Annotated in this window: 46 protein-coding genes and 1 pseudogene (2 of these 47 cut by a window edge); 25 read left to right on the forward strand and 22 right to left on the reverse strand. The window is 66.4% G+C overall.

The genetic code is table 11. From position 1 onward, the window contains the following. A protein-coding gene (locus RZV17_RS16460; protein WP_355605039.1) for a TonB-dependent siderophore receptor crosses the window boundary here: on the reverse strand, positions 1–770 show its 5' portion. It extends 1,414 nt beyond the left edge of the window; 770 of the gene's 2,184 nt are visible here — the first part of the coding sequence; the start codon lies at positions 768–770; the stop codon falls past the left edge of the window. Between the two features lie 435 nt (positions 771–1,205). Further along, a complete protein-coding gene (locus RZV17_RS16465) occupies positions 1,206–1,982 on the reverse strand; it encodes a polysaccharide deacetylase family protein (protein ID WP_355605043.1) in 777 nt (258 codons plus the stop codon). 60 nt (positions 1,983–2,042) lie between these two features. On the opposite strand from RZV17_RS16465, the gene grxD reads away from it, so the two are divergent. Then, positions 2,043–2,969: a Grx4 family monothiol glutaredoxin gene (grxD, locus tag RZV17_RS16470; protein WP_039406216.1), complete on the forward strand. Its 927-nt coding sequence runs from the start codon at positions 2,043–2,045 to the stop codon at positions 2,967–2,969. Positions 2,970–3,143: 174 nt separating this feature from the next. Next, positions 3,144–4,013, forward strand: a complete 870-nt coding sequence (locus RZV17_RS16475; RefSeq protein ID WP_039565673.1) for a hypothetical protein — start codon at positions 3,144–3,146, stop codon at positions 4,011–4,013. A 149-nt stretch (positions 4,014–4,162) separates the two neighbouring features. On the opposite strand, the gene RZV17_RS16480 is transcribed toward RZV17_RS16475, so the two are convergent. After that, on the reverse strand, positions 4,163–4,723 hold the full coding sequence (locus RZV17_RS16480; RefSeq protein WP_355605047.1) for a DUF924 family protein: 561 nt from the start codon (positions 4,721–4,723) through the stop codon (positions 4,163–4,165). 141 nt (positions 4,724–4,864) lie between these two features. Here RZV17_RS16480 and RZV17_RS16485 point away from each other — a divergent pair, with 141 nt between their 5' ends. The 3 genes from RZV17_RS16485 to RZV17_RS16495 all read left to right on the forward strand — a co-directional run bounded on the left by RZV17_RS16485 (position 4,865) and on the right by RZV17_RS16495 (position 9,744). Beyond that, complete coding sequence (locus RZV17_RS16485; protein WP_355605050.1) at positions 4,865–6,265, forward strand: amidohydrolase; 1,401 nt, start codon at positions 4,865–4,867, stop codon at positions 6,263–6,265. Continuing rightward, positions 6,262–7,542, forward strand: a complete 1,281-nt coding sequence (locus tag RZV17_RS16490; protein WP_355605052.1) for an amidohydrolase family protein — start codon at positions 6,262–6,264, stop codon at positions 7,540–7,542. Before RZV17_RS16485 ends, RZV17_RS16490 begins: the two co-directional genes overlap by 4 nt. A 600-nt stretch (positions 7,543–8,142) precedes the next feature. Continuing rightward, positions 8,143–9,744: a rhamnogalacturonan lyase B N-terminal domain-containing protein gene (locus RZV17_RS16495; RefSeq protein ID WP_355605055.1), complete on the forward strand. Its 1,602-nt coding sequence runs from the start codon at positions 8,143–8,145 to the stop codon at positions 9,742–9,744. Between the two features lie 315 nt (positions 9,745–10,059). Here the strand turns inward: RZV17_RS16495 and RZV17_RS16500 are convergent, their stop codons facing one another. After that, entirely contained in the window at positions 10,060–10,851 is a 792-nt protein-coding gene (locus tag RZV17_RS16500) for a cellulase (RefSeq protein WP_355605058.1), read from the reverse strand. 371 nt (positions 10,852–11,222) lie between these two features. Continuing rightward, positions 11,223–12,038: a cellulase gene (locus tag RZV17_RS16505; protein WP_047694982.1), complete on the reverse strand. Its 816-nt coding sequence runs from the start codon at positions 12,036–12,038 to the stop codon at positions 11,223–11,225. 472 nt (positions 12,039–12,510) lie between these two features. Between RZV17_RS16505 and RZV17_RS16510 the strand changes: the two genes are divergently transcribed. Both RZV17_RS16510 and RZV17_RS16515 read left to right on the forward strand, forming a co-directional pair. Continuing rightward, positions 12,511–13,455 (forward strand): DegV family protein, encoded by a 945-nt coding sequence (locus RZV17_RS16510; protein ID WP_104581767.1) that lies wholly within the window; start codon positions 12,511–12,513, stop codon positions 13,453–13,455. 86 nt (positions 13,456–13,541) lie between these two features. Continuing rightward, a complete protein-coding gene (locus RZV17_RS16515; protein ID WP_039411215.1) occupies positions 13,542–13,880 on the forward strand; it encodes a hypothetical protein in 339 nt (112 codons plus the stop codon). 39 nt (positions 13,881–13,919) lie between these two features. Here the strand turns inward: RZV17_RS16515 and RZV17_RS16520 are convergent, their stop codons facing one another. Next, the gene (locus RZV17_RS16520; RefSeq protein WP_355605062.1) at positions 13,920–14,840 is read right to left on the reverse strand and encodes a DMT family transporter; all 921 of its coding nucleotides are present in this window, start codon (positions 14,838–14,840) and stop codon (positions 13,920–13,922) included. Next, positions 14,837–15,037 (reverse strand): annotated as a pseudogene (locus tag RZV17_RS16525) (PhzF family phenazine biosynthesis protein); the annotation flags it as partial. The gene RZV17_RS16520 and the pseudogene RZV17_RS16525, both read right to left, overlap by 4 nt. A 182-nt stretch (positions 15,038–15,219) precedes the next feature. Here RZV17_RS16525 and RZV17_RS16530 point away from each other — a divergent pair. Next, entirely contained in the window at positions 15,220–16,629 is a 1,410-nt protein-coding gene (locus RZV17_RS16530; RefSeq protein WP_355605065.1) for a PLP-dependent aminotransferase family protein, read from the forward strand. Between the two features lie 434 nt (positions 16,630–17,063). Here the strand turns inward: RZV17_RS16530 and fghA are convergent, their stop codons facing one another. The 6 genes from fghA to RZV17_RS16560 all read right to left on the reverse strand — a co-directional run bounded on the left by fghA (position 17,064) and on the right by RZV17_RS16560 (position 25,468). Then, complete coding sequence (gene fghA, locus RZV17_RS16535) at positions 17,064–17,894, reverse strand: S-formylglutathione hydrolase (protein WP_355605068.1); 831 nt, start codon at positions 17,892–17,894, stop codon at positions 17,064–17,066. Positions 17,895–17,952: 58 nt separating this feature from the next. Continuing rightward, on the reverse strand, positions 17,953–18,528 hold the full coding sequence (gene gfa, locus RZV17_RS16540; RefSeq protein WP_047695008.1) for an S-(hydroxymethyl)glutathione synthase: 576 nt from the start codon (positions 18,526–18,528) through the stop codon (positions 17,953–17,955). 69 nt (positions 18,529–18,597) lie between these two features. Next, positions 18,598–19,707, reverse strand: a complete 1,110-nt coding sequence (locus RZV17_RS16545) for an S-(hydroxymethyl)glutathione dehydrogenase/class III alcohol dehydrogenase (RefSeq protein WP_039411211.1) — start codon at positions 19,705–19,707, stop codon at positions 18,598–18,600. A 63-nt stretch (positions 19,708–19,770) separates the two neighbouring features. Next, positions 19,771–20,046 (reverse strand): metal/formaldehyde-sensitive transcriptional repressor, encoded by a 276-nt coding sequence (locus tag RZV17_RS16550; protein WP_039411209.1) that lies wholly within the window; start codon positions 20,044–20,046, stop codon positions 19,771–19,773. 284 nt (positions 20,047–20,330) lie between these two features. Further along, positions 20,331–23,954, reverse strand: a complete 3,624-nt coding sequence (locus RZV17_RS16555; RefSeq protein ID WP_355605070.1) for a PAS domain S-box protein — start codon at positions 23,952–23,954, stop codon at positions 20,331–20,333. 398 nt (positions 23,955–24,352) lie between these two features. Next, positions 24,353–25,468, reverse strand: coding sequence for a glycosyltransferase (locus RZV17_RS16560; RefSeq protein ID WP_355605074.1), 1,116 nt, complete (start codon positions 25,466–25,468; stop codon positions 24,353–24,355). A 137-nt stretch (positions 25,469–25,605) separates the two neighbouring features. On the opposite strand from RZV17_RS16560, the gene RZV17_RS16565 reads away from it, so the two are divergent. Together RZV17_RS16565 and RZV17_RS16570 are read left to right on the forward strand one after the other, a co-directional pair. Next, a complete protein-coding gene (locus RZV17_RS16565; RefSeq protein ID WP_081422439.1) occupies positions 25,606–26,325 on the forward strand; it encodes a response regulator in 720 nt (239 codons plus the stop codon). Continuing rightward, a complete protein-coding gene (locus RZV17_RS16570) occupies positions 26,322–27,815 on the forward strand; it encodes an ATP-binding protein (RefSeq protein ID WP_355605078.1) in 1,494 nt (497 codons plus the stop codon). The genes RZV17_RS16565 and RZV17_RS16570 overlap by 4 nt, the downstream gene beginning before the upstream one ends. Before the next feature lie 220 nt (positions 27,816–28,035). On the opposite strand, the gene RZV17_RS16575 is transcribed toward RZV17_RS16570, so the two are convergent. After that, positions 28,036–29,400 (reverse strand): glutamate--cysteine ligase, encoded by a 1,365-nt coding sequence (locus tag RZV17_RS16575; RefSeq protein ID WP_355605081.1) that lies wholly within the window; start codon positions 29,398–29,400, stop codon positions 28,036–28,038. Between the two features lie 304 nt (positions 29,401–29,704). Beyond that, positions 29,705–30,328, reverse strand: coding sequence for a ribosome biogenesis GTP-binding protein YihA/YsxC (gene yihA / locus RZV17_RS16580; RefSeq protein WP_355605084.1), 624 nt, complete (start codon positions 30,326–30,328; stop codon positions 29,705–29,707). A 144-nt stretch (positions 30,329–30,472) separates the two neighbouring features. Between yihA and RZV17_RS16585 the strand changes: the two genes are divergently transcribed. The 9 genes from RZV17_RS16585 (at position 30,473) to RZV17_RS16625 (ending at position 41,040) form a co-directional block, all read left to right on the forward strand. Then, positions 30,473–31,270 (forward strand): c-type cytochrome, encoded by a 798-nt coding sequence (locus RZV17_RS16585; RefSeq protein ID WP_039411918.1) that lies wholly within the window; start codon positions 30,473–30,475, stop codon positions 31,268–31,270. A gap of 93 nt (positions 31,271–31,363) precedes the next feature. After that, on the forward strand, positions 31,364–32,014 hold the full coding sequence (locus tag RZV17_RS16590; protein ID WP_039411915.1) for a thiol:disulfide interchange protein DsbA/DsbL: 651 nt from the start codon (positions 31,364–31,366) through the stop codon (positions 32,012–32,014). 91 nt (positions 32,015–32,105) lie between these two features. Next, a complete protein-coding gene (locus RZV17_RS16595) occupies positions 32,106–32,906 on the forward strand; it encodes a thiol:disulfide interchange protein DsbA/DsbL (protein ID WP_355605089.1) in 801 nt (266 codons plus the stop codon). Between the two features lie 49 nt (positions 32,907–32,955). Then, positions 32,956–33,693, forward strand: coding sequence for an endonuclease/exonuclease/phosphatase family protein (locus tag RZV17_RS16600; RefSeq protein WP_047694993.1), 738 nt, complete (start codon positions 32,956–32,958; stop codon positions 33,691–33,693). Between the two features lie 134 nt (positions 33,694–33,827). Continuing rightward, entirely contained in the window at positions 33,828–35,807 is a 1,980-nt protein-coding gene (gene betT, locus RZV17_RS16605; protein WP_355605092.1) for a choline BCCT transporter BetT, read from the forward strand. Between the two features lie 38 nt (positions 35,808–35,845). Then, on the forward strand, positions 35,846–37,318 hold the full coding sequence (gene betB, locus RZV17_RS16610) for a betaine-aldehyde dehydrogenase (protein ID WP_355605095.1): 1,473 nt from the start codon (positions 35,846–35,848) through the stop codon (positions 37,316–37,318). Positions 37,319–37,463: 145 nt separating this feature from the next. Next, complete coding sequence (gene betA / locus RZV17_RS16615; RefSeq protein ID WP_355605098.1) at positions 37,464–39,134, forward strand: choline dehydrogenase; 1,671 nt, start codon at positions 37,464–37,466, stop codon at positions 39,132–39,134. A 195-nt stretch (positions 39,135–39,329) separates the two neighbouring features. Next, positions 39,330–39,779, forward strand: coding sequence for a MarR family winged helix-turn-helix transcriptional regulator (locus RZV17_RS16620; RefSeq protein WP_166749540.1), 450 nt, complete (start codon positions 39,330–39,332; stop codon positions 39,777–39,779). Between the two features lie 58 nt (positions 39,780–39,837). Then, positions 39,838–41,040, forward strand: coding sequence for an FAD-dependent monooxygenase (locus RZV17_RS16625; protein ID WP_355605101.1), 1,203 nt, complete (start codon positions 39,838–39,840; stop codon positions 41,038–41,040). A gap of 184 nt (positions 41,041–41,224) precedes the next feature. On the opposite strand, the gene RZV17_RS16630 is transcribed toward RZV17_RS16625, so the two are convergent. Beyond that, the gene (locus RZV17_RS16630; protein ID WP_355605104.1) at positions 41,225–44,104 is read right to left on the reverse strand and encodes a TonB-dependent receptor; all 2,880 of its coding nucleotides are present in this window, start codon (positions 44,102–44,104) and stop codon (positions 41,225–41,227) included. Between the two features lie 308 nt (positions 44,105–44,412). Here RZV17_RS16630 and RZV17_RS16635 point away from each other — a divergent pair, with 308 nt between their 5' ends. Further along, the gene (locus RZV17_RS16635) at positions 44,413–46,386 is read left to right on the forward strand and encodes a transglycosylase SLT domain-containing protein (protein ID WP_355605107.1); all 1,974 of its coding nucleotides are present in this window, start codon (positions 44,413–44,415) and stop codon (positions 46,384–46,386) included. Positions 46,387–46,553: 167 nt separating this feature from the next. Here the strand turns inward: RZV17_RS16635 and RZV17_RS16640 are convergent, their stop codons facing one another. The 5 genes from RZV17_RS16640 to pssA form a co-directional block, all read right to left on the reverse strand. Further along, positions 46,554–47,651, reverse strand: a complete 1,098-nt coding sequence (locus RZV17_RS16640) for a polysaccharide lyase family 1 protein (RefSeq protein ID WP_243851679.1) — start codon at positions 47,649–47,651, stop codon at positions 46,554–46,556. Positions 47,652–47,937: 286 nt separating this feature from the next. Next, complete coding sequence (locus RZV17_RS16645) at positions 47,938–49,071, reverse strand: polysaccharide lyase family 1 protein (RefSeq protein WP_039412517.1); 1,134 nt, start codon at positions 49,069–49,071, stop codon at positions 47,938–47,940. 968 nt (positions 49,072–50,039) lie between these two features. Beyond that, positions 50,040–50,522, reverse strand: a complete 483-nt coding sequence (gene rimI / locus RZV17_RS16650; protein WP_047694999.1) for a ribosomal protein S18-alanine N-acetyltransferase — start codon at positions 50,520–50,522, stop codon at positions 50,040–50,042. Beyond that, a complete protein-coding gene (locus RZV17_RS16655; RefSeq protein WP_184389611.1) occupies positions 50,519–50,986 on the reverse strand; it encodes an alanine acetyltransferase in 468 nt (155 codons plus the stop codon). The genes rimI and RZV17_RS16655 overlap by 4 nt, the downstream gene beginning before the upstream one ends. Positions 50,987–50,996: 10 nt before the next feature. After that, positions 50,997–51,770 (reverse strand): CDP-diacylglycerol--serine O-phosphatidyltransferase, encoded by a 774-nt coding sequence (gene pssA, locus RZV17_RS16660; protein WP_039412527.1) that lies wholly within the window; start codon positions 51,768–51,770, stop codon positions 50,997–50,999. 118 nt (positions 51,771–51,888) lie between these two features. On the opposite strand from pssA, the gene RZV17_RS16665 reads away from it, so the two are divergent. From RZV17_RS16665 to RZV17_RS16675, 3 genes are all read left to right on the forward strand, one after another. Continuing rightward, positions 51,889–52,290 carry a DUF4124 domain-containing protein gene (locus RZV17_RS16665; RefSeq protein ID WP_047695001.1) on the forward strand — a complete coding sequence of 134 codons (402 nt, stop codon included), beginning with the start codon at positions 51,889–51,891 and terminating at the stop codon, positions 52,288–52,290. Between the two features lie 391 nt (positions 52,291–52,681). Continuing rightward, positions 52,682–54,376, forward strand: coding sequence for a proline--tRNA ligase (locus RZV17_RS16670; protein WP_355605112.1), 1,695 nt, complete (start codon positions 52,682–52,684; stop codon positions 54,374–54,376). Between the two features lie 144 nt (positions 54,377–54,520). Further along, positions 54,521–54,985 carry an H-NS family nucleoid-associated regulatory protein gene (locus RZV17_RS16675; RefSeq protein ID WP_166744262.1) on the forward strand — a complete coding sequence of 155 codons (465 nt, stop codon included), beginning with the start codon at positions 54,521–54,523 and terminating at the stop codon, positions 54,983–54,985. A 60-nt stretch (positions 54,986–55,045) separates the two neighbouring features. Here RZV17_RS16675 and RZV17_RS16680 read toward each other — a convergent pair whose 3' ends face one another. Beyond that, entirely contained in the window at positions 55,046–56,305 is a 1,260-nt protein-coding gene (locus RZV17_RS16680; RefSeq protein ID WP_039566260.1) for a threonine/serine exporter ThrE family protein, read from the reverse strand. Positions 56,306–56,354: 49 nt separating this feature from the next. Here RZV17_RS16680 and RZV17_RS16685 point away from each other — a divergent pair, with 49 nt between their 5' ends. Continuing rightward, positions 56,355–57,584 carry an ABC transporter permease gene (locus tag RZV17_RS16685; protein ID WP_355605116.1) on the forward strand — a complete coding sequence of 410 codons (1,230 nt, stop codon included), beginning with the start codon at positions 56,355–56,357 and terminating at the stop codon, positions 57,582–57,584. An 85-nt stretch (positions 57,585–57,669) separates the two neighbouring features. Next, a protein-coding gene (locus tag RZV17_RS16690; protein WP_166744261.1) for an ABC transporter ATP-binding protein crosses the window boundary here: on the forward strand, positions 57,670–57,671 show a 2-nt sliver of it. The gene runs 835 nt beyond the window's last position; just 2 of its 837 coding nucleotides fall inside the window; the start codon is cut by the window's right edge — 2 of its three bases fall inside, at positions 57,670–57,671; the stop codon falls past the right edge of the window.

Genomic DNA, 57,671 nt, shown 5'->3' on the forward strand with positions numbered 1-57,671 from the left:
AGATCCGCATCGACGATGCCGTAGAACAACGACGATTGCTTGCCGTAGTAATCGCGGAAGGACTGCTTGTCTTCATAGCTGGCCACCACGCGGCCGCGCACCGTACCGGCGGCGTCGAGCGGCGATTGCAGATCGAGCGTGCCGCGATAGCGGTCCCAGCGGCCGGCCGACAGATCCACGCGGCCGGTCAACACGTCGCTGTCGGCATGCTTGCGCAGCAGGTCGATCGATGCCGCCGGGCTACCGGCACCGGAGGTCAGCCCGTTGGCACCACGCACGATCTCGACGCGGTCGTAGATGGCCATGTTCTGCTGCACATCGCCGCTGTAATCGGTGGGAATGCCGTCGATGCGGTAGTAATCCACCTCGAAGCCGCGTGCGGTGATGTAGGTCCGCTCGGTATCCCAGGTCGGCGAGTTGAAGCCGGCCACGGTGTCGGTGACGTCCTGCAGCGATTGCAGGTTACGGTCGACGATCTGCTGGCGGGTCACCACCACGACCGACTGCGGCGTGTCGCGTAACGACAGCGACAGCTTGGCCGAACTGCGTGCGATATCGGCGGTGTAGGAATCGCTGCCCTCGGTGGTGGCACTGCGGTGCGCCTGGATCTGCAGCCGATCCAGATCGACCGGATCGCCGGGATGCGATTGCGCGCTTGCCAGCGCCGGGCAGGCACAGGCCAGCGCAAGCACGGCGCGTCGGGGGGGCACGCGCGACAGGCGCAGATCGGCACGCGCACCAGCGCGCGCAGACACGGGACGAGAGAACATTGGTGTCAGCCTCATGATCGAAACACTGCCGTCGAAGACGGCCGCTGAGGCTGGCGCGGTCACACCGTGCGAGGTGCGGCCCGTTGGCTGGCTGGGCGCGCATGGTCGATCCACGCCCCATCGCTGTCAATAGACGCCGGCGCCGGGGAGCTGCAGATGGCGAGAAAACGCCGTCTGGTTTTGCACGCTGGGTTGCCACCGCATTGGCAACCGATTGCCGGCCGCGCGCGATCCCTTACCTTGCCGCGCGATGTCGCTTCATGCTGACGCAAGAGCGCCCGACACCGCGCTCGTACGCAGCGTCCCTGGCGCGCTGCCATACCGGCGGCGAAGTGCGCACGGCGCTGCGCCAGTGCCGTATTGGCCACCGGCGATCAACACAGACAACGCTCCGCATTAGCACTGCACCCGCCACGCCACGCGCCGAGGCAGCGTTCAATCCGGACGTTGCCCCACCAGCCCGCGCACCCGCATCGCCTCCAGCACGCCGCGCAGGATGGTGAGGTTGTGGCCGTGCGCGGCGCCTTCGTGCAGCAACACGATGGCGCCGGGCCGCAGGTCGCGCACGATGCGCGCCACGGTGGTGTCCGGTTCGCAGCGCACGCCATCGAAACCGCGCGCGCTCCAGGCCACGCGGGTCAGGCCATGCGCGCGCAGCGGCGAGGCGACGAACGGGTTGGTCATGCCGACCACCGAGCGGTACAGCCGGGGCGCCTGGCCGGTGATCCGGGCCAGGGTGCGCTGCGCCAGCCCGATTTCCTGGGCCATGCGGCGCGGCCCCAGCGCCCAGAACCAGGCCTGCGGATGGGTATGGCTGTGGTTGCCGATGCCGTGGCCGCGTCGCACGATCTCGCGCACCAGCTCGGGCCGCCGTTCGGCGCGCGCACCGACCACGAAGAAGGTGGCCTTGGCGCCGTAGGCATCCAGCAGGTCGAGCATGGCCGGGGTGTCGTCGGACGGGCCGTCGTCGATGGTCAGCCACACCTGCGGCGCGCGGCCCGGCAGCCGTGCCAGGACCGGCGCATACAGGCGCGCACGCGGCAGGAACACCGGCACCACGAACAGCGCATGCGACACCAGCAGCATCGGCAGGCCCCAGGCCCAGCCCAGATGCCACCACAGCACCGCCACCGCTAGCTGCGACAGGGCGAACAAGCCCACCCAGCGGTACGGGCGGGAGGGGATGCGATACAGCGTTTCCGGCGTGGTCATGCCGCATGATGCCACGCGGCGTAGAATGCCCGGTCTCCACGATCTGACCGAAGTGCTGCCATGTCCCTCGATCCCGCTCTGCGTTCCCGTATCGATACGCTGCTGCAATCCAGCCGCGTGGTGCTCTTCATGAAAGGCCAGCCCGGCATGCCGCAGTGCGGCTTTTCGGCCAAGGCGGTCGGCGTGCTGGACGGGCTGGGCATCGACTATGCCCACGTCAACGTGCTGGCCGACCAAGACATCCGCGAAGGCATCAAGGCCTACGGCGACTGGCCGACCATCCCGCAGCTGTACGTGGACGGCGAGCTGATCGGCGGCAGCGACATCATCGTGCAGATGGCCGACAGCGGCGAGCTGAGCAACATGCTCGGCCTGCAGGCGCCCGACCGCAGCCCGCCGAAGATCACCATCACCCCGGCCGCGGTCGAGATGCTCAAGGGTGCCCTGGCCGATGCGCCGGACGCGTCGCTGACGCTGTCCATCGATGCCAACTTCCAGCCGAACTTCCAGCTGGCGCCGACCAACCCGAACGCCATCGCCGCCGAATCCAACGGCCTGCGCGTGCAGTTCGACCTGGCCAGCGCGCGCCGCGCAGACGGCATCACCATCGACTGGGTGGACGACATCCGCGGCCGCGGCCTGGCGATCGACAACCCCAACGCGCCCAAGCCGGTGCAGGAGCTGTCGGTGCGCGATGCCGACGACCGTCTCAAGGCCGGCAGCCTGACCCTGGTGGACGTGCGCCCGGCCGACGAGCGTGCGCTGGCCACGGTGGCCGCACCGTTCCGCACCCTGGATGCGCACGAGCGCGCCGCCATCGAACAGCTGCCCAAGGACACCCCGCTGGCATTCCTGTGCCACCGCGGCGGGCGCAGCCTGCAGGCCGCCGAGCATTTCCGCGGCCTGGGCTTCACCAACGTCTACAACGTCACCGGCGGCATCGATGCGTGGTCGGACGAGGTGGACAACGGCGTGGCGAAATACTGAGCAGGCGCGAGCGGTCGCGGCCGCCGCTCACGCGTCACGCTGCACGTGCAGACTGCCGCGCTTGCGTGACCCGTGTGACCACGGCCCGCACGGCTGCGGCACCGCACACCGAAACGGGCGCTCCTTGGAGCGTCCGTTTTTTCATGGATCAACCCGCACAAGGACACCGCTGCAATGCACACCCGCCTGCTCCCGCTCGCCCTGGCCGCGCTGCTACCGCTGGCTGCCCACGCTGCCGAACCGCCGCGCGCGGTGCTGCTGGTCCAGACCTACGACAGCCAGCCGTCCGACGATCCGCTGGAATACGTTCCGGTGTGGCTCGGCAAGGCTGTGGCAAAGGAATCGACCCTGCCCAAGGCGTTGCTGGGCCAGCCGCTGCAGGTCTTCAATACCGGCGTATCCACCGGCACCGTGCGGCTTGCGTCGCTGACGGTGGATGACAACAGCATGTGCGGCGGCACCGCGAAGCTGCGCATCAAGGGCGGCACCACGCTGTCCGATTCGCCGCTGCTATCAACGGTGGATCTCAACCCGGGCAAGCGCTTTGCGTCGCGTGCAGCCACCGCCACCGAACAGAGCGAGTTGTTTCGCCAGGTGAGTGACACCGCGCAGCTGCGCAAGCGCGTCAAACCGGCGGCATTGGCGCAGGCACTGGCCGCGTTCAAGGCCGACCGCGCGCAGGATCTGGCCGCGCTGCAGATCATCACCGATGCGCAGCAGCCGCAGCGGCGCGTGGCCGTGCTGACCTCCAACCACCCGACCAAGACCGGCAATCCGGAGAACCCGACCGGCGTGCTCGTGGTGCTTGCGATCTTCGACCATGACGGCAGCCGTTGGCAGTTCCGCCACGGCCACGCCGCCAGCGGCTGCGACGATTGCGAAGACCTGCCGCAGCGCACCCATCTGCTGCAGTTCGGCGACATCGACGGCAACGGCACGCTCGATCTGGTGCTGTCGGAAAGCGGCTACGAAAGCTACGGCTTCTATCTATTGCTCGGCGAAGGTGCCAGCTGGCGGTCGGAAGGTCTGCCAGGCGGCTGCTGATCGATCGACGGCATGCGCGGTGCCGGTGGTGGCACCGCGCGTGGCGCCCGCCCCCGCTGCAGTGCCCACAGCTGTTCGGCGATCACGCTGGCATGCAGGCGCGGTGTACACCCCTTGCCCGCCGCCATGCAACGCGTGGATGGCGGCCTTCAGCCGGCAAACCCGCCGTCGTCGAGAAACTGCTGTTCCTCTGCGCTGGTCGCGCGCCCCAGCACGGTATTACGGTGCGGGAACCGGCCAAAGCGCTGGATGATGCGTTGATGTTCGAGCGCCCAGTGGGTGGTCTGCGTATCGTCCAGTGCGCCGATCAGCTCCACCGCGCGTGCCTGCTTTTGCAGGTCTTCGGCATGCTCGAACGGAAGATAGAAAAACAACCGCAGTTGCGCCGAGACCTGCTGGTCGAAGCCGCGCTCCACCGCCTGCTTTGCGCACTGCAACGCCAACCCGTCGGTGGCATAGGCATGCGCGCTGCCACGGAACGCATTGCGCGGGAACTGGTCCAGCAGAATCAGCAAGGCCAGTGCATCCTCGGCGCGCGCCATCCAGTGCGCGTACTCGCCCCGTGCGGCGGCAAAGTGCTGCTCGCTGAAATGCTGACGAAAGTTGGCGTCGAAGGCATCGTTGTGCGTGAACCAGCGGGCCGAGCCGGCCAGTTCCCAGAAAGCCAACACCACATCGGCCTGTTTGTTGCGTTCTGTTTTGGCAATCATCGACGTCCCCCCGGAGGAATACGGCACAGCATGCGCTCTGGCATGTGATGAGGCAGCCGCGACCGCAACCTCCAGCACTTGGCAAGCACGGCGCTGGCAGCTAGTTTTGCGGCCTGTGCTTTCGTGTCACCGGGGAAATCCATGCGTTCCATCCTGTTCGCCGCCCTTGGCGCGGCGCTGCTGTGCGGGCCTGCGTCTGCGGCATCGCGGTTCGTGCAAGACCCTTACCCCAGCACCTACCGCGCGCTCGCGTCCGGTCCGGTGCTGATCCAGCACGCCACGGTGCTCACCGGCACCGGCGAGCGGCTGGACGATGCCGACGTGCTGCTGCGCGACGGCAAGGTGGCCGCCGTCGGCCGCGCACTCGAGGCACCGGCCGATGCACGCCGCATCGACGGCACCGGCAAGTGGGTGACGCCCGGCATCATCGATGTGCACTCGCATCTGGGCGTGTACCCCAGCCCGGGCGTCAGCGCGCATAGCGACGGCAACGAGATGACCGCACCGGTGACGCCCAATGTGTGGGCCGAGCATTCGATCTGGCCGCAGGACCCGGGCTTTGGCACCGCGCTGGCCGGCGGCATCACCTCGCTGCAGATCCTGCCAGGCTCGGCCAACCTGATCGGCGGGCGCGGCGTCACGCTGAAGAACGTCGCCTCCACAACCTATCAGGGCATGAAGTTCCCCGGCGCACCGTGGGGCCTGAAGATGGCCTGCGGCGAAAACCCCAAACGCGTCTACGGCGAAAAGGGCGGCCCCGGTACGCGCATGGGCAATGTCGCCGGGTACCGCGCTGCGTTCATCGATGCGGCCGAGTACCTGCAGAAGAACGCACCGAAGAAGAAACCCGCCAAGAAGCGTCACTGGTGGAGCAGTGGTGGCGACAACGACAGCAGCGGCGATGCCGGCGGCAAGCGTGATCTCAAGCTCGATACGCTGGCCGGCGCCATCAACGGCGACATCCGCGTGCACATCCACTGCTACCGCGCCGACGAAATGACCACCATGCTGGACCTGTCCAAGGAATTCGGCTTCCACATCGCCGCCTTCCATCATGGCGTGGAGGCCTACAAGCTGGCCGACCGGCTGGCGCAGGAAAACGTCTGCGGCGCGCTATGGGCCGATTGGTGGGGCTTCAAGATGGAAGCCTTCGACGGCATCCAGGAGAACATCGCCATGGTCGACCGGCCTGCCAACAGCTGCGCCATCGTGCATTCGGATTCGGAAGAAGGCATCCAGCGCCTGAATCAGGAGGCCGCCAAGGTGATCGCCACTGCGCGCCGCAGCGGCATGGAGATTGCGCCCGAGCGCGCGATCCGCTGGCTCACCAGCAACGCCGCCAAGGCGTTGGGCATCGAGCAGCAGACCGGCGCGCTGGAGCCGGGCAAGATGGGCGATGTGGTGGTGTGGAATGGCAACCCCTTCAGTTCCTACGCATTGGCCGAACAGGTGTATATCGACGGCGCGCAGGTTTACGACCGGCATCAACGCGCGTTGCAGCCGGTGTCGGACTTCATGCTGGGCCAGGAGGTGGCACGATGAGCCGCCGCATCCTGACACGCCCGCAACTGCGTGCCCTGTCGGCGCTGGTGCTGGCCGCGCTGGCGTTGCCGGCGTTGGCACAGCAGGTGCTGATCCGCGATGCCACCGTGCACACCGCCACCGCGCAGGGCACGCTGCAGCACACCGACGTGCTGGTGCAGGGCGGCGTGATCCGCGCGATCGGCAGCAACCTGGCCGCGCCGGCCGATGGTCGCGTGATCGAGGCCAAGGGCCGCCCGCTGACGCCGGCCTTGTTCGGCGGCATTACCGAGATCGGCATCGAAGAAGTCTCCGGCGAAGACAGCACCGTGGACAGCGGCGTCAAGCTGGCCGAGCAACCGATGCGCCCGGAGTTCGACGTCACCCTGGCCTACAACCCCGACTCGGTGCTGGTGCCGGTGGCGCGCGTGGAAGGCATCGGCTTCACGGCGCTGGGCGCAACCACCAGCGGCGCCTTCATCGCCGGCCAGGGCGGCATCGTGCGGCTGGATGGCAGCCCGGACCCGGTGGGCCCGCATGCGTTGTTCATCCGCATCGGTGCAGCGGCGTCCGACCTCACCGGCAGCTCGCGTGCCGCGCAATGGATGCTGCTGGATCAACTGGTGGCCGAAGCACGCGGCCGCGTGCCCGCCGAGTCGCCGCATGCATTGCTGACGCCGATGGGGCGCAGCGTGCTGGCCCGGTATCTGGCCGGGCAAGGCCGCATCGTGGTGCAGGTCGAACGTGCCGCCGACATCCGTCAGCTGCTGCGCTGGGCGCAACGCGAGAAGGTGCGCATTGCCATCGCCGGCGGCGCCGAGGCGTGGAAGCTGGCCCCGCAACTGGCGCAGGCCAGGGTCCCGGTGCTGGTGAACGCGCTGGCGGATTTGCCGGCAACCTTCGACCAGATCGGCGCAACGCTGGAAAACGCCGCACGCCTGCGCGCGGCCGGTGTGGAGGTCAGCTTCAGCCAAAGCGGCGACGCCTCGCACAACGCCCGCAAGCTGCGTCAGCTGGCCGGCAACGCGGTGGCCAATGGCTTGCCGTGGGAATCGGGGCTGGCCGGCCTGACCCGCGTGCCTGCGGAGATCTTCGGGGTGGGCGATCGCATCGGCAGCATTGCCGTGGGCAAGCAGGCCGACCTGGTGCTGTGGGAAGGCGACCCGCTGGATGTCGCCCATTACGCCGAGCAGGTCTGGCTGGGCGGGCGCGAGATGCCGATGCGCTCGCGCCAGAGCGAACTGCGCGACCGCTACCTGCAGCAGGCCGGGCAGCTGCCACGTGCGTACCTGAAGTGAGTGCGTGCGGCGTGCGCTGATGCGTACGCCGCAAGGCGCCGCACCGCAGCCCGCACATGCAGCGGCCTTGGCAGCGCCGCCCGTAGTAGCGCGCTCGGCAACACCGCCACCCTGCACGACCTGCTGATGCACGTGGGTGGGTGGTGGACTGGCAGACATGGACGCTGCGCTGTCGTGGCGTCTCGCCGCGTGCCGCCGGCGGCCTTCGTCGCAGTGATGCAGCCATCGGGCTTATCGCCTGTTGCCGGTTTGGCGGCTGGCACTACCCGGCAGCCTTCGTGCCCTGGCAGGTGCCAGCTGCGGGCGCCGTTGCTGCACGAACGCGAACCCGCTGGTTCGGGCCGGCGGATGACGTTGGCTCGATTGCGACGTGCTGCGCCAAGCCAGCCACATCGCGACGCAGATCGACGCAGGAAGCAGGTGCTGCGCACGCCATACGTCTGCCGGTCGCAGCCGAAGCGTGACCGGCGCTTAGGTTCATTGCTGAAGTTTGAACGCGCCGCACGCTCTGCTGCTTGCGCGCTCGCCGTCGTGGTCCAGCCCGCCTAGCATCGCGCATCGGCATCCGGCTTGCCGCCTCACGTCGCCATGGAGACCCACATGTTCTGCCCGACCCTGCGCATGCTGGCATGCGCGTTGTGCCTGTACGCCGGCGTCAGCGCCCCGGCCATGGCGGCATTCGGATTCACCCGCAGCGGCGACCACGTGGTGGTGGACAGCGGCGCCGAGCTGGTGTTTTCGGTCAATGCCAACAATGGCGACATCGTGTCGATGCGCTACCGCGACAACGAGCTGCAGACCACCGAATCGAAGGGATCGCACATCGCCTCCGGGCTGGGCAGTGCCAGCGTGGACGCGCGCGTGGTGGGCGGGGCAATCGTGGTATCGGCCAAGGCCGGCGATCTGGTTCATTACTACATCGTGCGCAAGGGCCGCAATGCGATCTACATGGCCACCTATGCGCCGACCTTGCTGCCGGTGGGCGAACTGCGCTTCATCGCGCGCCTGAATGTGTCCAAGTTGCCGACTGCCCAGCAGGAACCTGATTCCAGCGTCGGCACGGCGATCGAAGGCGAAGATGTCTTCCTGCTGCCGGACGGCCGCACCAGCTCCAAATTCTATTCGGCGCGGCGCATGCTCGACGACCAGGTGCATGGTGTCAGCGGCTCCGGCGTTGCGGTATTCATGCTGATGGGCAACCGCGAACGCAGTTCCGGCGGGCCGTTCTTCAAGGACATCGCCACGCAGAAAACCCGCGTGACCCATGAGCTCTACAACTACATGTATTCCGACCATACCCAGACCGAGGCCTTCCGCGGCGGCCTGCATGGTGTCTACGGCCTGTTGTTCACCGATGGCGGCGCGCCATCGAGCGCGCAGCTGAGCACCGACTTCGTCGATGCCACGCTGGGCTTGAACGGCTATCTGGCCGCTGACGGGCGGGGTGCGGTGAGCGGCCGCGTCGGCGGCGTGCTCTCCGGGCAGCCGGCCGTGATCGGGCTGCGCAACGAGCAGGCGCAGTACTGGGCCAGAGCCAATGGCAGCGGTGACTACCAGATTGCCGGCGTGCGCCCGGGGCGCTATCGCATGACGCTGTACCAGAACGAGCTGGAGGTGGCGCAGCGCGATGTCGAAGTGTTTGCCAATGCCACGGCGCAGGCCGCGTTGCAGGCGGTAACAGCGCCAGGAACGGTGAAGTGGCAGATCGGCGTGCCCGACGGCACCCCGGCCGGATTTCGACATGCCGACTTGCTGCCGCGCGCGCACCCGTCCGACCGGCGCATGAGCTGGTCACCGCTGACCTACACCGTGGGCGCCAGCAGCATGAGCAGTTTTCCGGCGGTGCAGTGGCGCAGCATCAACACCCCCACCCGCATCGACTTCGCCCTGGCCTCCAGCGAGGTGCGCGGCTATCGCCTGCGCATCTTCGTGCCGTTGGCCCAGGTCAGCGCACGCCCGCAGATCAGCGTGAATGCCCGCTGGAACGGCCCGGTGCCCGCCGCTCCCAACCAGCCCAAGACGCGCGGCATCACCCGTGGCACCACACGCGGCAACAACACGCTGTATGAGGTGGACATCCCCGCGTCGGCGCTGCAGGCCGGAAGCAACCGCATCGAGATCGGGCTTGCCTCCGGATCGCCGGATAATGGGTTCCTCAGCCCGGCCGTCGTGTTCGACAGCATCCAGCTGGTGGCGATGTAACAACGGTGAACACGACTAGGTAATCGCCAGGTGCACGCTGCCGGTGCACGGACTGGCCGTGCAGTGTTTCCTGCACGGCAACGTCTGCGCAGCAGCCCCATGGCTGCTGGCTACGTGTTGCAAGCCACTGCAGCACCACGGCACGCCATGCACCGCGCGTCATCGCGCGATGCATGGCACGGCGCCGACACCCCTGCCAAGATGCCGCAGCCGTTCTTCATGCCCGCACTACCGACGTTGGCGTGCAACCGGTACACGCCAACTGCGCACCGTTGCGCTGACCAACGCCGCCTGGCCACGCGCCAATCGCTGCGCTTACTTGGCCGCAATCGACCCGCTGAGCGACACCGTGCCCATCCCGCCGGTGACCTCGAAGCCGCCTTCCACCACCTGCAGATACAGATCGCTGCTGTAGCGGCCATCGCCGCCCCGCAGGGCCTGCAAGCGTGTGAGGAATGCCTTGACGTCTACATTGACGTTGCCCTTGGCCGGCAGTGGATTGCTGTTGCCGGCCGTGCCGTGCGGAATGAAGGTGTACACGTAATAGCCGGCAGCCGGGTTGTTGCCTTCCCACAGATCGTAGGTGACGCCGCCGGAAGTGATGGCATTGGCGGTGGTCACGGTGCCGATCGGATACGAATTGTTGGCGCCCCAGATCATCACTTCCAGCTGCGGGTTGCCCTTGCTGGCGTCCTTGCGAAAGAACAGGTCGTAGGCAAAATCGCCGGTCTGCCCGCTGCCGTTGGTGGTGAAGGCCAGCGCGCCGCTCAGGCTGCCGATCTTGGACACCTGATGCGGAAAGTAGCTGTCGGTGGTCGGGTTCATCGTGTAGTGCCAGCCGCGACAGATCGCGGGGTAGCCATACAACTGCCCGCTGGGCAGGTTGTAGGACACGGTCAGGCTCGGCGTACTGCCGGAGCCGAACGTTCCCTTGATGTTGTTGTTGCTGTCGTTGAAATTATTGTTGTACGCGTACTGCGTGCCGTAGACCCTGGTCTCGCCGGTATAGGCACTGGCGCCGGCGGCGAGCAGTGCCAACGCCAATGCCGCGGTGCGCGGTAACAGGCGCAAACGGGTGGGCAAACGAACAGCGTCGTGCAGATGCATGGGTGAGCTCCGATGAGGGATGGGGACGCCCGGCACTTGGCAGGACGCCAGGCGACGGACACACGACCATTGCGTCATCCACCAGCGCAACGGACGGCGTCACGCAGCGGATGTCCACGCACTGACGGGGCGCAGACACGGCCATCCATGCGGACCGATCACCGTGGCCTCCTCCGATGCGCGCCACCTGCATGACAGGCGCGGCGCAGACGGCCACCTCATTGGCGTGATGCACCTCATGCCCGGCGAAGCTGCGAGCAGGTGGTGCCCCACGCAGCTGCCGGCGATGCACACGCGAGATGCACACGCGAACAGGCAGCGCGCACGCAGGCCGCCGCACTGGCGGCCCACGCGCACCTCAGCCCATCGCGTTACTTGGCATCCATCGTGGCGCTGACCTTGGCCCAGCCATTGCCACGCACCACTTCAAAGCCCGCCTCGGCCGCATGCAGATACATGCTGTTGTTGTATCGGCCATCCTTGGAGCGGTTGTTCTGCAGCCAGGTCAGGAACGGCTTGGCGTCGATATTGAGGCTGCCGCTGGTCTTGAGCGTGGGCTGGCCGGCGGTGCCGGTCGGGATGAAGGTGTAGACGTAATAGCCGGCACCGGAGTTGAAGCCTTCCCACAGATCGAAGGTGCGGCCACCGGCGGTGATCACCTTGGTCGCAGTGACGGTGCCGATCGGCCAGGAGTTGTGGTCGCCCCAGATCATCACTTCCAGCTGCGGATTGCCCTTGGCGGTATCCCAGCGGAAGAAGATGTCGTAGGCGAAGTCACCGGCCAGATTGCTGCCGCCGGCGCTGTAGTTGAACTTGAACGGCAGCGAGCTGATCGACGAGATCTGCTTGGGGAACAGCTTGTCGGTGGTCGGATTCCAGTCGTAATGCCAGCCGCGCACGATGGCCGGGTAGCCGTAGAGGTTGTAGTCGGCAAAGTTGAAGGTGACGGTCAACTCCGGCGTGCTGCCGGTGCCAAAGGTGCCCTGGATGATGTTGTTGGGGTCGTTGAAGTTGTTGACCCACGCGTAGTGGTTGCCAAAGATCTTGTACGGGCCGGCCAGGGCCACGGGGGCGAGCGCCACCAGGCCAAGGGCCAGTGCCGCCTTCCACCAGCGCGATGCGCGCCGCCGTGTGGTGGTCGCCTTGGGCGCGGCCTGCGTGAGGGTGTTGGATGGGGTGGTCTGCATCTCTGTCTCCATTGTGTATCGGCGCGGCGGCGCCAGTGCGGCGCCACCGAGACCCGCCCTGCAGCGGTCGTGATCGACCCTAGCAGCGGTGCTGTGAGAGGAGCTATAGCGATTCCGGCAGGCCGGAGCGGCCAAGCGCGATAGCGGGCGCTACCTGGCAAGCCAAGCGTGTCCTGGTCCGCAGTTCGCTGCCATCTCGCGGCGGTGGCGACATGTATCGCTCAGGCACCTGGGCACACCCGCGAGGGGGAATGCTGCAGGGCGGCATGGCAGGCAAGGCACCGCCGACGGGTGCGCTGCCACCGCAGCGCGGCCCGGGCTGCCGGACAATGGGCATGCAAGGGGCCGGCAGGCGCGGCTGAAGGCGCGCGAGCCGCCTGCCGGCACGCGGCGCGCCAACGGGTCTACGCGCGGCGGCGGTTTTGCGATAGCGTTCGCAGTACAGACGACGCAACAGCCGGAGGGGGCGACGATGCGCATCGGAATCGTGGTGGATAGTGCGTGCGACCTGCCGCAGGAATTTCTTCAACGCAACAACGTCATCGTGCTGCCGATCAGCGTGCGCATCGGCGAGGCGGTGCTGGCCGATCACCGCGATGAAGAGGCCACGCTGAGCTTTCTGCAGGCGCATGTGGCCGAGCGCGGCCACGAGGCCGAAACCACGCCGTTTTCGGTCAACCAGATCCGCGACCTGTTTCTGCAGCGGTTGGTCATCGACTACGACCACGTGTTCTGCCTGACCATCTCCAAGCTGCGCAGCCAGATCTTCGACAACGCGATGCAGGCCAGCTTTGCGATTCTCAACGACTACAAGCCGATCCGACAGGCCGCCGGCCACGGCTCGCCGTTTGCGCTGCGCGTGATCGACACGCTCAACCTGTTTGCCGGCCAGGGCATCACCGCGGTGGAGGCCGTGCGCCTGCGCGAGCAGGGCCAGGGCGTGGCGGCGATCCGCACCCGCCTGGAACAGCTGGCCGAGCACACCTACGGCTATATGATCCCGCGCGATCTCTACTACCTGCGTGCGCGGGCGCGCACCAAGGGCGACCGCAGCGTGGGCCTGATCGGTGCGGCGCTGGGCAGCGCGCTGGATATCAAGCCGGTGCTGCGCGCGTACCGCGGCGTCACCGAGCCGGTGGCCAAGCTCAAGGGCTTCGAGCCATCGGCCGACAAATTGTTTGGCTTCACCGTCCGCAAGATCCGCGACGGCCTGATGACCCCGACCGTGTGCGTGGGCTATGGCGGCGAGCTGGCCGAGCTGCATGCCCTGCCCGGCTACGCGGCGCTGCAGAGCGCCTGCCAGAGCCACGGCGTGGAACTGTTCGAAAGCGTGATGAGCCTGACCGGCATGGTCAACGTCGGCAAGGGCGCGCTGGCGGTGGCCTTCGCGGCCCAGCCGCATGGTTTTTCCGCCTGAGGCACGTGCCTGGCGGCGCCTGGCCTTCGACGGCGTTCTCACCCGTCCTCGGCTAGTGTGCCGCCGTCATTCAACGGAGCGTGTCCATGCCTGTCAGCTACTCGATCAGCCTGCCCGACCCCAAGCTCGCCCGCGGCAGCGCGCCCTCGGTGAGCTTCACCGCCAACGGCGCCGAGGCGTTTGCCGAGCAGTTGCAGGCCGCCCTGCGCGATCCGGCGTGGTTCGATCGCTGGCGCCAGCTGCAGGCCGACCCGGACGAGGTGGACCCGAGCCTGGGCATCACCGACCCGGCCGCCACGGTCACCGGCAAGCAGCAGGACCTGCGCATCGATCTGGTTGCGACCACCAGCATTCCCGGCGACCTGTTCAAGCAGCGCATGCAGGCCCTGGCCGGGTCGCACTGGCAGATGCGCGACGTGCGTTGACGGTGTGCGCCGCCATGCGGGACGCGTGGCGGCGTACGGTCACGCCTGTGTCGAGGCACGACGTGGCCAGTGCCATTTCAGATTGACCGCCAGCGTGCCCAGCACGATCAGTGCCAGGCCCAGCCACTGCACCGGCACCAGGGCGTGGCCGTACAGCAGGTAGTCCAGCAGCAGCGTGACCAATGGATACACGAACGCCAGCACCGCGATCGTGGCCACCTGCAGATGCCGGTACGACGAATAGAACAGCACGTACACGATGCCGCTGTGGATCACGCCCAGCCCCACCAGCCAGACCCAGTGCAGGCCGGGATGCAACGCGCTGCTGCTGGAAAACCCCGCCAGCAGGAACGTGCCGACCCAGCACTGCACCGTCACCACCGCCAACGGCCGCTCACGGCTGATGCGGCGCGACATCAGCAATGAGGCGCCGCACAGCAGCGCGGCCAGCAGGGTCAGCGCAATCCCGAGCAGATAGCCGCGGTCGGCAGCCTGCCACAGCCGCGCCGGATTGGCCGAACACGCAACGCCCACAAACGCCAGCAGCGTCCAGCCCAGGTCGGCGCGGCGGGTGCGCTCGCCCTGCAGCAGCGCCGCCAGCAGCAACATCACGAACGGAAACACGTGGTAGACCATCGTCGCCACGCCGATCGACGAGCGCGCCATGCCGGCGAACAAGGCCACCCAGTTCAGCACCAGCAGCACGCCACTGATGACGGCATCGCGCAGCAGCGTGCGGTCGCGCCACACCCCACGCAACTGTCCGCCGATCAGGCCGCAGATGGTGAGAAACAGCGCGCCAAACAGGCAGCGGTAGAACACCGCCGTCACCGGATCCTGCCCGCTTTCGTGCACGAATACGCCCACCGACCCGATCAACACCTCGGCCACCAGCAATTGCCAGATCGCACGTCGCGCAGTGCCGACGGATGTCGCTTGAACAGGCAAGGCGATGCTCATAGCGCAATCGTTCCCTGCAGAGACTGCACAGCGCTGCCGCGCACAGACACATGCCGCGGCTCCACCAGGCATGCACGTTCGCCGGCGCGCGCAGATGCCTGCAGTGCGGTCAACTGCGTCTTGCCCAGCCTGCCCGCCCATAGCGGCGCCAGCGCGGCATGGATCGACCCGGTCACCGGATCTTCGCTACCGCAGGATTGCGCTTGAAGCGCCGCAATGAACGCATCGACGATAGACACTGGAAGCAGCACGACCAACCTCACGGAAGAGAACACACCTGGCGCATTCACCGGGCACAGCGAGTCTGCAATGCATCACACGACCATGACAGATTCAGATACGCTGCAAATTGACCAATACAGATGAAAGGCACCGGCACATGCTTCTGTATGAATCGCTCGCCATGCAGCTGCGACAGCAGATCGAAGGCGGCACCCTGCGTGCCGGCGAGCGTCTGCCCTCGATCCGGCAATTGGCCGCCACCCACGGCATCAGCACGGCAACGGCAGTGCAGGCCTGCCTGCAGCTGGAACGCGAAGGGCGCGTGCAGGCGCGGCCGCGCTCCGGTTACTTCGTGCGCACCACCGCCTCTGCATCGCCCGTATCGGTACCCGCAACGCGTCGGCGTAAACCCGGCATGGTGGACAACCCGGCCTTGCAGCGCGTACTCGACACCCTGGCGCGTACCGACCTGGTGCCATTGCATACCGCCACTCCCGCGCCGGCGCTGTTGCCGGCTGCACAGTTGGCGGCAGCGTTCTCGCGTCAGTTGCGTCGCCAACGTACCGCCGCACTGGACTACGCACCGCCACAAGGCCATGCCGCACTGCGGCGGCAGATCGCACAGCGTTATGCACACTGCGCAACCACCGTGGCTGCGGAAGAAGTCGTGATCACTGCCGGTGCGATGGAAGCCATCAGCCTGGCCTTGCGCACGCTCACCGCACCGGGCGACGTGGTGCTGGTGGAGACGCCCACTTATCACGGCATCCTGCAGGCGGTGGCCGCCTTGCGGCTAAAGGTACTGGAGGTGCCCAACCGCGCAGGCCAGGGCATCGATGTCGCGCGCCTGGACGCGCTGCTGCAACGCACGCCGGTGCGCGCGGCGGTGCTGGTGCCCAACTTCAACAATCCCAACGGCAGCCTGACGTCCGACAGCGCAAAGCGCGCACTGCTCGACAGCTGCGCCCGCCATGGCACCGTGGTGATCGAGGACGATATCTACGGCGAGCTGGATTGGTCGGGCCAGCGACCGCGCCCGCTACGCCACTTCGACACCCATGCCAATGTGATCACCTGCGGGTCGTTTTCCAAGGTGCTGGCGCCCGGCTTGCGCGTGGGCTGGTTGCTCGGTGGCGACTGGACCGAGGCCCTGGTGCGCGCCAAGTATTTTTCCACCGTGGGCAGCGCCAGCCTGCCGCAACTGGCCTTGGCCGATTATCTTGCGCAGCACGACCTGGAACGGCATCTGCGCAAGCTGCGCCGCACCCTGGCCGACAACGGCCAACGTCTGCGCGATGCGGTCGTGCGGCATTGGCCCGATGGCACACGCATCGGCGACCCGGCTGGCGGTCTATCGCTGTGGCTGCAATTGCCCGAGGGTGGAAGCGGCCAAGCATTGTTCGAGGCCGCACTGGCCGAAGGCATCGGCACCTCGCCCGGCCATCTGTACTCCAGCCGCGGCGACTACGCGGATCACATCCGCCTGACCTGCGGCCAGCCATGGAGCGAGACGCTGGAACGCGCAATGCGTCGATTGGGGAAGCTGGCAGCCCAGGTGGCGCGCTAGCGCGTTGCAGGCATCAGCTTGGTTTGGTGTTGGTGTTGGTGTTGGTGTTGGTGTTGGTGTTGGTGTTGGTGTTGGTGTTGGGTGTTGGCTGTTGGCTGTTGGTGTTGGGTGACGACGATACCCGCACCAACGCGCCACTAATGTTCAGCGAAGTAGCGAGTCCCTCTCCCGCCGGGAGAGGGGTTGGGGTGAGGGTACGTGGCGAAGCCCTCGCTACGTTCAACCGCATGCGGCTTCGCCCGTGCCCTCATCCGCCCCTTCGGGGCACCTTCTCCCGAAGGGAGAAGGGATCACTTGCGGTCTGCGCTCGTGTGCGTTGCCACCATCGGTGCAACCTGGGGACTGCGGGATGTCTGCCACTTTGCCGTGCCGCGCCATCCCGCGCCATCCCGCCCCGCCCAATCACATCCTCGACCGCCCGCAACCGCACCCCATCACCCGCGCAGCGCCGCCGCATGATGCGCGATGTGCTCGCCGATAAAGCTGGCGATGAAGTAATAGCTATGGTCATAGCCTGGCTGCATCCGCACAGTGACCGGATAGCCAGCCGCGTTGGCGGCATCTTCGAACAGCGCGGTCTTCAGTTGGTTCTGAAGGAATTCGTCTGCATCGCCCTGGTCGATCAACAGCGGCAACCGTTCCTGCGCCTGCACGATCAGCGCAGTGGCGTCGTAGGCCTTCCACGTCGCGCGATCGTCGCCCAGGTACTGCGCAAACGCCTTCTCGCCCCACGGCACCAGGCTCGGTGCGACGATCGGCGAAAACGCCGATACGCTGCGATAGCGGCCCGGGTTCTTCAACGCAATGGTCAGCGCGCCGTGCCCGCCCATCGAGTGGCCGCTGATCGCGCGCGCGCCGGTGGTGGCGACGTTGGCTTCGATCAGCGCGGGCAATTCGTTCACCACATAGTCGTACATGCGGTAGTGCGCGGCCCAGGGCTGCTCGGTGGCATCGACGTAGAAACCGGCGCCCTTGCCGATGTCGTAGCCGTCCGCGTCGGCCACATCGTCGCCGCGCGGGCTGGTGTCGGGCGCAACCAGGATCACGCCATGCTCGGCCGCGTAGCGCTGCGCGCCGGCCTTGCTGATGAAATTCTGTTCGGTGCAGGTCAGCCCGCTCAGCCAGTACAACACCGGCAACGGGCCATCGGCAGCCTGCGGCGGCAGATAGACGCCCACCTGCATGCTGCAGCTCAAGGTCTGCGACTGATGGCGATACACGTACTGCCAGCCGCCGAAGCAGGCGCGGTGTTCGATACGTTCCATGAAGATTCCTTACGAAGAGAAACCCTGCTGCCGGTGCACCGGCCGCAGGGTTGGACAATCAATGCAGCAGGCCTTTCTGGCGCGCAACCTGGGTCGACAGCGCGTCCATCAATCCCGGCGACAGGCAGTCGTACGGGGTCAGCCCCAACTCGGTCAGCCGCGCGCGCACGCCGTCCATCTGCTCCGGCGGCGTGCCGGTTTCGATGATCGACGACACGAAGGCCGCAAAGCCCGGTGCCGACCAGCCCTGTTGCTTCGACAACTCAGTGTGCACGAAATCCAGACCGTAGAACGCATGGTCCTTGTTCTCGATGCGGCCATACAGATGCACACCGCATCCGGTGCATGCGTGGCGCTGGATCGTCGCGCTTTCATCGACGATCTTCAGCTTTTCGGGATGCGCGGTCACCGTGACCTTGTCGCGCGGCGCCACCGCCACCACCGAAAATTTCGCGCCCGCAGGCTTCCAGCACTTACTGCAACCGCAGGCGTGGTTGTGCGCGGTCTGCGCGGCCACCTCCACGGTCACCTTGTCGGTCGCGCAGTGGCATTCAAGGGTTCCCCCCTGAAAGCCCTCCGCACCTCCACGCGCAACACCACCATCTACCGAAGGATGAATCGACACGTTTGTCATCATGTCCCTCCCGGGAGTCTCGGGTACCACGTGCGCGGAGGCGGCCGCGCGCCGCTCCTGGCCGTCTGGTCAGAAATGAATCACGGTGCGGATCGACTTGCCTTCATGCATCAGGTCGAAGGCCTCGTTGATCTCTTCCAGCGGCATGGTGTGGGTGATGAACGGATCGAGATCGATCTCGCCCTTCATCGACTGCTCCACCATGCCCGGCAACTGCGTGCGTCCCTTGACGCCACCAAATGCGGAACCGCGCCACACCCGGCCGGTGACCAGCTGGAACGGACGGGTGCTGATTTCCTGGCCGGCACCGGCCACGCCGATGATGACGCTCTCGCCCCAGCCCTTGTGGCAGCACTCCAGCGCCGAACGCATCACGTTGACGTTGCCGATGCATTCGAAGCTGAAGTCCACGCCGCCATCGGTCAGCTCGACGATGACCTCCTGGATCGGCTTGTCGTAGTCCTTGGGGTTGATGCAATCGGTGGCGCCCATGCTGCGCGCCAGATCGAACTTGCCCGGGTTGGTGTCGATGGCAATGATGCGCCCGGCCTTGGCCTGCACCGCACCCTGGATCACCGCCAGCCCGATGCCGCCCAGGCCGAACACCGCCACGCTCTCGCCCGGCTTGACCTTGGCGGTGTTGTGCACCGCGCCGATGCCGGTGGTGACTCCGCAGCCAAGCAGGCAGACCTTTTCCAGCGGCGCGTCGGGGTTGACCACGGCCAGCGAGATTTCCGGCACCACGGTGTATTCGCTGAAGGTGCTGCAGCCCATGTAGTGATAGATCGGCTCGCCGTTGTAGGAGAAGCGCGTGGTGCCATCGGGCATCAGGCCCTTGCCCTGGGTGGCGCGCACGGCCTGGCACAGGTTGGTCTTGCCGGACAGACAGAACTTGCACTTGCGGCATTCGGCCGTGTACAGCGGGATGACGTGGTCGCCGACCTTGACGCTGGTGACGCCTTCGCCCACCTGCTCGACGATGCCGCCGCCTTCATGCCCCAGCACCGAGGGAAAGATGCCTTCCGGATCGTCGCCAGACAGGGTGAAGGCATCGGTGTGGCATACGCCGGTGTGGGTGATGCGGACCAGCACTTCGCCGGCTTTCGGCGGTGCGACGTCGATTTCGACGATTTCCAGCGGTTTGCCGGGTCCGAATGCGACTGCTGCACGGGATTTCATGGGGTAGCGCTCCTGACGAGATGTTCAAGGACGGAACCGGCAAGCGCCGGCCCGGTGGGAGATTTATTTGAGGTAGGACCGGACCAGACCCAGCAGGTCCTGCACCCGTTCGGCGCGTTGCGCATCGGATGCGGCGGCATGCCCGAAGTCCTCGCGGATATGCGCTTCAAGCACCTGCGACATCAGCCCGTTGACGGCCCCGCGGATCGCAGCGATCTGCTGCAACACCGGGGCGCAGTCTGCGCCCGACTCCAGCGCCCGCTCAAGCGCGTCGCACTGCCCGCGCAAGCGGCGCACCCGCGCCAGGGCGCGCTTCTTTTCCAGCGGCGAATGCGGCATGCCGACCCCCAGCCAAAATACTGGGGGGCAGTATAGGCATTTCCAGCAGAAAAGCGATGCCGCCGCTGGGTGCGTTAGGCGCGCAGACGGTTTTCGGTGCTGCCGCGATGGTTTCAGGTCAGCACGGGACGGTTGTCGCGTGCCAGGCTGAACCCGCCTGCGTCGGTGGACTGTTGCGTTGCCGCATGCCATCGCGCGACGTCCTGCGCCGCAGACCTGCGTACGACAGGCGCGATCCCGACGGGACCACGGCAGCGTGCGTCGGGCCGCGGCACCCGCGTGCGCTACGCATTGCCGGCAGCACGTCCTTCGTCGCCGGCGGCAGGTGGCGTGTTGCCGTCGGCTGCCAGCCGCATGCTTTCCGAGACCGGCAGCGCGATCGTGCAACGCACGCCATCGGGGCCAAGCACATACGTGGTCTCGGCCTGCAGCTGATACGGCAGCGCGCGCTCGATCAGTTCGCGGCCGTAGCCGGACCCCTGCGGGGCGGCCCCCGGTGCCGGCATGTCCACGCCGGATTCGCGCCATTCGATGCGCAGGCGCATGCCGTCGTCGGTGTGATGCAGCCGCCAGCGCACCAGCAGGTGCCCGCCAGGCTGCGCCAGCGCGCCGTATTTGTTGGCATTGGTGGCCAGCTCATGCAGGGCCAGCGCAAAGGTCTGCACGGTACTGGAGCGCAGCCGCACTCCACGCGGCCCCTCCAGCACGACCCGCTCACCGCGCCCCTGCGCATCGATTGCGCCCATCGCCGATAGTTCGACCCGCAGCAACTCGTCGAACAGGATGCGGTCGCCGTCGTTCAAGCGTGACAACAGGCTCTGCACGCGCGCCAGCGCATCCAGACGGTCGTTGTAGACCAGTGCCAGCTCGGCGATGCCCTTGCTGCTGCGCCGGGTGCGGTTGAAGACCACGCGCACCACGCCCATCAGGTTGCGCGTGCGGTGCTGCAGCTCGGCCAGCAATACCTGCTGGCGATCTTCCCACTGCCGTCGCCGGGTCACGTCCTGGCCGATCTTGAGATAGCCCAGCGGCTTATCGTTGCCATCGCGCAACGGGCGCGTGGCACCTTCGATGAACACCCGGCTTCCGTCCTTGCATTGATGCCAGCGGATGTTCGGGGCCACGCCGCTACGGCGCGCCTGCTCGAGCTCGTGCTGCGGCACCTCCGCCAGCCGGTCTTCGGCCACAAAGGTCATCGCCATGTCCTGCCCTACCGCTTCCTCGGCGCTCCAGCCGAACACCGCTTCGGCGCCGGGTGGCCAGGTCTGGATCCGCCCGCCGGGGTCGACGGTGAAGATGGCATAGTCCAGCGCGCTCTCCAGGATCACCCGGTGACGCTCCTCGCTGTCCCGCAATGCACCCTGCGCACGTGCACGCTCCAGGGCCTCCCAGGTGCGTGCTGCGGTCTCTTCCACCAGCCGCACCTCGGCCACCGTCCAGTCGCGCGCGTTGCGCTGATTGACCACGAGCGCGGCCACCAGCTGCCCCTGCTTGATCAACGGCACCGCGATCAGCGCACCGATCTCGTTGCCACCGGCCGCCACGCGCTGGTCGTCGGGCAGCGCGCCCCCGGTGCGGGTGTCGCGCACCACCCAGGTGCCCGGCTCGCTCAGCCAGGACAGCGGCCAGGCAGTCAGCACCGTGCCGTGCGCCTGGCTGGCCTGGCCCGGTTGATGCCAGTGGCGCGCGACGAGCGGGCGCCCGCCATCGCCGTCCACGTCCACGTAATAGGCGCACCCGGCGTTCATGTGTTCGCCGAGCAGGCACACCGCCTTGCTCTGGATCGCCGCCGGATCGGACAGCGACCGCAGCGCATCGGAGAGCTTCAGCAGGAAGGCGTTGCGGCCCTGCACTTCGCGCAGCGCCGCCTCGGTGGCCTTGCGGTCGGTGATATCCAGTACGAACTCGAATCCGGTCCCGTCGGGCAGCAGCTTGGAGGCGAACAAGGCCCAACGCAGGCTGCCGTCCTTACGCCGATATTCGCGCTCGTACGGCGTGGCACTGCCCTTGGTCTTGAGCTCGTGGAAGGCATGCGCCGACAACGCGCTCGCCGCCGCCGGCGTCAGGTTCTGCCAGGTCAGCCCGCCCGCCTCGACCTCGGCGCGGCTGTAGCCGGTCATCTTGAGGAACGCATCGTTGGCATCGATCAGGCGGCCGTCCATGTCGAAGTACGTGGCCCCCACCGTTTCGATGGTCAGTGCGGTGCGGAAGCGTTCCTCGCTGGTACGCAGTTGCTGCTCGGCATGCTTGCGATCGGTGATGTCGCGGAAATACACCGACAGGCCGCCGTCGCCGGTGGGATAGATGCTGATGTCGACCCAGTGACCGGGCACCGGCGATGCGGCATCCAGGCGCATCATGCGGCCGCTCTGCGCTGCCTGCAGGTGCGCGCGGTGCGTTGGCGAGCCCACCATCTCCGGGAATTGGTCCCACAGCACCTTGCCGAGCAACGCTGTACGCGTGCGTGCCCACACCGCTTCGGCCTGCCGATTGACGTAGGTGAAACGCCAATGCGCATCCACGCCGTAGAACGCATCGGAAATGCTTTCCAGGATGTCGCGGTTGCGTTCGGCAAGCTGCCATAGCGCTGCCTGCACCTGTCGCTGCTCGGTCACGTCCTGCACCACGATCATCCCGCCGGTCACCTTGTCGCCATCGCGCAGCGCCACGGCGGTGACGCGCAGCCAGCGCTCGCTGTCGCCCCCGACATGCACGAAGTCCACCGGCAAGGCGGAGTCCACCCCACGCAAGGCCAGCGCGCCTGGAAAGTCTTCGCTTGCCACCGGGCAGCCCTGCTGGTCGAAGCCCTTCCAGTGCCCACCATGCACGTCGTCGCGCGACGGAATCCGGTCACCGAGCTGGCTGTGCAGACGCGGATTCCTGTACGTGAAGATGCCGGCGGTATCGAACAATCCCACGCCGATGGGGACCTGATCGAGCACATAGGCCAGCCGCGCCCGGCTGGCGCGCAGCTGCTCATCGGCCTGCTTGCGGGCGGTGACATCGACACCCGCCACGAACCATTCGCGGATGCGGCCATCGGCCTCCATCACCGGCACGGCCTTGGTCGACATCCACGCGACGCTGCCATCGCTGCGGCGTACACGGTGCTCGAGCATGATCGCGCTCCTGCCCTGGATGCCTGCATCGATGCGATCGCGTACCTGCGCACGATCCTCCTCGGGGATGTAGTCGGTGATCCAGCGCCGGTCCGGATCAACCGCCCCCGCGAACGCGTCCGCACTGCCCAGCGCGCACATCTCGCTCCAGTCCGGGCTCACCCGGTAATGCACCTCGGAGCTTGCTGCAGACAAGGCCAGCAATCGCGATTCGCTGGCGCGCAGCGCGCGCTCGGACCGGTAGCGCTCGATGAAATCGGCCGCCGTCCATGCCAGCAGTTCCAATAGCCGTAGCTCATGATCGGCGGGACGATACGGGACGCTGAACTGCGTTCCGAGCAAGCCCAGCAGCGTGCCGTCGCGACTGAACAACGGCGTGAACTGGGCGGCACGGATGCCGCTGCACAGCGCTGCGTCGTAGTCCGGCGTGTGCTTGAGCGGCGCGAACGCTTCGATATCTTCGATCACCAGTTGCCGGCGTTCGCGGCGAATGGCCTGGCAGGTCGCCTGAAACCCGTCCTTCAGGAAATGCTGCACGAACGGGCTATTTTCGTCGTGTCCTTGATAGACGCGCAACTCCATCTCGCTGCTGTGCGCATCGACCAGCTGCACGCAGCCACAGGCGGTGCGCGCGAATGCGCAGGCAAGCGCAGTGATCTCGCTCAACGCGGCGCGCGCGTCCGCTTGCGCCGCCAGGCCGACCTGCAACGCATGCAGCTGGCGCATGCCCTCCAGCTCGTCGCGCAAGGCCACCTCACTCTCGACCTGTGGCCCGGAGGGACTCTTCATTGTGACGGGATCTTTCCTGCAGGAGCCATGATCGATCACTCGCAATCCTTGGCAACCACAATGCGCGATCAACAGCGAAGAGGTTGTCAGCAGCGTGCTCGACACGGACCAGGCGCTGCACGATGACCGCAGCCGTAGCGCGTTCTCGATCAGCGTAGTCCGGGCACCCCAATCCACCGGCGCTTGGCGATACATCACGCAAGGCGCACCTACGGCAACGTCCGCTTGCCGCCGGCCGCAGGCGTTGCGATGCAGTCAGATGCTGATAGGGATCAGCCGGCCCGCAATCTGGCGGAGAGGTGGAAGCACCTCACGCACATGCGCACACCGATCGATGGCACCTCGGCACACGCAGGCGCTGCAGCATGTTCAGCAATGCAGCACATCGACGTCGAACGTCAACGCTCGACCACGACTGCTTCGACACCGACCGGTTCGACACCGACTGCGTCGTCTGCCACATGCCCGGGCAGCGATGCCAGCACCGCATTCCGGAAGCTGGCCGCAAATGCGGCATCGTTGGCCTGATAGAAGGCGCGCGCATTGGCCGATAGCGCATCCAGCTGCACCTGCGGCATGGCGAGTGCGGTATCCACCGCCTGCGCAATGCCCGCTGCGTCCACGTAGTAATACGAGGCCAGGCGCCGCTGGCGCACCTCGGCCGCAGGAATCAGCACGCCATGCTCGGGCCGCACCAACTCGTTCATGGGCTCGCCATCGGTCGCCAGCGTCACCGCGCCGACGCTGAGCGCCTCCATCAGGTAGTGACCGAATCCTTCCGCCTCGGACGGACACAGATGGAACAGATGGGCATTCTGCAGCCGGCGCAGTTCCGCATCGTCCAGATAACGGACGCGGTGATCGATGTTCGGCGCCACCACCGGCTTGCCGGCGGTGCGCGGGTTCTGCACCACGGTCAGCAGCGGCCACTCGGGGTGTTGCTTCCAGGTCTCCAGCAGCACGCGGGTGCCCTTGGCGGTGCTGCGCCCGGCCAGGTGGAAAAACGCGCGCTGCCGCGGCACCTGCGGGTCGTAGCGATCCGGGCTGGTGAAACCGATGAACCGCGTGGTGCAACCCAGGTTCTGGAAAATCCGCTCGGCATGATGGGTCTTGCACAGCACCGCATCGAAGCGCGGCAACAACGGCAGCCACTTGGGCAGCAGCCATTCCGGATTGGGCACCAGCAGATTGATCTGCCCCAGCGCCAGGCAGCGCGCGTAGACGCGTTCGGAAAAGATCTGCAGCGGCACCCGCCCGAACAGCGCGCGGCTGGCCCACAGCCGCGCTTCGCGGCCGGTGTCCTGCAGCCGCTGGCTGGTGAACCCCAGTTCCTGCACCGGCACGCCACCGGCGCGCAGGGTCTGCGCCATCAGCACCATGTCGCGGGTCAGGCCCACGCCGTTGTCGCGGCTGATCACCCGCATCATCGGAAACGCCCTGGCCTGCGCACGCACACCGTCGGGCTGGCGCAGTGTCGAAGCGATGATGTCCTGCGCGATGTCCCGTCCCGTCATGGTGCCTTGCACGTGTGCCAATGGTTGACAAAATCCATCATTATTATGTTTGTTCCAGCCTTGCATCTGCGAGCACCATGTATCCGGTAGCCACCACCCCGCGCGGGCCAACCTCCGCGCCACCGACGATGACCTCCATGGATATGCAACAACCCCGCGTTCTTGTGGTCGACGACGACCCCGACCTGCGCAAGCTGATCGGCGAATTCCTGAGCGCCCACGGCTACCAGGTGGACGTGGCCGAAAACGTGGCGGACATGCGCACGCGCATGGCGCAGCACCGCCCGGACCTCATCGTACTCGACGTGATGATGCCCGGAGAAGATGGGTTGAGTGCGGCACGTGCCCTGGCCAGCGAGCGCGGTTCACCTGCGGTCATCATGCTCAGCGCACTGGGCAACGACACCGACCGCATCATCGGCCTGGAAGTGGGCGCCGACGACTACCTGGCCAAACCCTGCAATCCACGCGAGTTGCTGGCCCGGGTCCGCGCGCTGCTGCGGCGCAGCCAGGCCAGCAGCGAGCAGGCCGACCAGCGCGGCAACGTCTACGAATTCGCCGGCTGGCGGCTGGACGTGGTACGCCGCGACCTGCGCGACCCCACCGGCATCTTCATCAATCTGTCCGATGGCGAATTCGCCCTGCTGCGCACCTTCGTCGAGCACCCGCAGCGGGTGCTCAGCCGCGACCAGTTGCTGGACTATGCCCGCGGTCGCGACACCGACGTCTACGACCGCGCCATCGACAGCCAGATCAGCCGCCTGCGCCGCAAGATCAATGAGCGCGTCCATACCGAGTTGATTCGCACCGTACGCAACGAAGGCTACATGCTGCTGCCGAGCGTCTCGCGCCTGTGAGCAAGCCGGCACGGCGCGGGCTGTCGATCTTTGCCCGTACGTTCGTGTTGCTGGCGGTGGCCCTGTTCACCGCCCAGGTGATCGGCATCGCCCTGCTGGTGATGCGCACGCCGGTGTACGAGCCACCGGTGCATCCGCCGGAGGTGGTGGCGCTGTTGTCCACGCGCATGCCGGCCGGTACCCAGACCCTGAAGGTGCACGATGGTGCGCAGGCGCCGACACCGCCGTCTGGCCAGGTGCGCGACCCATTCGCGGAGATGCTTCTGGCGCATTGGCTGGACGTGGACGCACGCCATGTGCGGTTCTATCGCAGCGCCGACGAGCGCCAGATCCCGCGCCTGGACGAGCAGCCGTTGCAGCGCGCGCGCAGGCTGCCGCAGATGGACGATGCCGCCGCTGGCGACCACGGACAGCGGCCGGCGGAATGGCCGCCCGCCCGTGCGGGTGCGGTCACGACCGACAGCCGGCCCTTCGGCAGTGAAGCAGCGCCGGGCCAGGCGCCGGAAGACTGGGAAAACGAACGGCTGACACCCGGCGTGCCGCTGCTGGACGGCTTCACCGCCGCCCTGCAGCAGCCCGATGGCCGCTGGCGCACGGTGGAGTCGCCGCGCCGGCGGCTGTCGGCCGAATTCAAGACGCACGTCGTGTTGCTGTTCCTGGCCGGCCTGCTCGCCAACGTACCGCTGGCATGGTGGTTTTCGCGCGCGCTGTCGGCGCCGATCAAGCGCTTTGCCGAAGCCGCCGACCGGCTGGGCCGCAACCCGCATGCCCCTGCACTGCAACGCAGCGGCCCGCCGGAGATCGTGCGCGCGGCCGATTCGTTCAACGGCATGCAGGCACGCCTGAACCGCCTGATCAACGAGCGCACCCACATGGTGGCAGCGATCGCGCACGACCTGCGCACGCCGCTGGCGCGGCTGTCGTTTCGCCTGGACGACCTGCAACCGCCGCTCCGCGACAAGGCGCTGGCCGATATCGACGAGATGAAGGCGATGATCTCCGCCGCACTGGATTTCATCCAGAACGATCGTCATCGCGGCGAGCGCGCGCCGCTGGACCTGCGCCTGCTGGTGGAAAGCGTGGTCGACAACGCCACCGATATCGGCGCCGACGCGGTGCTGTTGCCGGGCCCGGCGATCACCCTGGACGGCGACCCGCTGGCGTTGCGTCGCGCGGTGATGAACCTGCTCGAAAATGCGCTCAAATACGGCAAATGTGCCCGCCTGCACCTGCAGCGCGACGGCGAGGACGGCGTGCTGTGGATCGACGACGACGGCCCCGGCATCGACCCGACCCAGCGCGAACAACTGCTGCTGCCGTTCGTGCGTGGCGAGTCTTCGCGCAATCGCGGCACCGGCGGCATCGGCCTGGGCCTGTCGGTGGCGCACAGCATCGTGCTGGCGCATGGCGGCGATCTGCGTCTGGACAATCGCGCCCAGGGCGGATTGCGCGTGACCGTGCGCCTGCCGTGCATGCCGGAGCGGCGCTGAGCGCAGAGCGCGCCGGCCAACGGCGGATCAGTGCGCGAGACCAGTGACGGCGGCGGTGCCAACAGCGGTGGCGACAACGCCTGGCGAGCAGTCGTCGGATGGGCATGGAGGGCGCACCCGCAAAACGCGGTCTGTGCGCTACCGACAATCCACTGCGCGCACCGTCACCCACGGCAATGCGCGCCGCCTCACGGCGCGCCTTCCGCCGCGTGCCGCTCACTCAGTACGCAAACTCGCGAAACACGCGGTCGATATCGCCATTCCAGGCGCCGTGATACAGCGCCAGCTTGCGCTCGGCAGCGGTGACGCCGCTTTCGGCGATCTCGGCGATCACGTCCAGGAACCCGGTCTCGTCCTGCCCGTCGCGGTTCAGGCGTGCGCGGCGACGCAGGCCTTCGCGCGCGATGTTGACCGCCTCCACTGCCAGATCGCGCGCGGTGCCGTTGCGGAACGGCAGGCCCAGCGCGTGCCTGGGCACACCGTCGCGCAGCGCATGCCGCTCGGTGGGGCTGAAATCCTTGACCAGGTCCCAGGCCGCATCCAGCGCAGTCTGGTCGTACAGCAAGCCCACCCAGAACGCGGACAACGCGCACAGGCGATCCCACGGGCCGGCATCGGCGCCGCGCATTTCCAGATATTTCTTCAAACGCACTTCCGGAAACGCGGTGGTCATGTGGTCGGACCAGTCGCGCAGCGTCGGCAGTGCACCCGGCAGCGCCGGCAGCCTGCCCTGCATGAAGTCGCGGAAGCTCTGCCCGCTGGCATCGTGATAGACGCCATCGCGGTAGGAAAAATACATCGGCACATCGAGCAGGTAATCGACGTAGCGCTCGTAGCCGAAGCCGTCTTCGAACACGAAATCCAGCATGCCGGTGCGGTCGGCGTCGGTGTCGGTCCAGATGTGCGAGCGGTAGCTCAGGTAGCCGTTGGGTTTGCCTTCGGTAAACGGCGAATCGGCAAACAGCGCGGTGGCGATCGGCTGCAGCGCCAGCGAGACGCGGAACTTCTTCACCATGTCCGCTTCGGTGGCGTAATCCAGGTTGACCTGCACGGTGCAGGTACGCGTCATCATGTCCAGGCCGAGCGAGCCGACCTTGGGCATGTAGTTCTTCATGATCTGGTAGCGCCCCTTGGGCATCCACGGCATCTGGTCGCGGCGCCACTTGGGCTGGAAGCCCATGCCCAAGAACCCGAGCTGCAACTCGCCGGCCACCTGCGCCACCTCGTCCAGATGGGTGCCGGTTTCCACGCAGGTGTGGTGCAGGGTTTCCACCGCCGCGCCGGAGAGCTCCAGCTGGCCTGCCGGCTCCAGGGTCACCGAGGCGCCGTCGCGCAGCAACGCGATGGTGTGGCCGTTTTCCTGCACGGGCTCCCAGCCGAAACGGGTCAAGCCGGTCAGCAAGGCCTCGATGCCGCGGACGCCTTCAAAGGTGGGCGCACGCAGGTCGTCGAGCTGGAACCCGAACTTTTCGTGCTCGGTGCCGATCCGCCAGTCCGCACTCGGCTTTTCGCCGGAGGCCAGCACCTGGACCAGTTCCGCGCGTTCGGTGATCGGCGTTTCGGCAACGTGGCTGGGACTCGACAAGGGCAGGCTCGCAAACGAAAGGGGTGGGACGATGTGGGGGTCCTCCCCAGCCACCGCAAGGCCCGCACTATACCCGCAGGGCATGGAAGAATTGCCGCCATCGGCCGGGTCTGAGATTTCCATCCATGCGCATGGCGTGGTCCAGGTACGGAATGCGCAGGGGCATGGCGCCTACCGGGGCGTCGCCTGGCTGACGACACACTGTCACGCCGGCCGTCGCCAGCCGTGGCTGCGAAAACGGCGAGCCTTCGCCCGCCGTCGCGCATCGCCATCGATGGGCCGCGGCGGTCACGACCGCCGGGCATCACTCGGCGGCGGGCATTTCCACATCCAGCCCCAGCCAGCCACCGACAATCCCGCGCAGTTCGTCCACGCCCTGGCGCGATTCGCCGGAATAGGTCTGCACGGTCACGCTGTCGCCGAAGCGCGAGGTCACTTCCTTCTTGACCTTCTGCAGCGTCTGCATCTGCTGGCCACGGCCGAGCTTGTCGGCCTTGGTCAGCAAGCCGTGCGCGGGCAGGCCGCGTTCGGCCGCATAGCCGAGCATCTGCAGGTCGTAATCCTTGAGCGGGTGGCGGATGTCCATCACCACCACCAGCCCGCGCAGCGCCTCGCGGGTGCGGAAATAGCGGTCGATGAAGGCCTGCCAATGCGCCTGCAGGTCCTGCGGCACCTTGGCGTAGCCGTAGCCGGGCAGGTCCACCAGGTAGCGCTCGGGCTGGAGCTGGAAGAACACCAGCTGCTGGGTGCGGCCAGGGGTCTTGGACACGCGCGCCAGCGAATTCTGGCGGGTCAGCGCATTGAGCGCGCTGGATTTTCCGGCGTTGGAGCGGCCGGCGAAGGCCACCTCGTAACCGCCATCGTCGGGCAATTGCCGGGCGTTGTGGGCGGACAGGTGGTAGCGGGCTTGTTCGATAAGGAGCGACATCCCCCTAGGATCGCACGTTCGGGCTCTGCCGGTTTTGCTGCACTGTTCGTTGACCCTGGCGCAAAGGCGTGTCGATAATCGAAGCACGCCTGCCACAGCCAGCACCCAACGCGCGCGGGCCGGGTCCATACGGAGCTTTAGCTGATGCGCCATGCTCGTGTGCTAGTCCTCGCCACCCTCGCCGTGCCGGTCATCGCGGCCGTGGCATTTGCGCAGTCGGCGGTCACGCCGATCCCCGATCCGCCGCCCGTGCGCGTTGCGCCGCTGGAGGTGGATCTGGCCAAGACCACCTGGGGCGATGCCAAGGCCGGCCAGGCCAAGGCGGCGGCCTGCGCGGCCTGCCACGGCCCGGACGGCAACCCGGCGGTGGCCATGTACCCGCGCATCGCCGGCCAGACCGAGCGCTACGTGGCGCATCAGGTCGCGCTGATCGCCAGCGGCGAACGCAACACCGGCATGTCGGCGGTCATGGTGCCGTTCGTCAAAGACCTCACGGCGCAGGACATGCGCGACCTGGGGGCCTACTTCGCCACCCAGAAGTCCGCCGCCGGGGTGGCCGACGATGCGGCCATTGCCGAGGGCCCGTACCAGGGCATGAAGTTCTACGAGGTCGGCGAAAAGCTCTACCGCGGCGGCGACATTGCGCGCGGCGTACCGGCCTGCATGGCCTGCCATGGCCCGTCCGGCGGCGGCAATCCCGGCCCGGCCTACCCGCGCCTGGGCGGCCAGCATGCCGAGTACGTGGCGCGGCGCCTGAAGGAATACCAGGCCGGCACCACCCAGGAGCGCAATCCGGCGCTGTTCAATATCATGGCGCAGGTAGCGCACCCGCTGACCGAGCAGGAGATCCAGGCGCTGGCCAGTTATCTGCAAGGTCTGCACGACCGCGCCGACGATGCGGCCGCCGCCCAGATGCCCGCCGGCACCCCGGCACGCTCATGAGCTGACGGTCGCACCTGCCCCACCGTGTCACGACGCCGGTCCCGAGACCGGCGTCGTCGTTTCCCGCTCTCCCCCTCGCCCCACGGAGCCCGCATGAATCTGCTTTCCCGCCTGTCCCTGCTGTTGTTGATCCTGGTACCGCTGGCGGCCTGCGCCGCCGACAAGACGGCGCCACCGGTCGAAGGCGAGGACTACACCCTGATCGACGGCGGCCAGCCGTATGCGCCGCTGGCCGGCAAGGTCGAAGTGGTCGAGGTGTTCGGCTACACCTGCCCGCATTGCGCGCACTTCGAACCCACGCTGGAGGCCTGGGCCGCCAAGCAGCCCGCGTATGTGCGCTTCACCCCGGTGCCGGCGGCCTTCGGCGGATTCTGGGATGCGTTTGCCCGGGCCTATTTCGCCGCCGACATCCTGGGCGTGGCCAAGCGCAGCCACCGCGCGATGTTCGATGCCATCCATGAAAAGCAGAGCGTGCCGACCCAGAACGTGTCTGCAGACGAACTGGCCGTGTTCTATGCCGATTACGGCGTGCCGCAGCAACGCTTCGTCGACACCTTCAAGAGCGAGGCGGTGGACGCCAGGCTCAAGGCCGCACGCGAGTTCGCCCTGCGCAGCAAGCTGCCCGGCACACCGGCCCTCATCGTCAACGGCCGCTATCTGATCGGCGCGCGCAATTACCCGGACATGCTGCGCGTGGCCGACTACCTGATTGCCCGCGAACATGCCGCGCCTGCCAAGCGCTGAACCGCGTAACCGCCACCGACAGCCGCCCGTGGCATCATGCGCCCCGCGGCCGTCCGGCCCTTTCCTCGCCCCACGCTGGAGATCCAATCCGATGAAGACCCGCTTCGCCCTGACGCTGATGGCGCTGCTGCCGATCCTGGTCGCCTGCAAGGCCCAGGACGGCTCGTCCGACACTGCGCCCGCCGCCACCACGCCGGCGGCCGAGACGGCACCCGCTCCGGCCGCCGACCCGGCCGCCCCGCCGGCGGTGGGCGAAAGCGCCACCACCCCGCCACCGGCCGCACCCAGCGCCGCCCCGCGCGCGCCGAATGGCCCGGAGCCGGTCGCCGGCACCGATTATCTGGACATCGACGGTGGCCAGCCGTATCAGCAGGCCGCCGGCAAGATCGAAGTGGCGGAGGTGTTCGGCTATGTCTGCCCGGCCTGCAACGCATTCCAGCCGCTGATCGGGCCGTGGAAGGCCGGGCTGCCGTCGGACGTGCATTTCGTCTACGTGCCGGCGATGTTCGGTGGTCCGTGGGATGACTACGCGCGCGCCTTCTACGCCGCCGAAACGCTGGGCGTGCAGGAAAAGACCCACGAAGCGCTGTACAAGGCCATCCATGTCGACCAGAGCCTGAAGGGCGAGCGCGGCAAGGATTCGGTGCAGGACATCGCCGCGTTCTACGCCAAGTACGGCGTGGACTCCAAGACCTTCATCGACACCATGAGCAGCTTCGGCGTCTCGGCCAAGACCAACCGCGCCAAGCAGTTCGCCACCCGCAGCAAGATCACTGGCACGCCGTCGCTGATCGTCAACGGCAAGTACCTGGTCAAGGGCCAGAGCTTCCCGGACATGCTGCGCATCGCCGATCACCTGATCGCGCGCGAACGCGCCACGCTGGCCAAGTGAGCCGGACGACCGCAACGCCGTGAACGCTTCGGACTCGCGCACCCTGCGGGTGCTGACCGCCAATATCCAGGCCGGCTCCAGCACCCGCCGCTACAGCGATTACGTGACCCGCAGCTGGTCGCATGCGCTGCCGCTGGGAGCAAAGCGCACCAGCCTGGACAGCATCGCCAAGCTGGCCGGCGAACGCGACATCGTCGGCCTGCAGGAAGCCGACCCGGGCAGCCTGCGCTCGGGCTTCACCAACCAGACCCACTACCTGGCCGAGCGCGCCGGCTTCCATTACTGGAGCCACCAGCCCAACCGCCGCATGGGTGGGGTGGCCTCCAGCGCCAACGGCCTGCTCAGCAAGCTCGAACCGCTGGAAGTGCAGGACCATGCCTTGCCCGGCCGCATCGGCGGGCGCGGCATCCTGCTTGCCAAGTTCGGGCAGGGCCGCGAGGGGCTTGCGGTGGCGGTGGCGCATCTGTCGCTGGGCGCCAATTCACGCATGGCGCAACTGGCCTTCATCGCCGAACTCCTGTCCGAGCATCCCAACGCCATGCTGATGGGCGACTTCAACTGCGTGGCCGACCGGCCGGAAATGCAGGCCCTGTACCGCCACACGCGCCTGCAGCCGCCAAGTTGCGTGGTGCATACCTTCCCGAGCTGGCGGCCGGACCGGGCGATCGACCATATCTTGGTCAGCGACAGCCTGGTGATCGAACACACCGAAGCCATACCGGCAGCGTTTTCGGATCATCTGGCGGTCGGCATGGATATCCGCGTGCCACTGCAGCTGCTGCGCTAGCGCACGCAAGCTGCCAACGGGTTCGCACTGGCGAACTCGACCGATGACACCCCCTCGACACCGCCTGTGCGATAACGCAGGCGGTTTTTTGTTGGGAGCACATCACGTGATACGCATCGTATGAGTGCGTTGCCATGAGTGCGACAGCGCCGCACACCCAGCCGGTCCGTACCCTGCGCCCGGTGTTCGTGCTGGCGGCCACGGTCGTGTGCACGTTTGCCGTGCTGGTGTCGTTGTTTCCGCTTGAATCAGGCCGCGTGCTGCTGGATGCGCAGACCTGGGCCTCGCGCAATGTCGGCTGGTACTACCTGCTGGCAATGACGGTGTACCTGGTGTTCGTGCTGGGCGTGGCCTTGTCCAGCTACGGCAACATCAAGCTCGGTGCCGATCACGACGAACCGGAATTCAGTTATCTCTCCTGGGCCGGCATGTTGTTCGCGGCCGGCATCAGCATCACGCTGTTCTTCTTCTGCGTCTCCGAACCGCTCACCCATTATCTGCAGCCGCCCCAGGGCGGCACCGGCAACGGCGAAGCATCCGCACGGCAGGCCATGCAGTTGCTGTTCCTGCACTGGGGCCTGCATGGCTGGGGCGTGTTCGCACTCGCCGCCATGGCGCTGGCCTATTTCGCCTTCCGCCACAATCTGCCGCTGGCGTTGCGTTCGGCGCTGTATCCGCTAATCGGCAAGCGTATCAACGGGCCGATCGGTTACACCGTGGACGCACTGGGCATCGTAGCCACCGTGTTCGGCCTGGGCGCGGACATGGGCTTTGGCGTGCTGCACCTAAACGCCGGCCTGGGCACCCTGATGGACGTTCCGCATGCGCACTGGGTGCAGGTCGCGCTGATCGCGGCAATGATGGGCGCGGCAATCATTGTCGCGGTCTCCGGCGTGGAAAAAGGCGTGCGCTGGATGTCGGACATCAACATGCTGCTGGCGATCGCGCTGTTGCTGTTCATGCTGTTTGCCGGCCCCACGCAGTACCTGCTCAATGCCTTGATGCAGAACCTGGGCGACTACCTGGGCAGCGTGGTCGGCAAGAGTTTCGATGTATATGCCTATGGCGGCCGCGCCGACTGGCTGGGCAACTGGACGGTGTTCTACTGGGCCTGGTGGATCGGCTGGGCGCCATTCGTGGGCTTGTTCATCGCGCGCATTTCGCGCGGGCGCACCATTCGCGAGTTCGTGCTGGGCGTGCTGTTGATACCGCTCGGTTTCACGCTGGCGTGGCTGTCGATCTTCGGCAATAGCGCACTGGATCAGCTCCTGCACCACGGCCAGGCAGCGTGGGCACAGCAGGCCATCGACACCCCTGAGACAGTGTTGTATTCGCTGCTGCAGAGTTACCCGTGGAGCCGCACGGTGATCACGGTGACCGTGGCGATCAGTTTCGTGTTCTTCGTGACCTCGGCCGATTCCGGCACGGTGGTGTTGTCCACGCTGTCCTCGCATGGCGGCGAACCGCACGACGACGGGCCGCGCTGGCTGCGCGTGTTCTGGGGCGTGCTCACTGCCGTGGTCACCGCAGGCCTGTTGCTGGCCGGCAGCATGGACGCGCTGAAATCGGCGGTGGTGCTGGCATCGTTGCCGTTCTCGGCGGTGTTGCTGTTGATGGCGTGGGGGCTGTCGCGCGCGCTCAGCGAGGAATCGCAGCGCAAACGTGCACAGCTGCATAGCCCCAGTCCGTTGATCGGGCAATCGCGCCATCATGGCGGGTGGCGGCAACGCCTGGGCCAGGCCATGCATTTCCCGGCGCGCGACGAGGTCTATCGCTTCATGCGCGACCAGGTGCGCCCGGCCATCGAGGCGGTGACCGCACAGCTGCAGGAAGAAGGCTGGAACGTCAGCAGCCGCATCGACGACGGCGACATGGACATCAGCGTCGATCATGGCGAGCAACAGGGTTTCCGCTACCAGGTAGTCCTGCGCGGGTATCTCACTCCGTCGTTTGCCGCACAGCGCCTGCGCAACCAGCGCTATTACCGCGCTGAAGTGTATCTGTACGAAGGCAGCCAGGATTACGACCTGGTCGGTTACAGCCGCGAGCAGATCATCAACGACATCATCGATCAATACGAGCGTCACCTGCAGTTCCTGCACCTCACCCGCTGAGTTGCAGCACTACGGCGCCTGTCCCCAGGAGGTTTGTCATGCCACGTTTTCCCGACCAGTTGCTGTACATCGGCGGCCGTCATGTTCCCGCCCGCGGCGGCCACACGTTCGAAGTGGTCAACCCAGCCACCGGCGAGGTGCTGGCCAACGTGCACAATGCCGGTGCCGACGACCTGGATGCCGCTGTCGACAGCGCCAGGGCCGGCCAGCGCGAATGGGCGGCGCTGACCACGGTGGAGCGCTCGCGCATCCTGCTGCGCGCGGTGGCATTGCTGCGCGAGCGCAACGATGCGCTGGCCGAGCTGGAAACGCTCAATACCGGCAAACCGCTGAGCGAAACCCGCAGCGTGGACGTCGTCACCGGCGCCGACGTGCTGGAGTACTACGCCGGTGTGGCGCACGCACTGCAGGGTGCGCAGGTGCCGCTGCGCGAAGGCAGTTTTTTCTACACGCGCCACGAACCGTTGGGCGTGGTCGGCGCGATCGGCGCATGGAATTACCCCATCCAGATCGCGCTGTGGAAGGCCGCACCCGCGCTGGCGGCCGGTAACGCGATGATCTTCAAGCCCAGCGAAGTCACCCCGCTCACCGCACTCAAGCTTGCCGAGCTGTTCACCGAAGCCGGCCTGCCCGATGGCGTGTTCAACGTGCTGCCCGGCGATGGTGCCAGCGTGGGCACCGCGCTCACCGAACACCCGCAGATCGAAAAGATCAGCTTCACCGGCGGCACCGCCACCGGCCGCAAGGTGATGGCCAGCGCATCGAGTTCGTCGCTGAAGGACGTGACCATGGAACTGGGCGGCAAGTCGCCGTTGATCGTGTGTGCCGATGCCGACCTGGATCTGGCCGCCGACATCGCGATGATGGCCAACTTCTACAGCTCCGGGCAGGTGTGCACCAACGGCACCCGCGTGTTCGTGCCGCGCGCGCTGCGCAACGCCTTCGAAGCGCGGCTGCTGGCGCGCGTGCAACGCATCCATATCGGCGACCCGCTGGATACGCGCACCACCTTCGGCCCATTGGTCAGTGCGGCGCACATGCAGCGGGTGCTCGACTACATCGAACAGGGCAAGGCCGAGGGTGCACGCCTGCTATGCGGCGGCGAGCGCCTGCGCGATGGTGCGCTGGCGCAGGGCTATTACGTGGCCCCGACCATCTTCAGCGATTGCACCGACGTGATGGCCATCGTGCGCGAAGAAATCTTCGGGCCGGTGCTGAGCCTGCTCACCTACGACGAGGAGGACGAGGCGATCGCGCGCGCCAATGCCACCAGCTATGGCCTGGCGGCCGGCGTGGTCACCCCGGATCTGGTCCGTGCGCATCGGCTGATCCATCGCCTGGAAGCAGGCATCTGCTGGATCAACACCTGGGGCGAATCGCCCGCACCAATGCCGGTGGGCGGCTACAAGCAATCCGGCGTGGGGCGCGAGAACGGCCTGGCCACCTTGCAGGCGTATACGCGTACCAAATCGGTCCAGGTCGAGCTGGAACGCTACGCCTCGGTGTTCTGAGGGGTTCGCCCCCGGGTTGCAGTCGCTCGGCGGCTGCCTCCTGCCAACCATTCGCGGGGCGTGGCCACACGCTGCCGCAGCAAGACCGCACAACTGCGCAGCACCTTCGACTGCCGCTGCACCGCAGATGCTTCAGGAGACCACCATGCAACGCGAATACGACTACATCATCATCGGCGCAGGTTCGGCCGGTAACGTGCTGGCCGCGCGCCTGACCGAAGACCCGGGCGTGACCGTGCTGTTGCTCGAAGCAGGCGGGCCGGACTACCGCCTGGACTTCCGCACCCAGATGCCCGCAGCGCTGGCATTTCCGCTGCAGGGCCGCCGCTACAACTGGGCCTACGAGACCGAGCCGGAACCTTACATGGACAACCGGCGTATGGAGTGCGGGCGCGGCAAGGGCCTGGGTGGCTCCTCGCTGATCAACGGCATGTGCTACATCCGCGGCAACGCGCTGGACTTCGATCACTGGGCCAGGCGACCGGGCCTGGAGGACTGGAGCTACCGCGATGTGCTGCCCTACTTCCGCAAGGCAGAGACGCGCGATACCGGCGCCAACGATTACCACGGCGGCGAGGGCCCGGTGAGCGTGGCAACACCGAAGAACGATAACAACGTGTTGTTCCATGCCATGGTCGAGGCGGGCGTCCAGGCGGGCTACCCACGCACCGACGATCTCAACGGCTATCAGCAGGAAGGCTTCGGGCCGATGGATCGCACCGTCACCCCGCGCGGCCGCCGCGCCAGCACTGCGCGCGGTTACCTGGACATGGCCAAGCCGCGCGATGGTCTGCACATCGTCACCCACGCCACCACCGACCGCATCCTGTTTGCCGGCAAGCGCGCCATCGGCGTGCATTACCTGGTCGGCAACAGCAGCGAAGGCATCGATGCGCATGCCCGCCGCGAAGTGCTGGTGTGCGCCGGCGCGATTGCATCGCCGCAACTGTTGCAGCGCTCCGGCGTGGGCGCGCCCGATCTGCTGCGTGCACTCGACGTACAGCTGGTGCACGACCTGCCAGGCGTGGGCCAGAATCTGCAGGACCATCTGGAGGTCTACATCCAGTACGCGTGCACCAAGCCGGTGTCGCTGTACCCGGCCTTGCAATGGTGGAACCAGCCTGCGATCGGCGCCGAATGGCTGTTCGCCGGCACCGGCACCGGTGCCAGCAATCAGTTCGAAGCCGGCGGCTTCATCCGCACGCGCGATGAGTTCGACTGGCCCAACATCCAGTACCACTTCCTCCCCGTCGCCATCAATTACAACGGCAGCAATGCGGTGAAGGAGCACGGCTTCCAGGCGCATGTCGGCTCGATGCGCACGCCCAGCCGCGGACGCGTGCATGCCAAGTCGCGCGATCCGCATCAGCATCCGTCCATCCTGTTCAATTACCAATCCACCGACCAGGACTGGCAGGAATTCCGCGACGCGATCCGTATCACCCGCGAGATCATCGCCCAGCCCGCGCTCGATGCGTACCGCGGCCGCGAAATCAGCCCGAGCGCCGATTGCAGGACCGATGCGGAACTGGATGCCTTCGTCCGCGCGCGTGCGGAAACCGCCTACCACCCGTCGTGTTCGTGTGCGATGGGCACCGACGACATGGCCGTGGTCGATGGGCAGGGCCGCGTGCACGGCATGGAAGGCCTGCGCGTGATCGACGCGTCCATCATGCCGCGCATCATTACCGGCAACCTCAATGCGACCACCATCATGATCGCCGAGAAGATCGCCGACCGCATGCGCGGGCGCACTCCCTTGCCGCGCAGCACGGCCGACTATTACATCGCAGGCGATGCGCCGGTTCGCCGTTGAGCCTAGCGCTTGATTGAAACTGTCAGCGCGAGCGCGCCGGGCGCCCCGCGCATCGGCAGCGACGCGTCGCGGGTGCATGCGCTCGGCGGCAGCACCGGGCGCCACTTCATCGTCAACGGTACTGCTGCCTGCAAGATGACTGCAGCACCATTGACGCAAGCACCTAGCCCGGCACACGTGGGCTATGCTTTGCGCATGACCTCGGACATCCACCCGGAAGCCGCCATCGCGCCCGGCTATCTGGCCAACCATGCCGCGCGCGTCTTCAATCGTCTGGTCGATGCCCGCCTGCGCGAGCATGGACTGACGCTCGCGCTGATCGGGCCATTACTGCTGTTGTCCTGGAAGGGCCCGATGCTGCAGCGGGACCTGGTGCGCGAGTCTGCGGTGAAGCAGCCGGCGATGGCCGCGTTGCTGGACAAGCTTGAAGCGATGGCGCTGATCGCGCGCGAAGCATCGTCGACCGACAAGCGCGCCGCCACCGTTCGCTTGACCGCGGCAGGGCAAGACGCCGCCGCAACCGGGCGTACCGTCCTGCTCGATGTCAATGCACTCGGCGTCTCGGGATTTTCCGGCAAGGACGCCGGCCTGCTGACGGCGCTTCTCGGCCGGCTCATCGCCAACCTGGAATTCGCTGCCGAATAGCATCACGCATGATATTTATGTATCATGCGTGATGTAACTTCACTGCAGGAGTGGTCGCATGTCCCGCCGGATACTCATTACAGGCGCCAGCGTCGCCGGGACCACCGCTGCGTGGTGGCTCGACGCGTACGGGGTCGAGGTGGAGGTGGTCGAACGCGCACCGGCGTTTCGCGACGGCGGCCAGAACGTCGATGTCCGGGGCAGTGCGCGCGACGTGCTGCGCCGCATGGGACTGGAAGCCCGCGCATTCGAACGCAGCACCAGGGAGCTCGGCACCGACTGGGTGGACGCAGACGATCGCGTCATTGCGCGGTTCAAGGCAGACGCGTCAGACACCGACAGCGGCCCCACCGCCGACCTGGAAATCCGTCGCGGCGACCTTGCGCGCATGTTGTACGAGGCCTCGCGCGAACGCGTGGCCTATCGCTTCGGCGACAGCGTCTGCGGTGTCGCCCAGGACCAGGCCGGTGTCGAGATCACCTTCCACAGTGGGCGATGCGCCCGCTACGACGCGGTCATCGTCGCCGAAGGCGTTGGGTCGCACACCCGCGAGCAGGTGTTTCCCGGCGAGAACGTGCCGCGCTGGATGGACCTGACCCTTGCGTATTTCAGCATCCCCCGGCAATCGCACGACAGTGCCTATGCCAGGCAATACAACACGGTGGGCGGACGCGGCGCAACGCTCAAACCCGCACTCGACGGCAAGCTTGGCGCTTATCTGGGCATACAAAAAAAGCCCGGAGGCGAGAACGCCTGGACGCCGGAGCGGCAACGGCGCTTCATCGAAACCCGGTTCGCCAACGATGGCTGGGAATTTCCACGCATTCTCGCCGCCATGCGCGACGTCGACGATTTCTATTTCGATGTGTTGCGCCAGGTGCATATGCCGCGGTGGTCCACCGGCCGGGTGGTGCTGACGGGCGATGCCGCCTGGTGCCCCACCTCGCTGTCGGGCATCGGCACGACGCTGGCGTTGGTCGGCAGCTACGTGCTGGCAGGCGAACTTGCCCAGGCCGTCTCGCCGATGCACGCGTGCATGCGCTACGAACGGATCATGCGCCCGTTCGTCAAGGAAGGTCAGAACATTCCCAAGCTCGTGCCGCGCCTGCTGTGGCCGCACTCCGCAGCCGGGCTGACGCTATTGCGTGGGGCGATGCGCGTGGCAGGCATGCCGATTGTTCGCCGTCTCGTCACTGACGGCTTCGCACGCGATTCAAACAGGATTGCCTTGCCCGACTATCGTCCGATAGCAACCCTTTAAAGCGGCCGTTGCCGCCGGTCCGTCGCAACCACTGCACGGCAGCGCTCCATCCATCGATATGGCGCCTGGCGGCCGGCTCCCAGGCCCGATGCCAGGCGCAAAGGCGATCATGCCGGTGCATGACCGCCGTTGCATGTCAGCACACGCGGGCCTCCCTGGGAACCACGCGGCGTCTGGTTGCCCCCTAGAACTTCAGGTCCACGCGCGCGTACCAGAAACGCCCGCCGGGAATGTCGTAGGTGGAGGCGTCATAGCCGTTGAGGGAGCACGACAGGCAGATCGGTGGGTCCTTGTCGAACACGTTGTTCAAGCCGGCCGTGAGTTGCAGGCCCTTGAGCCAATCGACGCGATACCCAATCTGTGCATCGTGATAGGTGATTGCATCCAGCTGATTAGTGCCCTCGGCCGGATTGCCACACACCGCAAACTCCACCGCATCGCCGCACTGCTCGGTGAGCTTGGAGATGTGCCGCGCCGTCCACGACGCCGTCCAGTTCCCCAGCGACCAATCCAGCACGGCGTTGCTGGTCCACTCGGGAATCGCGCTGTCGACCACTTCGATGCCCGGCCCCTGCGGCTGGCGCTGGCCCGCTGCGCCAAGCGCCTCGTAGCGGCCCACGAAGGTGTTCTGCCACGACAGCTTGAAGCGGCCGAACGCGGTTTCCGGCAATGTCCAGAACACGTCCACGTCCCAACCGTCGGTCTTGATCGAGCCCAGGTTGGTCAGGCGGTTGTTGAACGCATTGATGCCGCCGGTGGAGGCGCGTGCAATGCCGTTGCAATACAGCGCGTCCAGTGTGTCCACGCACAGATCCAGCTGGGTCTGCGCGTTGATCGCCTGGATCGCACCATCCACATGATGGCGATAGAACGTGGCTTCCAGATCAAGCCGGTCCGACCAGCTGGCGTTGCTGGCAAAGCCGGGGCTGAAGACGAAGCCGGCACTGAAGCTGCGTGAGCGTTCCGGGTCCAGCTGTTCATTGCCGCCGGTGGTCACCGAGATCTGCTGATTGGCCTGCTGGTACCCGCCCGGCACGCCCAGTGCGGCGCAGTTGGCGGCGCTGCCACGCGGTGCGGTGCCGCCCAGGCCGATCGAGCAAGGGTCCGACAGCTGCAGGTCGGCGCGTGCGGCCGAACCGAACAGCTCGCCGATGGTGGGCGCACGGAAACCTTCGGCGTAACTAGTGCGCAACACCAGCTCGTCGGTCACCTGCCAACGCAGGCCGTACTTGGGGGTGAACTCGCCACCGAAGGTGGAGTAATCCGAATAGCGCCCGGCGATGTTCAGATCGAGTTTGTCGCCCAGCGAGGAGTTGGCGAAGATCGGGATGTTGAGTTCGAGATAGGCCTCGTTGACGTCGTAGCTGCCGGAGGTGGGCAACGACGGCACGCCGTTGTAGCGCCCGGCCACGGTCAGCGGATCGGGCTGATACGCGCCTTCGTACTTGCGGTATTCGTAGCCGGTGGCAAACGACACCGCGCCGCCCGGCAACTGGAACAGTTCGCTGCTGAGGTTGGCGGTGAACAGGCTCAATTCGTTCTGGCTGCGGTCGCGTACCACCGGCTGGATCCAGCGCAACATGTCCGGCGTGATGCTGCCGGCGCCGCTGAAGATATCCAGCGGCACGCAGCCGGCCACTGCCGCGCATGCAGCCGGGTCGCCGAGCGCCAGATTGATGTTGAACAGGTTGTAGCTGCCGTAATTGGTCTGCTCGGCCTTGTTCTTGCTGTACATGCCGTTGACGTCCCAGAACCAGGTCCGCGCGGCGCCCTCGAAGGTGCCCACCAGCCCGGTGCCGACGTACTGCGTATCCACCTGCTGCTGGTAGCGCCGCGGCCCGCCTTCCACCGGGCGCCGGCCGATCTGGATCAGATTGGTGGCCGAATCCAGATCGAAGCCGAACGGATTGAACGGATTGAGCGCCGAGATCCGGATGTTGTCGGCCAGCGGATTGCCGGTGCCTGCATCGGGGCCGAGAAAGATCGGCTCCGGTGCGGCCTGGTTGGTCGACTCGCGGCGATTGCCCAACGCCTTGACGTACCACTGCACATCGTCGTTGAAGTAATAGCGGAACTGCGCAAACACGCCCTTGCGCTCGGACGGCGTCAGCAGCAGGTTCTGCTCGGCAAAGTTGTAGCGATCGGCGGTGCCGAAGCAGTGGTAATCATCGCTGCGCGTGCAACCGGCGCTGCCATCGTATTGCGGCGTGCCCACACCGGCATTGGGGGTGAGGTTCTGGCGCACACCGGTGTTCGGGTCGACGAACTGGAAGCGCCCGTCCGGCGTGGCCGAGCTGCCGAAGGTCAGCCCGGTACCGGGGATCGGGAAGCGCGCCTGCGCACGGTCACGCGCATAGATCGGATCCTGCTTGACGTAGCTGGCGCCCAAAAACAGGCTGAAATCCTCGCCACTGGTACCCCAGGCCAGATCCACACCCTGGTTGGCGCCATCGCCCTTGCCGTACTGACCGTAGTTGAGCGTGACCTGCGCGCCATCGAAGGTGCGCCGGGTGATGATGTTGACCACGCCGGCGATCGCGTCGGAGCCGTACAACGACGAGGCGCCGTCTTCGAGCACTTCGATGCGCTCCACGATCGCCAGCGGAATGGTGTTGAGGTCGGTCGACGACCCCACGCCGGACGCCGAGGATTCGTTGACCCAGCGGATGCCATCGACCAGCACCAGCACGCGCTTGGAGCCGAGATGGCGCAGATCCACCTGCGCCGAGCCCGCGCCCACCCCGCCCCCATCGGGCGGAAAACCGAAATTGCCGGACGAATTGAACTTGGCGTTGAGCGCCGAACCGGACGCGGTGAGCTCCTGCAGCACCTCGCCGATCGAGGTCAGGCCGGTGCGCTCGATATCGGCGCGGTTGAGCGTCTGGATCGGCACCTGGCCTTGCAGCTCGGCCGTCTTGATGCGGGTACCGGTGACCTGCACGCTATCGAGCGTGCGCGTGCCGGGTGCGGCCTCGGGCTGTTGCGCCCAGGCGAGTGTGGGAATCAAACACAACGACAACTGCACGGCCAGGCGCGACCGCGACGGGCAAATCAGACGCTTCATCCTTTCTCTCTCCGGAAGGATCTTCAAAGTGTCCGCACGCCCCCGTGCCCTGCGGTCCCGCGCCAAGTTGTAAACGAAACCTTAACGCATCGCAATCTGGCGGTGCAGCACTGCGATGCGTGTCGCGCTCGGGGCCGGCCTGTGCCTGGCGCCAGCGTCTGCACATTTCGCGCGATGGCGATGGCGATCGCCATGACGCCGCGCTGCCGCCACAGCGTGAGGACCATGGTCAGGGCTGCATGGTTCGCCGGCATGATTGTCTCGTGCGTTCACTCAGGTGCTCAGCCCTGCTTCGGTATCATCACGCGATGACTTCTGCCCCCCGTTTCGCCGCTCTCCTCGCCGGCCTGCTGTGCCTTGGCAGCACCGCCTTGCATGCGCAAACCCTCGATCCCCAGCTGACCGCGATGCGCGATGCCATCGCCGCGGCGGAGCGCGGCCAGTCCGATCCCGCCCAGCTCACTGCCTTGAACCGCCATCCGCTGTATGGCTGGCTGGAGTTCGCTACCCTCAAGCGCAGCATCGACACCGTCTCGAACGCGCAGGCGCAGAGCTTTCTGCAGCGCTACGCCGGCCAGCCGGTGGCCGAGAGTTTCCGCAGCACCTGGCTGCCGGCAGTGGCACGGCGTCAGGACTGGACCACGCTGCTGGCCAATTGGAAGAACACCGACAATACGGGCCTGCGCTGCGCACACCTCACTGCGCGGCAAGCCACCGGACGGATGGACGCGCAGTGGAGCCGCGACGCGCTGGGGCTGTGGCGCAACGGCAAGGCCCTGCCCGATGCCTGCGAACCCGTCATTGCCGCCCTGGATGCGCGCGGCGATCTGACCCCGGCGCTGCGCTGGGAGCGCGTGGAAGCCGCCGCCGATGCGCAGCTGCCTGCAGTGATGCGTACCGCGGCGCGCGGCTTGCCGGCAGCTGATCTGGCGCTGGCAACCGATTACGCTGCCTTTCTCGACAAGGTCCACCCGCGTGCACTGGGTTGGCCCAGGACCGAACGCAGCCGCCGCATCGCCGTCGATGGCCTGGCCAAGCTCGCCAAGAGCGACCCCGATGCTGCCGAACAACAGTTGCCGCCGCTGGCCAGCGCGCTGGGTTTCAGCGACGCACAACGCGGCCAGGTGCTGTATCAGATCGCGCTCTGGACAGTCGCCTCCTACCTGCCGGACTCGGCGCGCCGGCTCAATGCGGTGCCCGACGGCGCCTATGACGAACGCCTGCACGAATGGCGCGCGCGCGAGGCGATGGCGCGTGGCGACTGGCCCGCGGCGTTGGCAGCAATCCGCAAGATGCCGGCCAGCCAACGCGCCGACTCGCGCTGGCAGTATTTCGAAGCGCGCCTCACCGAAAAGACCGGCGCGGCCGCCGCTGCCCAGCCGCTGTATCGCGCAGCGGCGCAGTCGCCCACCTTCCACGGCTTCCTGGCGGCCGACCGGGTGCAGCAACCGTATCGGCTATGCCCCTGGGAGCCCAAGGACAGCCCGCAGGCCAAGGCCGCGGTGGCACGCGATCCCGCACTGATGCGCGCGATCGCCCTGTTCCAGATCGACCGTCCCGGCTGGGCGGTGGCCGAATGGAACGATGCCGCCAGCCGCTTCGATGACACCCAGCGCCGTCTGGCCGTGGAAGTGGCCAGCGACAACGGCTGGTTCGACCGCGCGGTGTTTGCACTTGGCAAGCAACCGGACGAGCAGCGGCTGTATTCGCTGCGCTTCCCGCTGCATCACGACGACAGCATTCGTCGCGAAGCTGCCAAGAATGCGATCGACCCGGCCTGGGTGGCCGCGGAGATCCGTGCCGAGAGCATCTTCAATCCGCGCGCACGCTCGCCCGCCAATGCGATGGGCCTGATGCAGGTATTGCCGGGCACCGGCGCGGCGGTGGCCAAGGGGATCGCCCTGCCCGGCTATGCCGGCGCCGCCAGCCTGTACGAGCCGGACACCAATATCGCCATCGGCACCGCCTACCTGCGTCAGTTGCTCAACACCTACGGCCTGCCCTACCTCACCATCGCCGCCTACAATGCCGGCCCCGCCCCGACCGGCCGTTGGCTATCGCAGCGCCCCGGCTTCGAGCCGGACTTCTGGATCGAGACCATCAGCTACAAGGAAACCCGCGACTATGTTGCGCGCGTGCTGGCCTTCAGCGTGATCTACGACTGGCAACTCAACGGCGACATGCTCCCGCTCAGCGATCGCCTGATGGGCAAGCTGGTGGACAAACGCCAGAAGCCGGTCTGCGCGCCGGGCCAGGGCACGAGCAACGCTGCGCAGGACTGAGGACGCGTCGGCCGGCAGACAGGCGATGGGGCTGAATGGCTGCGCTGCGCCAGTGCGCAGCGTGTCGTAGCGAATACCCAGGCTCACAATGACCAACGCCCGCAGTGTTGCGGGCGTTGGGTGTTGCTGTTCGGCGTTGCAGCCATCACAGCGTTGCCTGCACCTGGTTACAGCTTGCCGGCACCGGCCTTGGCCTTGACGTCTGCAGCGACCTTGTTGGCAGACAGCAGGTTGTAGGTGTACGGCGGCTTCCAGCCGATGTTGCTGTTCCATGAGCAGCTCAGCGCCTTGCCATTGAGCAGCGAGCCCTGGTCGCGGTACACGCTGCCCTTGTAGTCGGCAGCGATCTTGTCGCAGCTGCTCACACCGCTGATGTCGAAGGCATTGTTCTCGGAGAAGATCTTCGATTCCTTGCCCACGCCATGTGCGTGCGAGAACGGGTACACCTTATGGCTGGTGCTGCCCACGTGGTAGTTGTTGTACAGATGCACCTGGCCGAAGCGCACCCGCGGCGCACGCGCGGAGATGTTCTCGAACAAGGTGTTGTGGATGGTGACCTTGAGCTTGCCGCTATCGGTGCTGGAAGCGCTGTCGCTGGAACCGATCAAGTCGTTCTTCTCGTGCGACTTGAACGCCGAGTACGAGATGGTCACGAAGTTGGCGCCTTTCTTGACGTCCATCGCGCCGTCGTGGTGCTGCTTGGGGCGGCCGTTGGCGGTGCCGTTCTGGTCGTCGGTGCGGCGACCATCGGTGAAGGTGACATGGTCCACCCACACGTTGGTGGCGCCTTCCACGGTCAGGCCGTCGTACTCGGAATTCCAGTTGCCCTTGTCGCCATCGTCGGCGTCCCACTTCGGCTCCGGATCCCACGGATTTTCGATGGTGAGGTTACGCACGATGACGTCGTTGGCCTTGACGTAGAAATAGCCCTCGCGAATTTCCGCATTGGTGCCGACGCCGATCAAGGTGGTCTTGGTCGGGATGTCCAGGCGCGCACGCGTCTTCATGTCCGAGGTCTTGGTGTAGGGCTTGCCTTCGCTGATGTCGATGACACCCTTGACCTTGATGATGCGCCCGTTGCTGCCGACGCTGGCCTTCAATGCGGCCTTCAATTGTGCTGCGGTGCTGACGGTGTAGATGTTCGCGGCCGCCGCCTTGGAACCGCCCTTGGTACCACCGTTCTGGGTGGCCCAACCAGTGGTGGCAACCTCCAGCGCAGGGTCGGCGGCGAGGGCCGTGGTCGACAACAACGTGGCGCTCAACATGACGCCCACAACGGTACGTCCCACAACAGTCGATGCTTTCGACATGGTGATCAAATCTCTTGAATGAGTGGTGCATGGCACACCGCCATGCGGTGTGCTCCCCGTGCGCTCGCCCAGGCCATCAGGCCAGTCCCCTAGCGAGCCCGTCCGATGCTAATGCGTATGTACATTTTTTAACAGTACATTTCGCACATATTGCACCTGCGTTTTTGGAATGACTCCGCAGCACATGCAGCACGCGTCGTCGCGCACTGCATGTGGCACGTCTTGTCGAAGGTGCGATCGCTTACAGCTTGCCGGCGCCTGCTTTTGCCTTGACGTCGGCGGCGACCTTGTCGGCCGACAACAGGCTGTAGGTGTAGGGCGGGGTCCAGCCGATGTTGCTGTTCCACGAGCAGCTCAGTGCCTTGCCGTTGAGCAGCGAGCCCTGGTCGCGGTACACGCTGCCGCCGTAGTCGGCGGCGATCTTGTCGCAGCTGCTCACGCCACTGATGTCGAACACATTGCGCTCGGAGAAGATCTTCGACTCCTTGCCCACGCCATGTGCGTGCGAGAACGGGTACACCTTATGGCTGGTGCTGCCCACGTGGTAGTTGTTGTACAGATGCACCTGGCCAAAGCGCACCCGCGGCGCACGCGCGGAGATGTTCTCGAACAAGGTGTTGTGGATGGTGACCTTGAGCTTGCCGCTATCGGTGCTGGAAGCGCTGTCGCTGGAACCGATCAAGTCGTTCTTCTCGTGCGACTTGAACGCCGAGTACGAGATGGTCACGAAGTTGGCGCCTTTCTTGACGTCCATTGCGCCATCGTGGTGCTGCTTGGGGCGGCCGTTGGCGGTGCCGTTCTGGTCGTCGGTGCGGCGACCGTCGGTGAAGGTGACATGGTCCACCCACACATTGGTGGCGCCTTCCACGGTCAGGCCGTCGTACTCGGAATTCCAGTTGCCGGCACTGCCATCATCCGGGTCCCACACCGGCTGCGGGTCCCACGGATTTTCGATGGTGATGTTGCGGATGATGACGTCGTTGGCCTTGACGTAGAAATAGCCTTCGCGGATCTCGGCGTTGCTGGTGATGCCGATCAGCGTGGTCTTGGTCGGGATGTCCAGACGTGCGCGGCTCTTCATATCGGCCGTCGTGGTATAGGCCTTGCCTTCGCTGATATCGATGATGCCGCTGATCTTGATGATGCGTCCGTTGCTTCCCACGCTGGCCTTGAGCGCGTTCTTCAATTCCGCAGCAGTCTTGACCGTGTAGATGTTGGCGGCGGCGGCTTTCGAACCGCCCTTGGTGCCACCGTTCTGCGTTGCCCACCCGGTGGTTGCCACTTCCAGCGCAGGATCGGCATAGGCAACGCCGGTGAGCAGCAACGACCCGACAAACAGCGACGCGGCGGCCGCCGTTGACAATTTCGGCTTCATCTTGGATGTCTCCCTCGAATGGGTTCGATGCACCGCGCAGCGGCACATCCCTCGTCTATCGACTACGGAACGTACTTTTCAGGTTTGTAATTTTCAGTTCCGCGCCACCGATACTAGGAGCATCGCAATCGCTTGTATCTAGGCAATGCATCGATATGCACGCGCAGTCACGCAAACGGTTGCGAGACACACGAGAGAGGACAAAACGCTGCAATCAAGACACGCGAGGACAGCGCCAAGGACACTGCAACGCAACATGATGCGTGTCGCAGTGCAGCCGTGCATGGGTCGGATACCGGGTGTCGCTGCGATCACACGCAGGCAGCGTCAACCTGCGTGCAGTGCGCAGTGACGTGTCGCTTGCCACGCGTTCAATCGCTGCGCATGTGGTTGCCGCGATAATGCAACCGGTGATGTCGTGCGCGTTGGAAGTTCGTCGACGCGCTGCATAAGCGACACGTATCCCGACAGACCCACGTGGCGTGCGCGATCCGGCCGAGACATCCTGCGCACGGGTGCTTGACGCAAGGCATGCAAGAGACGCCGTGATCGTAGACGAAGCATCTCACCGCAACTGCTGCTGGCGATGATGCGGTCCATCAGCGCGTTTGGACCGTCTCGCCTGCGACCAAGCGCAGCATCCGTAGCGGCACGCATGCGGCGCAACGGTGCACATATGTTTCACGAGCGCCCAGCGAAATGTCGCGAGCAGCCGTCATGTGGTGCGGGCGGCATATAGGGTCCGGAACCGACAGATAGCTGTCCATCTCGGGCACCGGCCGCGCCCGCCTGGCGGTGCACGTAACCGTCTCGTTCGCTGCTCCAGCCGCCATCGCGAGCCGTGTCCATCGCCAGGATCGTGGTCTTCTCACGCGTACGCTTGCGCCTCTCGCATCGCACCGATGCGCGCCAGATCCGCACTCAAGTCAACGCACAGCGCCCCGCCATGGCAGGACTGCCGCGCTCGCTCAGGAGAAGCCTTCGAAGAACAACTCGATCGCCATCACCAACGCATCCTCGCGGCCGGTGTGGGAGGGGTAGTACCGCGGACGCCGCCCGATCTCGTTGAAGCCTTCGGAGTGATACAGCGCAATCGCCGACGGATTGGATGGACGTACTTCCAGAAATGCGCGCCGCGCGCCGCGGTCGCAGGCGCCCTTGATCAACGCGCGCAACAGCACGCGTCCGTGCCCTTGCGATTGTGCTTCGGGCGCAATGCAGACATTGAGCACATGTGCCTCGTCGGCAGCGACGCTGATGACGCCATAGCCGATGACCTGGCCAGCCTGCTCCATCACCCATCCCGGGTAACCGGCCTGCAGGCAATCGCGAAAGATGCTGCGCGTCCAAGGGAACGGGTAGGCGCGCAGCTCGATCTCCATCACCACGTCCAGATCGCTTTCGCGCATGGCACGCAACGTGGCGGGCAGCGGCGCGTTCATCGCGCTCATGCCGGGTCCTGGCGACGACGCAACGCGCGCAGCTGCGGCCACAGCGCCCGCTTGGCGGCCGGGTTGCCACGCAATTCGGCCAACGGCCAGGACGCCATCAAGGCTTGGGTGCTGGGATCACCGGGGTTGCAACCGGACGCGCGCAACAGCGCCATCTGCAGGCGATCGGGCAGACCGACACGGCTGCGCCGCTGGGGCGCGGTCGTGGCGGTGGTGTTCGGGACGCGCGGCGGCTCGGCCGGCGCAACAGGCGCCGGACGCCGCGGCGATGCGCTGGCAGCCGGCGCGGTTTGCGGTGCGCGTGGCGCACGCACTGGCGCCGACAGCGGCGCGCTGTCGGCCACGTCCACCGGTGCGGGCAACGCATCGGCCGCATCACGGTCCAGATACACGGTGTGCCCCATCGCCTGCAGGCACGACACCTGCAGATCGGACCACACCGGTTCGCTGGCTGCCTGGTTCATGGACGCCGGCTCACGGGAGCTCGGGCACGCGCCGCCAGCGCCGCCACAGCCACATCACCGGGCCGGACAACGCATACAACACGCCGATCACCAGCAGCGAGCGCGCCAGATCGATCACCAGCAACGCGATCACCACCGTGGCGATGGCCAACGCCAGAAACGGCACACGGTCGGCACGCGGGCCGCGTGCGCCACCCTTGAAGCTCCAGAAGCGGATCCGGCTGACCATCAACAGCGCCGAGACCACCGTGACGGCCAGCGCCACATAGCGCAGCTGCTCGCCATCGAAGCCCAGGCTGTCGTCGGCAAAGGCCCACACAAAAGACATCATCAGCCCCGCCGCCGCCGGGCTAGCCAAGCCGATGAACCAGCGCTTGTCCACCACCCCGACCTGGGTGTTGAAGCGCGCCAGCCGCAGCGCCGCGCAGGCCGCATACAGAAAGGCAGCCGACCAGCCAACCCGGCCCATCACGTTGCTGTCGTACTTCAGCGCCGACAGCGACCAGTGGTACATCACCAGCGCCGGGGCCATGCCGAAGCTGACCAGATCGGCCAGCGAGTCGTACTGCACGCCGAACTCGCTGCTGGTGTTGGTCAGGCGCGCCACCCGGCCGTCCAGCCCGTCCATCACCGCAGCCACGAACACCGCCATCGCCGCCTGCACGAACTGGCCATTGGCGGCGGCGATGATGGCGTAGAACCCGGAAAACAGCCCGGCGGTGGTGAACAGGTTCGGCAGCAGGTAAATCGTGCGCGAGCGCGGAGGCGGTCTCATTTCATCCATCCGCCAAGTGTAGGGCCTGAGGTCCGTCCGGCGGTAGCGCGCCCTGCACGCGCGATCACTTGCCAGGGCAGGCGCCGGATGCTGCAATCGCGGCGGGAATCATCCAGGGGAAAGCCACATGCACCTGCCGTCCGGGCTTTGCGCCCTGTTGCTGCTGGTCAGCGCCACCGCCGGCGCTACCGATCTATACAAGTGGAAGGACGCCAAGGGCGTGACCCACTACACCGAAACCCCTCCACCGACCGGCCAGCGCTATGAGGCGCGCCGGATCGATGCGCGCAGCGGCACCGCCGCCATTGCGGCCCCGGAGACCACCGCGCCCGAGTCGGCCGACTGCCTGACCGCCCGCCGCAACCTGGAGCTGCTGAGCGGCAAGGGCGAGGTGAGCATGAGCGCCGGCGCCGACGGCAAGCCCGGCGCGGTGCTGGATGCGGACGCCCGCGCCGCGCAGCGCAATCTTGCCGACGCCGCCGTCAAGGCCTACTGCAAGCCGGCAGCCACCGGCACCCCGGCCACCTGAGCTGGACGGCATCGCCAGCGCACGAGCGGCGCCGTCCCGCCTGCGGGCCGAGGCCCATGCACCGGTCATGCTGCCAATACCGGAAGCATCCATGCGACCGACGTCCTGGCAGCACGACTGCAATACCGGAATGGCCGCAGTGGCCTGACCCATTGCACGATCTCCGGGCTCGCGTGATGACCACCTTGAACCGGCATCGGATGGCTCGCCCACTGCCGATGTCTGCGCACGGCCGCTCCCCTGGCGAGGCACTCGCGAGCGTAGGCCAGGGCGCCCGAGAGCCGCCGGGCAACGGCCCTGCCGGCCGGCGACCACCGGCAAAGCGCGCCCGGCGATGACCGGCAGGGCGCGAGACTGGCAAACTATGGGCTTTCCGCCCAAGCGAAGCCCGATGCGTCTTTCCCAGTTCCACCTGCACACCACCAAGGAAACCCCGGCCGACGCCGAGCTGGTCAGCCACCGTCTGATGCTGCGCGCGGGCATGATCCGCAAGCTGGCCTCCGGGCTGTACACCTGGTCGCCGCTGGGCCTGCGCGTGCTGCGCAAGGTCGAGGCGATCGTGCGCGAGGAAATGAACCGTGCCGGGGCGGTGGAAGTGCTGTTCCCCACCATCCAGCCGCGCGAGCTGTGGGACGCCACCGGCCGTTGGGAAAAGTTCGGCGGGCAGCTGCTCAAGATCAAGGACCGCAAGGAGCAGGAGTTCTGCTACAGCCCCACCGCCGAAGAAGCCGCGGCCGAATTCGCGCGCCAGGAGATCAACAGCTACAAGCAGCTGCCGCTGAACTTCTACCAGATCCAGACCAAGTTCCGTGATGAGATCCGCCCGCGCTTCGGCGTGATGCGTGCGCGCGAGTTCCTGATGAAGGACGCCTACTCCTTCCATCTCACCGACGAGGACATGGCGCGCGAATACGACAACATGCGTGCCGCCTACACCCGCATCTTCACCCGCCTGGGGTTGGAGTTCCGCGCGGTGCAGGCCGATTCGGGCGCCATCGGCGGCGACGCCTCGCAGGAATTCCACGTCATCGCCGCCTCCGGCGAAGACTCGCTGGCGTTCTCCACCGGGTCCGATTACGCGGCCAATGTGGAAACCGCCAGCGCCGCACTGCCTGCCGCGCGCCCCGACGCGAGCGAAGCGATGCAGCAGGTGGCAACGCCCACCCAGAAGACCTGCGAAGACGTCGCACAGCTGCTGGGCATCGCGTTGCAGCGCACGGTCAAGTCGGTGGCGGTGATGACGCAGGCCGGCTTCGTGCTGGTGCTGGTCCGCGGCGACCATGCGGTCAACGAGATCAAGCTGGGCAAGGTGGCTGGCCTGACTGACTACCGCCTGGCCAACGAAACCGAAATCCGCGAGCACCTGGGCTGCGAGCCGGGTTTCCTGGGCCCTGTGAACACTGCGCGCCCGGTCCGCGTGGTCGCCGACCGCGATGTCGCGGCAATGGCCGATTTCGTGGTCGGCGCCAATGTGGTCGGCGCGCATCTGGTCGGCGTCAACTGGGGCCGCGACCTGCCGGAACCGGAGACGGTGGCCGATGTGCGTAACGTGGTCGAAGGCGAGCGCGCCGCCGATGGCGGCGAACTGCGTCTGGCGCGCGGCATCGAGGTCGGCCACGTGTTCCAGCTGGGCAGCCAGTACGCGCAGGCACTGCAGGCCACCGTCATCGACGAAAACGGCAAGGCCGCGGTGATGAAGATGGGCTGCTACGGCATCGGCATTTCGCGCATCGTTGCCGCAGCGATCGAACAGAACCACGACGAGGCCGGCATCATCTGGCCGGCGCCGATGGCGCCGTGGCAGGTGGTGGTGTGCGTGATCAATCCCAAACAGGACCCCAGCGTGGTGGCCGCCGCCCAGGCATTGCTGGACGAATTGATTGCCACCGGCATCGATGCAGCATTGGATGACCGCGGTCTACGTCCGGGTGCCATGTTTGCCGATATGGAACTCTTGGGCATTCCGCATCGGGTGGTGGTCTCGGAACGGGGATTGGCCGCCGGCACATTTGAATATCGCGCCCGCACCGCCGATTCGGCAGAAAACCTGGATAAGGCCGGATTATTCTCCCGCCTGGGCCGTTGATCAAACAACGCACCCCCGCTCCAATTGGATGAACGCAAGGCGCCGAAGTATTTCGGCGCATTTGTCATACCGGTTTTCTGACATTATGATGGCCGCCGCTGCCACGGACCGGCATTCTTTCTCTCTCATTCTTCCGGAGTAGTGATGTCGATCGATCTCACCGGCCTGTCGGCCAAGCAATTGGGCGCCTTGATCAAAAACGCAAAGAAGCAACAGACCGTGGTTGCCAAGCGCGCCCCGATCGCCAAGGTTCGCACTCAGCTGACCCGTGCGGCAAAAGCCCAGGGGTATTCCATCGAAGAATTGTTCGGTAGCGCCGCCAGTGCCGGGCCGGGTCGTCCCGCCGCGGCCGGCAAGCCGGGCCCGCGTGCCGGCCGCAAGCTGGGCAAGGTTCCGCCGAAATACCGCAACCCCGCCAATGCCCAGGAAACCTGGACCGGCCGTGGCAAGCAGCCGCGCTGGCTGGCCGAATTGACCGCTGCCGGCAAGAAAGTGGAAGACTTTCTGATCAGCAAGGTGGGCGGTGCTACGAAAAAGGCAGCGACCAAAAAGACCACGCCGCGCAAGACGGCAACCAAGCGCGCCAGCAAGAAAGCCAAGGCCGCTTAAATCCAGACCAATAAAAACGCCGGCATTGCCGGCGTTTTTATTGGGCGATGATCGGCTTATTCATAGATTCTTGCGCGCCGGAATCAGCAGATTGCCGAACAGCAGGCCGGCCATCAATGCCATCACGATATTGGTCACCGCCAACAATGCCGCTTGTCCGACACTGACATCCTGCTGCTGCACCAGGGTCAAAAATCCTCGCAGGCTGACACTCCCGGGAACCAGCATGATGATGCCCGGCAACCGGATCAGCGCACCGGGTTTTTGAACGACCCGCCCAAACAGATTCCCGGCGGCGGTCAGTGCCATGGCCGAGGCAAATACGCCAGCCGGGCCGCCCCAGGCATGGCCGGCATAACGCGCGATGACATAACCGGACATTGCCGCGGCCATGATCCATAAATAATCGCGCCGATTGGCCTTGAACAACACCGCAAACGCGTACGCGGCCACCAGCAGCGAGGCCCATTCCACCCATCCCGACTGCGGACGCAAGGCGGCCACCCGTGGGTGCAGGCCGACCAGCTGGGTCAGCGTCACCGCGATCACCGCGCCGACCGTGAGTTTGAGCACCGTGGTGACCGCACCGGCCAGGCGCGCAGTCCCGGACACCCAGTGCTGGCTGGCCAGCTCGTTGAATGCGTTGGTCAGCGACATGCCGGGCAGCAACACCACCAGCGAGGCGATGATCACCGTATTGAGGTTCAACGGCCCGACCAGCGAGGCCACCACTGCCGCCACCACGCCGGCCAGCAGCCCGGCCAGCGCTTCGCCGGCCTCCTTGGTCGCCGGCCGCTTGTCGGTGTACTGGGTCAGCAGGCCGATCGACATGCCGATGGCGCCGGCAGTGGCGATGTCCAGCCAGGGCAGCTTCCACAACCCGGCCACGCCGGCGGCGGCCAGCCCGAACGCCAGCACCTGCATGGTCTTGCCGCGCCGATCGACCTCCCGGTCCAACCGGCGCAAGGCGGTGTGCCCCTGGGCAATGCTCATGCGCCCATTGGCCACGCTGTCGGCCACGTAGTCGGCCACGCTGAGCTTGTACAGATCGTTCTCGCCCGGCGCGAGCCGGATCACCCGGGTGATGTCGCTGGAGCCGATCGCCTTGGTCGGGTCGCTGAAGCTCAGGATGATGCCGGTGGGGTTGGACCAGGGTTCGCAGTCCAGACCGAGTTTTTGCGACAGCCCGACCACTGCCGCCTCCAGGCGCTGCGCAGTGGTGCCATAGGAATGCAGGCGCCCGGCGATTTCCGATACGAAGGCGACGCGCTGGGCGTAGGTGGCGCTGGCGGACGGTAAGACGACGGTGGCAGCGGACATGCGTGGCGGGTCGGGCCGGAGAAACGCCGTGTGGCGAGGCCGCCAGTGTATGCCGCAGCGCGCGTGGCCGGCGCCCCGATTGCCGGGGGCAAGGCGATCGCCGCCGCCGCGTCCCCATCTTTCGCTCACGCCGGCCCTGTATGCTGGTGCCACGGACAGGCCACCCATGATCAAACCGCAACCTCCCCGCATCGAACAAGACTCGCAGGATCAGGCACAGATCCGCCTCGCCGGCAGTTGGGTCCTGGCGACCGCCCTGCCCCAGGCAGAACTGTTGCAGACCGTGCCCGATGGGGTGCGCCGCATCGACGCGCGCGGCATCGGGCAACTGGATTCGGCCGGCGTGCTGCAGTTGCTGCGCTTTGCCGGCCGCATGGGGCTCAAGGAAGACGCCATCGATTTCCGCGACGAGCACCAGGCACTGGTGTGCACCATCGAGGAACTCAACGACGAACGCCCCAAGCCCAAGCGCGATTACGGCTTCGTCGCCGCGCTGGACCGTCTGGGCCGCACCACCCATGGCGTCGGCCAGGGCATCCTGGAATTGAACAGTTTTCTCGGCGAGAACCTGGTCAAGATCATGCGGCTGATCCATGAGCCGCGCCGCTTCCGCCTGACCTCCACCGTGCACCACATGGAGCAGGTCGGTCTGGACGCGGTGCCGCTGGTGGTGCTGCTGTCCTACCTGGTCGGCGCGGTGATCGCGTTCCTGGGCTCGACCATCCTGCGCGACTTCGGCGCAGAGATTTACGTGGTGGAACTGGTGTCCATCGCCTTCCTGCGCGAGTTCGCGGTGCTGCTGACCGCCATCGTGCTGGCCGGACGCACCGCCAGCGCCTTCACCGCGCAGATCGGTGCGATGAAATCGCGCGAGGAAGTCGATGCCATCCGCACCCTCGGCCTGGACCCGATCGACCTGCTGGTGATCCCACGCCTGCTGGCGCTGATCTTCACCCTGCCGCTGCTGACCTTCATCGCGATGATCGCCGGCCTGGCCGGTGGCGTCACGGTGGGCGCGTTCGACCTGGACATCCCGCCGCAGATGTATCTGGCGCGCATGCACGAGACCATCCAGTTGCGGCACTTCCTGGTCGGCCTGTCGAAGGCGCCGCTGTTCGCGCTGGTGATCGGCCTGATCGGCTGCCTGGAAGGGCTCAAGGTCAGCGGCACCGCGCAGTCGGTGGGCGAACGCACCACCTCCTCGGTGGTGCAGACGATTTCCTTGGTCATCATCCTCGACGCGATTGCGGCGTTGTGGTTCATGAAGATGGGGTGGTGATGGAGCCGGGATTGGACATTCGGGATCTGGGATTCGTGCGGAGCAGGCGCAAAGCGCTTGCACTGGTATCCGGGAGAAAAGTGTTTT

Source organism: Xanthomonas cannabis, from assembly GCF_040616535.1.
Lineage (GTDB): Bacteria > Pseudomonadota > Gammaproteobacteria > Xanthomonadales > Xanthomonadaceae > Xanthomonas > Xanthomonas cannabis.

What these genes read in the sequence shown, in the direction of transcription:
- RZV17_RS16500 (WP_355605058.1), bottom strand. Translation starts at nt 10,851, where the DNA reads ATGCATCTGCACGACGCTGTTCGTTTGCCCACCCGTTTGCGCCTGTTA.
- RZV17_RS16655 (WP_184389611.1), bottom strand. Translation starts at nt 50,986, where the DNA reads ATGAACCAGGCAGCCAGCGAACCGGTGTGGTCCGATCTGCAGGTGTCG.
- RZV17_RS16520 (WP_355605062.1), bottom strand. Translation starts at nt 14,840, where the DNA reads ATGAGCATCGCCTTGCCTGTTCAAGCGACATCCGTCGGCACTGCGCGA.
- RZV17_RS16590 (WP_039411915.1), top strand. Translation starts at nt 31,364, where the DNA reads ATGAATCTGCTTTCCCGCCTGTCCCTGCTGTTGTTGATCCTGGTACCG.
- RZV17_RS16640 (WP_243851679.1), bottom strand. Translation starts at nt 47,651, where the DNA reads ATGTTGAGCGCCACGTTGTTGTCGACCACGGCCCTCGCCGCCGACCCT.
- RZV17_RS16510 (WP_104581767.1), top strand. Translation starts at nt 12,511, where the DNA reads ATGCGCATCGGAATCGTGGTGGATAGTGCGTGCGACCTGCCGCAGGAA.
- RZV17_RS16620 (WP_166749540.1), top strand. Translation starts at nt 39,330, where the DNA reads ATGACCTCGGACATCCACCCGGAAGCCGCCATCGCGCCCGGCTATCTG.
- gfa (WP_047695008.1), bottom strand. Translation starts at nt 18,528, where the DNA reads ATGACAAACGTGTCGATTCATCCTTCGGTAGATGGTGGTGTTGCGCGT.
- RZV17_RS16475 (WP_039565673.1), top strand. Translation starts at nt 3,144, where the DNA reads ATGCACACCCGCCTGCTCCCGCTCGCCCTGGCCGCGCTGCTACCGCTG.
- RZV17_RS16565 (WP_081422439.1), top strand. Translation starts at nt 25,606, where the DNA reads ATGGATATGCAACAACCCCGCGTTCTTGTGGTCGACGACGACCCCGAC.
- RZV17_RS16550 (WP_039411209.1), bottom strand. Translation starts at nt 20,046, where the DNA reads ATGCCGCATTCGCCGCTGGAAAAGAAGCGCGCCCTGGCGCGGGTGCGC.
- betT (WP_355605092.1), top strand. Translation starts at nt 33,828, where the DNA reads ATGAGTGCGACAGCGCCGCACACCCAGCCGGTCCGTACCCTGCGCCCG.
- RZV17_RS16635 (WP_355605107.1), top strand. Translation starts at nt 44,413, where the DNA reads ATGACTTCTGCCCCCCGTTTCGCCGCTCTCCTCGCCGGCCTGCTGTGC.
- fghA (WP_355605068.1), bottom strand. Translation starts at nt 17,894, where the DNA reads ATGGAACGTATCGAACACCGCGCCTGCTTCGGCGGCTGGCAGTACGTG.
- grxD (WP_039406216.1), top strand. Translation starts at nt 2,043, where the DNA reads ATGTCCCTCGATCCCGCTCTGCGTTCCCGTATCGATACGCTGCTGCAA.
- RZV17_RS16585 (WP_039411918.1), top strand. Translation starts at nt 30,473, where the DNA reads ATGCGCCATGCTCGTGTGCTAGTCCTCGCCACCCTCGCCGTGCCGGTC.
- RZV17_RS16625 (WP_355605101.1), top strand. Translation starts at nt 39,838, where the DNA reads ATGTCCCGCCGGATACTCATTACAGGCGCCAGCGTCGCCGGGACCACC.
- RZV17_RS16560 (WP_355605074.1), bottom strand. Translation starts at nt 25,468, where the DNA reads ATGACGGGACGGGACATCGCGCAGGACATCATCGCTTCGACACTGCGC.
- RZV17_RS16480 (WP_355605047.1), bottom strand. Translation starts at nt 4,723, where the DNA reads ATGATTGCCAAAACAGAACGCAACAAACAGGCCGATGTGGTGTTGGCT.
- RZV17_RS16490 (WP_355605052.1), top strand. Translation starts at nt 6,262, where the DNA reads ATGAGCCGCCGCATCCTGACACGCCCGCAACTGCGTGCCCTGTCGGCG.
- RZV17_RS16645 (WP_039412517.1), bottom strand. Translation starts at nt 49,071, where the DNA reads ATGAAGCCGAAATTGTCAACGGCGGCCGCCGCGTCGCTGTTTGTCGGG.
- yihA (WP_355605084.1), bottom strand. Translation starts at nt 30,328, where the DNA reads ATGTCGCTCCTTATCGAACAAGCCCGCTACCACCTGTCCGCCCACAAC.
- betA (WP_355605098.1), top strand. Translation starts at nt 37,464, where the DNA reads ATGCAACGCGAATACGACTACATCATCATCGGCGCAGGTTCGGCCGGT.
- RZV17_RS16630 (WP_355605104.1), bottom strand. Translation starts at nt 44,104, where the DNA reads ATGAAGCGTCTGATTTGCCCGTCGCGGTCGCGCCTGGCCGTGCAGTTG.
- RZV17_RS16680 (WP_039566260.1), bottom strand. Translation starts at nt 56,305, where the DNA reads ATGTCCGCTGCCACCGTCGTCTTACCGTCCGCCAGCGCCACCTACGCC.
- RZV17_RS16665 (WP_047695001.1), top strand. Translation starts at nt 51,889, where the DNA reads ATGCACCTGCCGTCCGGGCTTTGCGCCCTGTTGCTGCTGGTCAGCGCC.
- RZV17_RS16670 (WP_355605112.1), top strand. Translation starts at nt 52,682, where the DNA reads ATGCGTCTTTCCCAGTTCCACCTGCACACCACCAAGGAAACCCCGGCC.
- RZV17_RS16495 (WP_355605055.1), top strand. Translation starts at nt 8,143, where the DNA reads ATGTTCTGCCCGACCCTGCGCATGCTGGCATGCGCGTTGTGCCTGTAC.
- pssA (WP_039412527.1), bottom strand. Translation starts at nt 51,770, where the DNA reads ATGGATGAAATGAGACCGCCTCCGCGCTCGCGCACGATTTACCTGCTG.
- RZV17_RS16465 (WP_355605043.1), bottom strand. Translation starts at nt 1,982, where the DNA reads ATGACCACGCCGGAAACGCTGTATCGCATCCCCTCCCGCCCGTACCGC.
- RZV17_RS16595 (WP_355605089.1), top strand. Translation starts at nt 32,106, where the DNA reads ATGAAGACCCGCTTCGCCCTGACGCTGATGGCGCTGCTGCCGATCCTG.
- rimI (WP_047694999.1), bottom strand. Translation starts at nt 50,522, where the DNA reads ATGAGCGCGATGAACGCGCCGCTGCCCGCCACGTTGCGTGCCATGCGC.
- RZV17_RS16675 (WP_166744262.1), top strand. Translation starts at nt 54,521, where the DNA reads ATGTCGATCGATCTCACCGGCCTGTCGGCCAAGCAATTGGGCGCCTTG.
- betB (WP_355605095.1), top strand. Translation starts at nt 35,846, where the DNA reads ATGCCACGTTTTCCCGACCAGTTGCTGTACATCGGCGGCCGTCATGTT.
- RZV17_RS16685 (WP_355605116.1), top strand. Translation starts at nt 56,355, where the DNA reads ATGCCGCAGCGCGCGTGGCCGGCGCCCCGATTGCCGGGGGCAAGGCGA.
- RZV17_RS16485 (WP_355605050.1), top strand. Translation starts at nt 4,865, where the DNA reads ATGCGTTCCATCCTGTTCGCCGCCCTTGGCGCGGCGCTGCTGTGCGGG.
- RZV17_RS16515 (WP_039411215.1), top strand. Translation starts at nt 13,542, where the DNA reads ATGCCTGTCAGCTACTCGATCAGCCTGCCCGACCCCAAGCTCGCCCGC.
- RZV17_RS16505 (WP_047694982.1), bottom strand. Translation starts at nt 12,038, where the DNA reads ATGCAGACCACCCCATCCAACACCCTCACGCAGGCCGCGCCCAAGGCG.
- RZV17_RS16530 (WP_355605065.1), top strand. Translation starts at nt 15,220, where the DNA reads ATGCTTCTGTATGAATCGCTCGCCATGCAGCTGCGACAGCAGATCGAA.
- RZV17_RS16545 (WP_039411211.1), bottom strand. Translation starts at nt 19,707, where the DNA reads ATGAAATCCCGTGCAGCAGTCGCATTCGGACCCGGCAAACCGCTGGAA.
- RZV17_RS16555 (WP_355605070.1), bottom strand. Translation starts at nt 23,954, where the DNA reads ATGAAGAGTCCCTCCGGGCCACAGGTCGAGAGTGAGGTGGCCTTGCGC.